A 54,784-nucleotide genomic window follows, 5' to 3' on the forward strand; every position below is an offset into this window, starting at 1 on the left:
CAACCGCAGATCGTGTTTGATGAACTACGACAGGTTGCTTGATTTGGCGGGTGTTGCACTTCGGAGTTGAATTCGCGCGCCACCCAAGAGCTGGCCGATGGTGACGCAGAAAATGCCCATGTCGTAGGCACGTCCTGCCGCGCGATCCTGATCGCAGCTGGAAAACCACGCCAGCGCGCTCTCCCGAGTAAATGAACGGGAGCACCAGCTCATCCAGCTGCCGACCGTCTCGATGGATTCGTGGGCTGCGCGGACAAACTCGTCAGCATCGCCCGCTTCGAAGGGGCGAATAACGAGTGTGTCGTTGGCAAGGGGCTGGAATGTCATTGGCTGTCCTGCGTTGTCAGAGAGTAACTGCGCCCTCCCGAGGGCGGTTTGGTGGCAGTCCAAATCAGGTGTCGTCTTGAGAAAAGCAGCAAGCCACCTTGGGAGCTGGGGGGCAACACTATCCTGTTGAAGCTTGAGCAAACCTACCCTAACGGAATCGGGTGGAGCCTTGCCACCCTTTTGTGCCCTCCGCTTCGCCAGTCTCTGTCGCCCTGTGGTGGTGGGCACATCGACCCCGCCGGGGTTTGTCTCTAGCATAAGGAAGATGCGGGGCAGGGGCTCCGCCATGCGGGCGATGGTTGATGCCCGTTTACGGACTTTTGGCGGAGAGAAAAGATGAAGCTGCGTTCCTTGTTGATGGTGGGTGCCCTGCTGCTGGGCGGTTGTGCGGTCAATCCCTACGGTGGCACTCAGGCTCCTGTCAGTGAACCGGACCAGCCAATGAGCCAGCCGGACAAGCCGGTGACCAAGCCGGATGCCGGGGCGCCGCTGCCCAAACCGGTGGCGCCGACCGGGCTGGCGCTGGCCATGGCCGATGCCTTTGTGCAGGCCCCCGAGGTGCGGGAGCTGGCGCAAAGCGGTCAGTCGGTGCTGCTGCTCACCCCGCCCCAGAACGGCACCGGCGAGCCGGTGGATACCCGCGCCATGGCAGCGGCCATGAGCAAGCGGATCCAGAGCAAGAGCGGTTTTCGCTTTGTCGACCCAGGTCAGGTGGCGGCCATCACCGGTCAGCTTGAGTATCAGCAGGGCAGGATGAACCCGGCCTCCCTGGTGCGGCTCGGTCGCCAGACCGGCGCCGGCTACATGCTCTACGGGGATCTGGTGGCCGAGGGCAGCCGCTATCGGCTGTCGATGACCCTGATGGAGCTGCGCAGCGGCGAGCTGCTCTGGAGTGGCAGTCGCTCCGCCAGCCACTGAGGATGCCGAAGGGCTGACAGGTTTGTCAGCCCTTCACGCTTTGGGCGGGGCCAGCAGGTTGAGGTAATCGAGCAGCGAGAAAGGGTGCGCAAAGCCCGTCAGCTTGGCCAGCCTGTCCAGCTCTGTCTGTCCAACTTGCTGTAACTGTGCTTGCTGAGCCGGCGTGAGCGTCGTGGATCTTGCCTTGATCAGGGCATCGAGCAAGGCGCGGTCTCCGGCGACTGCCTGATGAAACGCCTTGATCGCCAGCGCATTTACCTCTGCTGCGGTGCAGCGTTCCATGCTCTTCTCATGCAGGTAGACAAGCACCGTCACCTGCTGCTCTCTTTCCAGCAACCAGAAGCGATCCTCTTTGGGAGGCAACGCGGGTTTGTGGCGGGCCTTGCTTGCCTCACAACGCGCAAACGCCGGATTCAGATCGTGCAACGACAGGGCCATGGCGCTCTGGCTTGTGGTCAGCAACAGACACAGTGCACCCAAGGCCGGGCTGAGGAGCTTGGGTTTGGCCTTGCCCTTGCTCTCGGTGGTGAGTGGCGACGGCGGCCTCATACCTGCTTTTTCAGAAAATAGGTGGTATGCCCAGGTGGCATGTCCGGCAGCTCGCCAAAGACCTGGTAACCCTGCTTCTGGTAGAAGGGCAGCGCCTGGAAGCTGGTGGTTTCCAGATGAAAGTTGCTGATGCCCTTGCTTCGGGCGTACTGCTCCATGGTGGCGAGCAGGCGACCACCCCAGCCATCCTGGCGGATGCGTTCGTCAATCCAGAGCCAGTCCACGTGCAGCCAACCCCACTTGAGGTCGGCGGTGATGCCGCCGTGCACCTTGCCCGCGTCATCCTTGATAAAACTGGCGATGTGCTCGCGCAGGTGGGTGCCGGCCTGGCTGATGTTGTAGCCAGACAGGCCGCTGCGCAGTGCGTCGACATCCTGCTCGGCAGGGGGTTGGGGTGGGGTCAGGTGCATGGTCTCTCCAGAGCCGGGTAAGGGACCTCTATCCATAACCGTTCAGACTCGATGTGGTCAAGTGGTTGCCCGACCTCAATGGCGATCAGCCTGCTGGGCGGGCAACCTGGCGTCACAGCTGCGGGAAGTAGCAGGCGGCCATGTCGACTGGGTGATCGGGGCTGCCGGGCAGATAGAAGTGCCAGCCCGCATCGGTGAAGGCGCGCAGCTCGCTCTCCACGAACTTGAGGGCGAGGCTGAGGGCCTGCAGGGCATCGACGCCATAGATGAAGGTCTTGTTGCCAAGGCCGTCCAGCTTCACCTTGCAGCGCCAGTCACCGCCGGCGGACTTGGGGTCCGGCTCGGGGGCGCGGATGGCAATCTTCACGGTCAGCTGTTCTCCTTCGATGCTGATGGCATCGAAGCGGGCTTTCACTATGACTCTCTTCATCTGGACGATCCTTTTCCGGGGGCCGGCACTTGTCTGGCCGGAGGTTGATGGTCGGTGAGTCGGCCGTCAGTGGCAGACTCAGGAAGGTCAGCCTAATGGATGCGAGCGCCGCAGACAACGGGCGTAGCGACTGTCTGTGAGGTAGCTTGAATATCGGTGAGCAGCGCCTGCATCGGGGTGTGAGCCGTAGAGAATTTCGCCAGTACAAGGCATGGTTTGGTGTGTAAAGAAAACTTAGGTGACTGAGTTATTTGATAAATGCTTACTGATGATTGAATTAAATACCCGCACGGAGCCTGTCGCGGTACGATAACCAGAGCAGGCGGCAGTCTGATCTTGGCTGTTGGTAATCAGATTTAAAGGAAATGGCATGGCTCTCTCGGTCAAACAACTATATGAAGTGATGGCCCAGCTGCCCGATCCCGTCTTCATCCTGAGCGAGGATGGCTACTACATCGAATACATCGGCGGGATGGAGCAGCAATCCTACCAGGATGGCAACCCGCTGGCGGGCAAGCGGCTGGCCGATGTGCTGCCCGAGAGCATGGCGCAATGGGTGATGGAGCAAATTGCTCTGGCGCTGGATTCGGGCCAGGTGCAGGTGGTGGAGTATGAACTGGCTGCGGTTGAAGTCGATGGCATCAATGCCGGGGTTGGACCGCAGGGCCCGCAGCGCTTCGAGGGCAAGATTGCGCCGCTGCCCTCCCGTTACGATGGCAAACGGGCGGTGGCCTGGGTGACCCGCAGCATTACCCGCCAGTACGAGCTGCAGCAGCGGCTCAAGCAGCAGAGCGAGACCGATCAACTGACCGGCCTCTACAACCGGCGCTTCTTCTTCGAACATTGCCAACAACAACGGCTCGGCAGAGCGTGCTGCGGCCTGGTTATGCTGGACATCGACCATTTCAAGCAGATCAACGATCGCTTCGGCCATCAGCAGGGTGACCGGGCGCTGCAGCGCTTCTGCAACTGCGTGGCAGACCAGTTGCGGGCGGACGATCTGTTTGTGCGCAGCGGCGGCGAGGAGTTCCTGATCCTGCTGCCCGGCCTGAGCGAGCCGGATCTGCTGGTGTTGGCGGAGCGGATCCGGGCGGCCGTGGCGGCCTTGCCGGCGGATCCGGTCGCCTTTACCGTCAGCCTGGGCACCACCCTGGTGCAGCCGGGGGAGGAGATCAACCAGGCGCTGGCCCGCGCCGACGAGTGGCTTTATCGGGCCAAACGGGCCGGCCGCAACCGGGTCGCTCACTGCCCGGTGGCCCGCCGTCGAAATGGCTGAGTAATGGCAGGCCATCGCTTGATTGTCTTTGGCATATCCAGAATGAACCGGCTATCAATGAGTCATGCGAGCAAGCATATATTTTGCTGATATTGACGAACTGATGCTGTTAATATTAACAGGGCACTCTCTGGTCTTATTCAAGCTGTTGAACAACTCACCGAGGTTTTGTCGTTATGTTATCAGACGGAGCTGAATTGATTATCTTGAGGCCGAAATAACACATCTTATTTCCTTTTGAAACAATCCGATTCAAACAGTCATGAATTATTAACCTTGACCTTTATGGCGATTTCAACGATGGTAGCGTGGCATCCCCGTTTTCTCTTGGTGATCATGTTGATCGCAGGCGGGCTTGTTTTTTCTACGATCCGGTCGATATGCCGCGGCATATCACCAGCCTAATTACACGGGCCAATAAAATAAAAGATGACAGATTAATAAGGTGTATATCGCAATGAGTGTTGCTATTGCTGAAAAGAGTAATCCCGCATCAAAGTTGAAATGGGAGAAAAGTGATTCGGTATGGACCATGGGCTTATATGCCACTGCGGTCGGTGCCGGTACACTGTTTCTCCCAATTACCGTTGGCAGTAATTCGCCGGTTATTTTGCTGTTTATATTATTGATGGCATTTCCGCTTTCTTATTATTCCCATCGGGCATTGAGTCGTTTTGTATTATCCAGTTCCCACCGGGAAGGGGATATTACCCACGTGGTGGAAGAGCACTTCGGTGCGCGGGCGGGCAAGCTGCTGATGCTGGTCTACCTGATGGCCTTCTACCCCATCATTCTGGTCTACAGCATCTCCATCACCAACGCGATCCAGAGCTTTGTGGTGCACCAGCTGGGCAATGCCGAGATCCCGCGCGGTCTGCTGGTGCTGGGGGTGATGCTGGGACTGCACCTGGTGCTGCTGGCAGGCAAGCAGATCGTGGTGTCGGCCATCAGCGTGCTGGCCCTACCCATGGTTGCCTTCCTCATCGGTCTCTCCATCTATCTGCTGCCCCAGTGGAGCCTCTCCTACTTCAGCGAGAGTCAGGGAGTGGACTGGCGCGACCCGGCGTTCTGGAAATCCCTCTGGCTGATCGTGCCGGTGATGGTGTTCTCGTTCAGCCATGCCCCCATCATCTCCTCCTTCAGTGCGGCGCAGAAGAAGCGCTGTCAGGCGAGCGCCGACCAGCGCGCCAAGCGGATCATCAAGTGCAGCAGCCTGCTGATTTGCGGCAGCGTGCTGTTCTTCGTGGTGAGCTGCGTGATGAGCCTGAGTCAGGCCGAGATGGCGCAGGCCCGCATCGACAATATTTCGGTGCTGTCGGCGCTGGCGAACAAGTTCTCCAATCCGCTGATCGCCTACGTGGGGCCGCTCATCGCGATTCTGGCCATGTCCAAATCCTTCCTCGGCACCTCCATGGGGGTGAGCGAGGGGACGGTGAGCATGGTGAATGGTGCTTGTCAGGGGCTGGGGCTGTCGCTGCGTGAAGCGACCATCGCACGGGTCTCGTCGGTCATCCTGTTCGTGGTGACCGGGGTGATTACCTACCTCAACCCGAACGTGCTGGAGATCATCGAGAAGGTGAGCGGGCCGCTCATCGCAGTGATCCTGTTCCTGCTGCCGGCCTGTTCCATCTATCGTCTGCCCGCCCTCAAGCGTTATCGCGGGGCGAGTACCCTCTTCGTGCTGGTGATCGGGCTGCTGGCCATCTCGGCCCTTATCTACGATCTGCTGTGACGGCGGATCCCGCACAAGTCAAAAAGGGCGACCCATGGGTCGCCCTTTTTCTTGGTGTTGCCGTTAGCCGAGCAGGGTGGAGACGCTCTGGCCGGCCATCAGCAGGCCGATGGCCAGTGCGCTGAACCAGACCAGGGTGGCGCTCACCAGCAGGTAGCCGCTGGCGACGAACAGGCCGTCGCGCTGCAGCATGCCGATGGCCAGCAGCAGGATGGCCCAGGCCGGCATGGCGTTGGTGAAGGGGATGGCCCCGAGCGGCAGCATCAGCAGCAGGGCCGCCAGCATGATCAGCAGGCCGTTGCAGCGGTTGATGGTACTGCTGCCGGTCAACAGCAGCAGGCGCGGGCGGATGAAGCGATCGATGCGGGCCAGCAGATCCGCCCCCTTGTGCAGAGTCGGCTTGAGCTGCTCGGCGGCGAAGCGGCGCTCCATCAGGATGGCGGGCAGCCAGGGCACCCGGTTGAGGGTGATGCCGATGCCGATGAACAGGATCAACAAGCCAAACGGGGTGCTGACGCCGGGGATGGAGACTGGCAGCAGGAAGGGCACGGTGAGCAGCACGCAAAACAGCAGCATGCCCTGTTCGCCGACCAGGGCCAGCATCTGGCGCAGGCTGATATGGCTCTCCTCGATGGCGTGGGCGGTGGCCCGCAGGGTATCGGAGAGCTTGTTCTGGGGGTCGTTGAGTTGCGCGGCAACCATTCCCTGATGTCCTTCTGGTGAGTTGAACCGGCTCACCATGAGCCGATTGCGCGCCAGCATACGTGGCACAGGTTAATCCGGGATGAATAACCGCAGGCGCTGATGTGCCGTCTGTTCGGCAGGCCACCGGTGGTGGCGACAGAGTGTGATCGCCCCGCTGAAAATCGCTTGATACAGGCCGGGTTTAGGATGGGGGCCAGTGGGCTCTGATATGCTTGACGGGCACTGATGCAGCGCACGGAGGAGCCGTGATGAAACGAGCAGGGATCATGATGATGGGGCTGTTGTTGCCGCTGGGACAGGCCTGGAGCGCCGAGGGGGAGGCCGCCCTCGGCTGGCAGGTGACGCCGTTCTTCGGCTACAGCTCGGCCATCGACTTCGAGGCCAATGACGACCCCAAACCGACGCCCGTGGCTACCCGGCTGGAGTCCTTGCAGGGGGAGCGCTCCGGCAGCTGGGGCCTGTTCATCAGCAAGGAGGTGGATGACCCCGGCATGATAGAGCTGCTCTACAGCCACCAGTCCACCCGCATCTCTCCCGATCAGCCGGATCGCTTGACGGTGGACACCCTCCACTTCGCCGGGGCGCTCACCCTGTCGGACAACCTGATGGCCCCCTACATCGGCGCCGGGATCGGCGCGACCCGCTTTGCCGCCTACGACAGCGAGGTGGCCCCCTCCATGTCGCTGGCGCTCGGGGTGCAGCCGCGCCTGACCGAGCGTCTGGCGCTGCGGGCCGAGGTGCGCGGTTATGGCTCGCTGGTCAACGACAACAGCCAGTTTCTCTGCAACCCGGACCAGTGCGTGTTCAAGGTGCGCGGCGAGCTGGTGACCCAGTGGCAGGCCAATATCGGCCTGACCCTGCGGTTTTGAGCCATTTGCACCGCGGCGACTTGCTGCCCCTGCCTCGTACACTGCCCTCGCTGTCGACCCCGCGGCTGCTGCTGCGGGCATTGGATGCCGGGGACAGTACCGATCTGTTCGCCATCTACGGGGACTCCGAGGTCATGCGTTTCGTCGGCGAGCCGCCTTTCCCGAGCCTCGCTACCGTGGCGCAGATGCTGGCGAGCGTCGCGCGGTTGCTGGCCGCCGGCGAGTCGCTGGAGTGGGGGCTGGTGGCGCGCGACAGCGGCCGCCTGATCGGCACCTGCGGTCTGCACAGCTTTGCGAGCGAGGCCGGTCTGCGCCAGGCAGAGGTGGGTTGCATGCTGGCTCGCAGCCACTGGGGAGAGGGATGGATGGCAGAGGCGCTGACGGCCCTGATCGCCTATGCCCGCCAGCTCGGCATCACCACCCTGCTGGCGGATATCGAACCGGACAATCTGCCCAGCCAGCGGCTGTTTCGGCGGCTGGGCTTTGTCTGGCAGCAGGCTACCTGCTACCGCTTGTCGCTTGAGGGGATCACACCAGACCACGGGTGAGGCGGCTGAGCGGTTCGTTGACGTCGAACAGCTTGAACTGCACCGCGCTGGCGCCCATGGCGAGCACCCGCTGCTCGTGCATGGTGGCGTAGGCGAGGGCGCTCGCCTCATCCTCGAACAGATAGATGCCGCCCGCCTCGCCGGTGCGTGGGTTCTCGGTCCAGATCTTGGAGATGAAGCCGGGCTCCTTGGTGATGGACTCGGCCAGCGGCATGGCCGCGGCGGTGAGGGCCGACCCCATCAGCTCGGCGGGGAAGTTGAAATGGATCTGCAGCAGGCTGGGCATGGTGAACCTCTCGTGGGCGTTGAATGACTAAGCCCGCATCATAGGAAGCCGGCATCTTGGCTGCAAGAAGGCACATTTTCGTGGCATAGTTACCGCAAAGTAACCACTTGCGAGCCATCCCTTGTCCTCACTGCCCTGTCCCGCCTACCGGGTGCTGCGCCTGCTGGCCGGCAAATGGAAACCGGCCATCCTGTTTCATCTGCGCGTGCAGACCCTGCGCTTTGGCGACCTGCGCCGCTGCCTGCCCGAGGTGAGCCAGAAGGTGCTCACCGCCCAGCTCAAGGAGCTGGAGAGCGACGGCGTCATCATCCGCACCCTCTACCCCGACGTGCCGCCCCGGGTGGAGTACAGCCTGAGCCCGCTTGGCATCGCCCTGCTCCCCCTGCTTCAGCAGATGCACGACTTCGCGCTGAGCCACGGCGATCTGCTGGCGCAGAGTGAAGCGGGGGCGGCCCGCGACGAACCCCATCTCGGCGAGCCCGGTTAATCCCGCGCCGGCCAGACCATCACCCACTCGGCGCAGCCGGTGTGGGGATCCACGCCCTCTGCCGCCACCTGAAACCCTTGCGCGCGATAGAAGTCGCACGCGGCCCGGTTCTGCTGATAGACCTGCAGCCGCAGGGTCGGCAACTGCCGTTTGGCGTGCTCGAGCAGGGCCTTGCCCAGCCCTTGCCCCTGCCGCGCGGGGGCCACGAAGAGGGCGGCCAGGGTGCTCTCATGCAGGGAGTAGAAGCCCAGCACCTGTTCACCCAGGCAAAGCAGCTGGCTGTCGGCGGCGGGCAGATAGATCTCCCGCATCGGCGCCAGGTTGGCGTGCCAGTAGGCGGGCTCGATGAAGTGGTGGGCCTCCAGGGAGGCCTCCAGCCAGATGGCGAGGACGGCCTCGGTGTCGGCCGGGGTGAAGGGGCGGATCTGCATGGGTGTCTCGTCTGGATGCGTTACAAGCGGGGCATGGTAACAGCACAGGCCCCGTCGTCACCCGGCGAGTGGCCAAACTGCTACCCCCATAACAAAACAGGCGACCCGCAGGTCGCCTGTTGCCGTTAGCCGGCGTAGGGGAGGGAGGAGTGGTGCAGCACGATGCGTACCTTGCCGTCGTCCCCCTTCTTGAAGCCCCAGGTCTTGTCGACCGTGGTCTGCTTGTTGTCTCGGTCGGTCAGGTGCACCTTGCCCATGGTGAGGGCCATGTCGCCGTTGATGTAGACGGCGGCGTTGTCGTAGTTGTAGCTCTGCCAGTTCTTGAGGGCGAAGCCGGTGTCGGCGGGATAGGCCTGATTGTTGCCGACGAAGTAGGCCAGCGCCCCTTCCTGATTGATGCGGAAGGTCTGTTCGCCGCCGGCCAGGGTCGGCTTGAACAGCACGGGGCCATGGTGGTAGCCGTAGGCGCCGTCGAGCACGGCGGTGGCGGTGGCTCTGGCCTTGTCGATGCCGCCGCTGCGGTAGTCGTCGCTGATCTGGATCAGGGCCTTGCCCCAGGCATCCTGCGCGGCCTTGATCTCGGCTTCGGTGATGTTGTTGTTGGTGATCTGGGCGGCGCTGAGGGAGCCGCTGGCGGCGAGCAGAACGAGGACAAGGCCGGATTGCTTGGTGAACAGCGTCTTGGTGAGCAACTTCATACGGTCGTGACTCCTGGGTGTCGCGTTTAAGGAGTCCCGGAGTTTATCTATCTTCGATGAATAAAAATTGAACCCACCATTCAGGCTTGAGTGGGGAGGGATCGGCCTCCCTCCCATCCCCTGTCCCCCTCAGCGGGCCCGCAGCAGCCAGCGACTGGCTGCCCCCAGCGCCAGCAACCGGTAGCCGAGCAGGGAGAGCGCCAGCAGCGCCGGCACCTTCAGCAGCTCCCACCACACCTGCTTGCCCTGCGGGCCGAAGATCATCAGCCACACCACCAGCATCATGTGCAGGCAGTAGAGGCCCAGCACCTTGGGGGCCTGGCGTTCGAGCCAGCTGCCCCGGCCCCAGCCCGGATTGGCCAGCAGCAGGCCGAACAGCCCCAGCGCCCAGGGCAGGGAGCCGAGCAGGAAGTCGTGGCGGTTGAGGGGCACGGCGGCAAAATGCAGCAAGCCTGCGGCTTCGAAGGCGTAGAGCCCCATCCCCGCCGCCATCAGGAGGGCGCAGCGCCAGGCATCCGGCTGCCAGGCGCGCAGGCGCAGCTCGGCGCCAAGGGCCACGAACAGCAGCGAGAAGAAGGGGCCGTTGCGGGTCAGCAGGGCCCACTCGCCCCCCAGCAGCGGCGGGCCATAGGAACCGCCGAGCAGGGCCAGCCCGTAGAGCAGGACGCCCAGCAGCAGGGCCAGTCGGGGCAGACGGGCCTGCTGGCAGAGCGCCAGGATCAGCACCGCCAGCATCAGGGCGGGCAGGAACCAGAGGTGGATCATGCCGCCCACCCACCAGGCGTTGAGCGGATCCCCCAGCTGCATCTGCCACTGGCTCGCCATGGCTGGCAGGTAGCCCTCGCTCACCGCCGCGAGAGGGTTGAAGGGGATCAGCACGTAGAGCAGGCTCCACGCCAGCCAGAGCCCCAGCAGCGGGCGGCAGTAGCGCAGCGCCACCGTCAGGGGGTGGCCTGCGGCGAGAGCGGGTTGCAGAAAGTAGCCGGCGCAGAGGAAGAACAGCGGCACCGCGAAGCGGCAGAGCTGGTTGATGACACCCCCGAGCCAGAAGTAGAGGGTGCCATCCCACAGGGTGGGGTCGAAGGGGTTGCTGAAGGGGGAGAGGTGAATGGCCATCACCGCCATGATGGCCACTACCCGTCCGCATTCGATGCTGGAGATGCGCATGCTGCCTCTTGCCGCTTGGGTTGAGGGCGCACCCTAGCAGCCGCAGGCGATCCTCATCCAGCCGCCAGGCCGGCAACTGTGACCCCCATCGGCGGCCGGTTACCCTTTGTTACCCGAGGTGCGGGTAAGGTTACCGCCGCCGAGAGACAGATCCCGTTTTGCCGTCGGTAAACGCGCTAGAGCAGGGCCACCAGCACGGTGACCAGGGCGCCCAGCAGCAGCAGGGCGATGCCGCGCGCGGCCGGGCCGTGCAGCTTGTTCCACATCAGCAGGCTGGTGAGGGCCAGCAGCAGCATGGCCAGTGCCGCCAGATCCCCCACCAGCTGCCACGGCAGGCCGGTGCCCATGCCACGGTGCAGCCGGTTGAGGCTGGCGGCGAAGTTGGCCTGCTGCAGTTCGGCGCGCACCAGCAATGTGCCCGCCACATAGCTGGCGGCCACGCTCTGGCTGAGGGTGACACCGCGCATCTCCCAGCGGGCCGGCAGGGTGAGCGGGCCGTCGGGGGTGGGCAGGGTCTGGGGCGGGGTGAGCTGGACGCGCCCCTCCTCGAACCCTGCTGGATAGCGTTGTTGCAGCAGGCTTTTCAGTTCATCCGGGCTGCTCAGCGGCGCGCTCAGCACTATCTCTTCGCTGGATTTTTCGGTGTGGGGGCCGGGCAGCGGCAGCACGGCCCTGTGTTGCAGCCAGAGGCCGGTGAGGCCGTAGAGCAGCATCAGGGTGAGGGTGGCAAAGCCGGCCCAGGCGTGGATGCGGCGCACCCACTTGTTGTTGTGCAGGGGGAGTTTTCTGCGTTTCATCGCTCGGTGCTTCATAAAAATCTGGCCAGCGAACGCTGGCCAGAGGGATCGGGAAAAAGCGGGGATCAGAAGCGGTAGGCGGCGCTCAGATGCAGCTGACGGGGTGTGCCCGGCATGATCTGGGAGGCGCTGGTGGCGCTGACGAAGTAGTCGTGATCGGTCAGGTTCTCCACGCTCAGCTGGGTTTCCCACTGTTGCCAGCGGTAGCCGGCACGGGCATCGAAGCGGGCGTAACCGGGCAGGGTGGTGGTGTTGGCGTTGTCGGCGAAGCGATCGCCCACCGCGGTCACCCCGGTCTCGCCGAACCAGCCCTGCTTGCCGCTCTGATAGCCGGCGAACAGTTCGCCGTTCTGGCGGGAGACGTTCATCGGCCGCTTGCCTTGCAGATCGGCGTCCGCCTTGACCTGCTCGGCATCCTGGATGGCGATGCCGCCGCGCAGGTAGAGTTCGTCGGTCAGCTGGGCGCGGGCGCTCAGCTCTATGCCCTCGGTGCGCTGCAGACCGGTGAGGATCACCTTGATGGGATCCAGCGGATCCTTGCTGCGCTTGTTGTACATCTCCAGCCGGTAGAGGGAGAGGGTGGTCGCCAGCCGGCCATCCAGCCAGTCGCTCTTCACGCCGCCCTCGTACAGCCGGGTGTGCTGGGGATCCAGGTTGTTGTTCTTGTCGCCCGGGGTGATGCCGATCAGCTCGCCGCCCACCGGGGTGAAGGTCTTGCTGTAGGAGGCGTAGAAGGCGTGCTCCTCGATCGGGTTCCACACCAGGCCCAGGCGCGGGCTCAGGCTGCTGACCGAGACGGTCTCCTCCTTGTTGAGGTCGTTGCGGCGACTGGTGACGGTGAAGTCGTCGCGGCGCAGACCCGCCAGCAGGTGCCAGTCGCCCAGGCTGAGCTGATCCTGCACATAGAGGCCGTAGCCACGCACCTTGTGGTTGGCGTCGCTGGAGAGCTTCATGGCGCCGTCGTAGGTGGGCAGGGAGCCCGGATCATAGAGGTTGCCGGCCGGGATCGCGGTGGCGTTCTGGTAGAGCTTGGGGGTGCGCTCCTGCCAGTTTTGCTCGAAGCCCACCAGCAGACGGTGCTCGACAGGGCCGGTCTGCAGCTGGCCTTCGGCCTCGGTGTTGCTGATCAGGCTGTTGGCCTTGAGATCCTGTTGCCAGCGGGAGCGGGTCACCTGATCTCCCTTCACGCTGGTGACATAGGTGTTGTCGAACTGGCTGTCGAGGCTGGTGTAGCCCAGCTGCTGGCGCAGTTGCCACTGATCGTTGATGTCCCAGGTGAGGCGGGAGCGGGTGGACTGGGCCACGTCGTCGATGAAGTCGCGGCGGGTATCGCTGTAGACATACTCCTTTGGCACGTCGGCCGGCCGGCCGTTGACGCCGGGGATGCCGCGATCCGGGGTGCGGTCGTGCTCGTTGCGCTCGTACTGCAGCAGCCAGTTCAGCTTGTCGCTGATCTCCCAGTTGACGGAGGGGGCCAGCAGGGTGCGCTTGCTGGTCACGCCATTGCGAAAGCTGTCTTTGTCTTCCTGAGCCAGGTTGAGGCGCACCTGCACCTGTTCACCCGCTTCACCGTTGAGGTCGGCGGCCAGCCGGCGGCTGTCGAAGCTGCCGACCTGGGCGCTGACGCTGGACTCCAGCCCCTTCTGCGGCTTCTTGCTGACCCGGTTGACGATGCCGCCGGTGCTGCCACGGCCATAGAGCACCGCCGCCGGCCCCTTGAGCACTTCGACCCGCTCGGTGTTGCCAAGGTCGCGGGTGTACTGCATGTCGTCGCGAAAACCGTCCAGGTAGAAGTCGTTGCTGGCGCTGAAGCCGCGGATGTTGACCCCGTCGAAGCGGGTGTCACCGCTGGCGTTGACGCCGGGGATGCCGGTCAGGGCCTCGCTCAGGGTGGGCTGGCCGAAGGCGGTCAGCTCGCTCGCCTTGACGCTGTCGATGGCCTGCGGCACCAGCTTGGCCGGGGTGTTGGTACGGGTCGCGGTGGCGACCTCTTCATGTTGGCTGCGTTTGCCGACCACTGTCATGGTCTCGTCTTCGGCGTGTGCGCCGGCGCTCAGGGCCAGCAGGGCGACACTCAGCAGAGTGCGCGGGTGGTGAGGTGTGTGCATGTTGCGTGTTGACTCTTGAAGAAGCGACCTGATGGTCTGAACTTATTGATTTATTTGTAATTATTTTGTTTTCTCCCATTCGGGAGGATGCTAATGATATTGATTTTCATTAGCTGTGCAATAGAAACATGTTTTGGCGACGGGACTGGGTATCGGATGGCTCGCCACCGCCGACAGGGCGCCCTGTCGGCAAGGTGACGGGAGGAGGGAAGAAGGGGGATGAGGGGTTCAGTGGTCGGCGGCAGAGGGCGCAATTTCGGCCAGTTGTTTGCCCAGTACCAGCCGCGGCGCCGGGTCGGTCTGCAGCGGGATATCCTGCAGCGGGGTGCCCTGCAGGTTGCGATGGATGATGTTGGCCGCCATCTGGCCGAGGGCCCGATAGCTGCTGATGGTGCCGACGGTGCAGCCGTGCTCGACATAGAGCTCGGCGCTGCAGATGGTGGGAATGCCCGCCTCGTTGAGGGCGGCCAGCAGTTCGGGGGCGATGGAGAGCAGGTAGCTGTCGGCGGCGAGAAACACGATGCTCTCTTTGGCGTCGTGCTGCAGCCGCTTGAGCTCGCTGGCCAGCCGCCGCTTGTCCGGCGCGATGCGCCAGGTGGTGAGCTCCCACTGGTAGCGACGGGCTTCGCGCAGCAGCAGCTCGCCGGTCAGCAGGGTGTTCTGCTCGCGCGGGTTGAACGGCAGCAGCAGCCCCTTGCCAGCGGGCAGATAGCGGCGGGCGTTGGCGAGCTGCAGCGCCATCGGCACCATGTTGCTGGTGCCGGCCACCATCTGGTTTTCCGTCTTGTCGTCGGACAGGAAGCCGGCCCCGACGGGGTCGGACACTATGTTGAAAATCAACGGCTTGCGGTTGCCCACCAGGCTCTTGACCATGGCCGTGGCGGTGGTACCGAAGCAGTAGATGTAGTCGTAGTCGGCGAGGGAGGGCAGCAGTTGCTGGCGCAGCAGGGTGGCCAGCGCGGTTCTGTCCTGATTGGCGTTGAAGGTGACGAAGGTGGGGTGATGACCGAGCCGGTTCAGCTCGTCGCGAAAGCCGCGCTCGGCATCGGTCTCGCCGCGCCACAGCACCATGGCGATGGTCAGCGCCTGGACGGGCAGGGCGCAGAGCAGACAGCAGCAGATGAGCAGGCGTAGCGGCATGATGATCTCCTCGTCGTGGTTCTGTTGAGCCTAGATCATGGGGAGCAGGGCACGCCGACGCGGATGCAAAAGAGCGCGCCGGCATCAGCCGGCGCGCGCAGTGCAGAGGGGCCCGACTTAGAAGTCGTAGCGGGCCGCCAGCTGGAAGTCATCCTTGACGTTGAGCTTGCCGCTCTCTTTGCTGTCGAGGTTGTTGATGCGGTACTCGCCGATGACGCGCAGGTTCTTGTTGAACTTGTACTGGGCGCCCAGGGTGTAGTAGTCGATGGAGTCATAGTCGGCCTTGCCGTCCTGTTCCACCTTCTGCTTGTTCCACAGCGCCATCAGGCCGAAGCCGTTCTCGAAGTTGTAGCCCAGCGCGCCTTCCCAACCGGTGTGATCCTTGCCGGTGGCCAGGAAGTCGGTGCCGTCCGCATAGCTCAGGGCGGCGTAGACGGCCTTGTTGTCGTACTTGGCGGAGAGCAGCCACAGCTTGGCATCCTCTTCCCCGTTCTTGTCGCGGATCCCCACGTTGTAGGCGGTGCCCAGCGCCAGGTTGAACGGGAAGGTGTAGGCCACGGCGGCGCCGTAGGCGGCATCGCTGTCCTTGCTGGTGGTCTCTTCGGTGTCACCGCCGTCGAACTTGTAGCTGGTGTCGACCTGGAAGCCGTTGAACAGACCGGAGTACTTCAGCACGGAACCGGCACGGTTGGTGGCGAAGGTGTCGGTCTTGGCGCCCAGCGCGTCGTTGCCGTAACCGTCGGAGAGAGACACGTCGGTCCAGTCAGCCAGGAAGCCAGGGGCCCCTTTCTGGCGACCGAAGGTGATGTTGCCCCAGTCGGCGCCAACACCGGCGAACGCCAGACGGGTGCGCAGGTTGTCGGAGTTCTCGCTGATGGTCTTCTCGCTGTCGTTGATGTACATCTGCACTTCGTACTGGGCCAGCGCCTTCAGTTGGCTGTTGATCTGGCTGTCGACCTTGGCGCCGAAGCGGACGAACTGGTTGGCGCCCTGCTTGTCGCTGTACTCCTGAGTGCCGTTCGGATGGGTGCTGTCGACCCCTTCCTTCTTGTCACCGAAGAACTGGCCGGCGTAGATGCGGCCGTACAGATCCAGGGTGGTGGTGTCATTCTTGTAAACTTCAACGGCGTGAGCCTGGAAGGCCGCGGTGAGAGCCAGTGCCACTACAGTCAGCTTTTTCATCTTAATCCCTTGTGTTGCAAGCTTTGTTGTAAAAGACGGGGCCATGCTAGGCAGGGGGGATGACAGCGGGGTGACACTCTCGTGAAGTGTCGGTGGCGGTTTGATGTCAAATTGGTGAAAGGGCCGTGTTTTGTGTGACGAACCGCCACTTTTGCGCGCAAAGGTTTGCCCTTGTGGTAGAATGCCGCCCGTTTTCGAGCTCCAAAGGTTGGATATGCGATGAGACGTGAACTGGCAATCGAGTTTTCCCGAGTGACGGAAGCGGCTGCACTGGCTGGCTACAAGTGGCTCGGACGTGGTGACAAGAATATCGCCGATGGGGCGGCCGTTGCGGCCATGCGCCATATCCTCAATCAGATCCAGATCGATGGTGAGATTGTGATCGGCGAGGGTGAAATTGACGAAGCCCCCATGCTCTACATCGGCGAGAAGGTGGGCACGGGTCTGGGCGACGCGGTGGACATCGCGGTCGATCCCATCGAGGGTACCCGCATGACCGCCATGGGTCAGGCCAATGCCCTGGCCGTGCTGGCCGTCGGCGACAAGGGGTCCTTCCTCAAGGCCCCCGACATGTACATGGAGAAGCTGATCGTGGGTCCCAAGGCCAAGGGTGCCATCGACCTCGATCAGGCGTTGGAGCTGAACCTCAAGGCCGTGGCCAAGGCGCTCGGCAAGCCGCTCTCCCGCCTGACCGTGATCACCCTGGCCAAGCCGCGTCACGACAAGGCGATCAAGGAGATGCAGGGGCTGGGGGTGCGGGTGTTCGCCATTCCCGACGGCGACGTGGCTGCCTCCATCCTCACCTGTCTGCCGGACAGCGAAGTGGACATGCTGTATGGCATCGGCGGTGCACCGGAAGGGGTGATCTCGGCGGCGGTGATCCGTGCGCTGGACGGTGACATGCAGGCCCGCCTGGTGCCCCGTCATCAGGTCAAGGGCGACAGCCCGGAAGTGCGTGCGCTGGGCGAGCAGGAAATTGCCCGCTGCGAGGCACTCGGCATCGACGTGAGCAAGGTGCTCAAGCTGGAAGACCTGGCCAAGAATGACAACGTCATCTTCTCGGCCACCGGCATCACCAAGGGTGATCTGCTGGACGGCATCACCAGCGACGGCGTCATGGCGACCACCGAGACCCTGCTGATCCGTGGCAAATCGCGGACCATCCGCCGCATCAAGTCGATCCACTTCCTGGATCGCAAAGACAGCGTGGTACGCGACATTATCCTCTAATCAGGATGCGCGCGGGGCAACCCCCATGGTACCGCCTGAAAAGCCCGACGCTGTCGGGCTTTTTGTTGTCTGCTTGCAAGGGGACTATTTCATGGCGGGGCCGGGATAACAGTGAGGAAAATCCCCGCCCTTTGCTAAACTGGTTCGCCCTGCCGAGGAAAGCATCACATGGAATGTCGTCAAGGTTGCGGTGCCTGCTGCATCGCCCCCAGTATCAGCAGTGCCATTCCCGGCATGCCCGACGGCAAACCGGCCGGCGTGCCTTGCGTGCAGCTCGATGCGCGGCTGGGCTGCAAGATCTTCGGCCAGCCCGAGCGGCCGGCGGTGTGTGGCGGCTTTCGTCCCATGCAGGACGTGTGCGGCTATCACCGGGAGGAGGCTATCTGGCTCATCGGTGAACTGGAGCGAATGACGGCCTGAGGCTGACCCTCTCCCACAGGGAGAGAGTGGTTGCTGGTTTCCCCCTCATCCCCGACCCTTCTCCCACGAGGGGAGAAGGGAGAGCAGCCATTCGGAACAATCCCAATAAAAAGAGGCCGCAACTGCGGCCTCTTTTTATTTCGTGACGAACGGACATCAGACGTCGGCCAGCTGCAATGCCTGGCGGTAGTACTCGTTGGCCTTGTTGGTGAGGCGGCGCTTGTCCATCACCTGACCGAGGGCGTGGTAGACGGCGGCGTTCGGCGCCTTCGCTACCTCCTGCTCCAGCAGGCGCTGGGCGTCGTCCAGCTGACCGGCCAGCAGGTAGACCTGGGCCAGCGCCGCATCGACGCCCGGTTGATCCTGGATTTTCTGCAGCAGGGTCAGCATCGGCTGGTAGCTGTCGAGCCTGAGCTTGGGCAGGCGGGCCAGCAGCTGGGGCGAGACCTGCTTGCGCAGCGCATCCAGCCACAGCTCGGCGGCCTCATTGTCGGCCCCCAGCTGGCGCAGGCGATCGCCATAGGCGGCCAGCAGATCCGGATCCTGGCGCAGCTTGCGCGGCAGCTCCTGCCAGATCGGGCGCAGGGTCTCGAGGGCACCGCTGGCGGCGTTGAGGCGACCACGCCAGGCCTGCTGCAGCAGATCCTCTTCCTGTTTGGGGGTCAGTTTGCCCACCTTGTGCAGCACCGGGATGAGGTCGATGAGGGCAGCCCAGTCCTCGCGGGCCAGGTGCACCTGGCGCAGCTGGTCCAGCACCATGGGGTGGCGCGGGTTGAGAGCGTAGACGGATTCCAGCATGGCCAGCGCGGTGTCGTACTGGCCCTGCTCGATCTGCAGCTGGGTCTGGGTCAGGGTCAGCGCCAGCTCGGCCTTGGGGTTCTCCTCCTGCGCCTTTTGCAGGTATTGGTCCCGGCGCACGTCATCGCCACGGGCCTGGGCTGCCTTGGCGGCGCTCAGGTAGTTGAGCAGCGGGGTGTCGCTGTTGCTGGCGCCCTTGAGCATCAGCTTCTCGGCCTGGCTGTAGTGCCCCTCGGCCATGGCCAGGGTGGCGGCCACGGTCTGCTGGTTGGCCTTGCGGCGCCGGCGCGAGCCGTACCAGCCCAGGGTCTTGCGGCGCAGGCCGAATACCCGGCCCAGCAGCCACTCGACGATGAGCAGGGCACCGTAGAACAGCACCGCCAGGATCACCGCACTGGTGACCGAAGATTCAACCGTATAGTTGCCCAGCGAGATCAGCACATAGCCCTTGTTGCCGGAGGCCTGCGGGCCGAAGATGAGGCCGGCCACCATGGCGGCCACCAGTACAATCAGACGAATCATGGTGCCCTCCTCAGTTGCTGGCCAGAATGCGCTGCAGGCGCTCGGTCAGCACCTCTTCCAGCATGGCCTGGGTCTTGAAACGATCCGGATAGTTGAACTGGATCTGCTCCCCCTTGAGTTTGTCCAGCTCGGACTGCATGTAGTGGGTGGCGCTGTTGTCGGTGTCGAAATACTGGGTCAGCCAGCGCTGGGCCTTGTCCAGGCTGTCGTCATAGAGAGCCTGCTGCTCGCGGTAGACGGCGAGCTGGGCCTGCAGCAGCTTGGTCTTGAGGTTCTCGCGCAGGAAGATCTCCTGCTGCGGGGAGAGCAGGGCCTCCACCGCGCCGTCACGACGGCGGATGGTGATGAAGTTCTCGGTGAACTTGACCCAGTTCTTCTTGAGATTGCTCTCCCACTCGTCCGGGTTGGTGCTGACGGCCTGATCGGGCTCGCTCTTGGCTTCCGGCATGCTGACGGTGGAGAGCGGCAGCAGCTCGATCTGATCGGAGAGGGCGGCCAGCTTCAGGGTCAGCCCTTCGCGGTCGATGCGCGGCATCCCCTTGAGCTGGGCGATGTCTTCGGCCAGCGCCTTGCGGATGGGCATCAGGCTGGGATCGTTGAGCGCCTTGATGCGCTCGTCGGCATTGCCGAGCAGTGTGATGGCGGAGACGAGGTCATGTTCCAGCCACAGCTTGCGACCGGCCATCCGCACCAGGTATTCGGATTCGGCCAGCATCCAGTCATTGGGGCGCTTGTCGTTGAGATCCAGCACCCGGGTCTGCAACCCCTTGAGCTCGTCCTGCAGCAGTTGCTGCTGCTTGCCAAGGGCGGCCAGCTGCTCGCCATCCTTGCTGTTGCTCTGGTCAAGCTTGTTCATGGCCTCGGCCAGTTGCAGCTTGAGCTGGTTCAGCTCGCCCTGCTGGGCCACGGCACTCTTGTGGCCGTGCAGATAGAGGCCGCCGGTCAGGCCGAGGGCCAGCAGGATGGCGATGCCGCCGACCACAGCACCCGAGCTGCTCTTCTTGTTGTTGGCCTTCTGGCCGGGTTGCTTGTTGTCGGCCACGGAGGCCGCGGCACTCGGCTGGACTTCTTGCTGTTCAGTCATTCCATCTTCCTCAGTTCCAGAGCGGCCGTCAGGGCCTGGTTGGATGCACCCTGGGCAATCGTGATATGGGTAAAGCCCGCCGCTGCGGCCATCTCGGCCACCCGCGGGCTGGGCACCACCAGCAGGCGGTCGTGCAGCCAGGGCTGCTGTTGGTCCGGGACCAGCTCCAGCAGCCGTTGCAGCAGTTCACCGCTGGTGACGAGCAGGCTGTCGAGCCCGGCCGCCTGCCAGTGGCGAGTCAATGCGTCCCCGTCCAGTGCGGGGTAGTGGCGCTCATAGGCCGCACAATAGTGCACCAGTGCGCCGCGTGAGGCCAGCGTCCGGGCGATGAGATCCCGGCCGCCATTGCCGCGCAGGATCAGCACCTGCTTGCCGTTCACCTGTTGCAGGCCGGGCAGGGCCAGCAGCCCTTCGCTGCGCGGATCGTCCGGGCTCAAGGCCTGGATGCCCACCTCGGCGAAGGCATCCGCGCTGGCCTGGCCGACCGCAAAGTAGTCAATATTTGGCCAGGTCTGACCAGTTTGCAACAGAAAATGATGAGTGAAATGAACTGCATGCATGCTGACAGCGATGACGATGTCGGCCTGGGGCAGCAGTTCGGGCAGGCGGTGCAGTTCGCTGCCCGCCACGGTTTCCAGCAGCGGGCAGCAGAGCGGTGCGTGGCCGTGCTGGCGCAGCAGTGCCGCCAGCTCGGCGGCCTGGGCGGCCGGGCGCACCACCAGCGGGATCATGCCCGGTAGACCTCGGCCAGGATGACATCGGCACCATCGGCCAGCAGACGCTGGGCCAGGGTGTGGCCAAGGGCCTCGCCGTCGGCCAGCGGGCCGCGGATCTCGTCGCGGATGACGCGGCTGCCATCCGGGCTGCCCACCAGGCCGCGCAGCCACACTTCTTCCCCCTGCACCAGGGCGTAGGCCCCGATAGGGACCTGACAGCCCCCCTGCAGGGCGCGGTTCATGGCGCGTTCGGTCAGTACCCGGATGCGGGTCTCGGGGTGTTCGAGCGGCGCCAGCAGGGCGTGCAGCTCGTGATCGTCGAGGCGGCATTCGATGCCGACCGCGCCCTGGCCGTTGGCGGGCAGGCTCTGTTCCGGCTCGATGAAGGCGGTGATGCGGTGCGCCATCTCCAGCCGTTTCAGGCCGGCGGCGGCGAGGATGATGGCGTCATATTCACCGGCGTCCAGCTTGGCGAGACGGGTGTTGACGTTGCCGCGCAGGTCGCGGATCACCAGATCCGGGCGTGCCGCGCGCAGCTGGCACTGGCGACGCAGGCTGGAGGTGCCGACCACGGCTCCCTGCGGCAGTTCATCAATCTGGTCGAAGCGGTTGGAAACAAAGGCATCGCGCGGATCTTCGCGCTCGCAGATGGTGTGCAGGCCGAGCCCCTCGGGGAACTCCACCGGTACGTCTTTCATGGAATGAACGGCGATGTCGGCTCGTCCCTCCAGCATGGCGGTTTCCAGCTCCTTGACGAACAACCCCTTGCCGCCCACCTTGGCGAGAGGGGTATCCAGGATCTTGTCACCCTGAGTGCTCATGGGCACCAGCTCGACCTGCAACTCGGGGTACAGGGCTTCCAGCCGGTCTTTGACGAAGTTGGCCTGCCACAGGGCCAAGGGGCTCTTGCGAGTGGCAATTTTCAGGGTTCGGGCTGCCATATCAATCAGTTGTTTCATCTTTAGAAGGAAAACGATCTTACCACCCTTTGCAGGGGCTTTCATGGCGCAGCCCGCAAAAGCGGGCTCAAGCTCAAAAACGGCCGCTGAAAATGATTTTTATTAAGTCTGGCTTGCCGGTTAATTTGTTGAAATTACAGATTTTTATTGCTTTCCAATGATACTGTTTAGTGACTTGTCATAAATAATCCGGCGATTGTGTGCGGGCTTGTTTACCACCGCTGTTTGCATTGTTAACATGATCACACTTTTTTGACGTCTCCCCGTTTTGGTGCGTCATTTCTTACCTCGGTATAGGCAGGGCATTGCTGGTAAAACTCGACACGCTGGTGGCGCGCTACGACGAACTCAATCGTCTCAAGACGCAACGGGCGCTAGGTCTCATGAGTCGCTACGGGCAGCAGGTTTTTCAGCTGCTACCCGTCATGCTGCACTTCAATCACCCCCTGTTGCCCGGTTATGTGGCGGGGGATGTGCCGCACGGCATCTGGAGTTTTACCGCCAATGACGCACAGCAGGCCTTCATCGAGGACCTGTGCCAGAATGCCAACTGCCTGAACGGCCTCACCACCCATGACAAGTCGATCCAGGGGCTCTACTCCATGGGCAGCACCTCGTCCATCGGTCAGTGCTGCCACTCGGATCTCGACATCTGGGTCTGCCACGTGGCCGGTTTGTCGCAGGAGCGGCTCGAGCTGCTGGATCTCAAGTGCCAGCAACTCTCCAAGTGGGCTGAGCAGCGGGGGGTCGATCTCAACTTCTTCCTGATCCCCGAGGACAAGTTCCGCCAGCGCAACGATGCCCAGATGCAGGGTGAGAGCTGCGGCAGCGCCCAGCACCTGTTGCTGCTCGACGAGTTCTACCGCAGCGCCATGCTGATCGCCGGCAAGCGGCTGCTCTGGTATCTGGTGCCCAGCGAGTATGACGATCACTACGACGATTACGTCAACGGCCTGTTCGCCCACGGCAAGCTGAGCCAGGATGACTGGCTCGATCTCGGTGGCTTCAACCGCATTCCGGCCGAGGAGTACTTCGGCTCCGCCCTCTGGCAGCTCTACAAGGGTATCGACTCCCCCTACAAGGCGGTGCTCAAGTCGGTATTGATGGAGGCCTACTCCCACGAGTATCCCAACACCCGTCTGTTGTCGGTGACCAGCCGCGACTGGTTCCAGCACAACGAGGGGATGCACTACCGGCTCGACAACTACTGCCTGATGCTGGACAAGGTGACCAACTACCTCAAGTCCATCGGCGACATGCAGCGGCTCGATCTGGTGCGCCGCTGCTTCTATCTGAAGGTGTGTGACGGTCTCAGCCACCCGAAGGAGGAGCATTCCCCAGCCTGGCGCCGCGAGCAGATGACCCAGCTGGTCTCCTACTGGGGCTGGAGTCAGGAGCGGTTGCACCATCTGGATCACCGCCAGGAGTGGAAGGTCGAGGACGTCAAGGTGGCTCACGCCGAGTTGCTGGAAGCCCTGATGCAGAGCTACCGCAACCTGATCCAGTTCGCCCGGCGCAACAACATCAGCGAGTCCATCAACCCGGAAGACATCGGTATCCTGTCGCGCAAGCTCTATGCCGCGTTCGAGAGCCTGCCGGGCAAGGTACAGCGCATCAACCTCAAGATCGCGCCGGACTTGAGCGAGCCGGATCTCAGCTTCGTGCAGGTGCCGCACGGCCGCTTGAACCGTGCCGGCTGGTATCTCTACAAACATTCGCTGGAGCCGGCAGACATCATCGGCCGGGCGCCGCTCGAATATAACGGCTACATCAGCAAGCTGGTGTCGTGGGCCTACTTCAACGGCCTGCTGACGCCCCAGTCCCGGGTGCACCTGTTCAACCAGGGCTCGGATCTGCACATCGACAACCTGCACCAGTTCTGTCGTGATCTGTCCGGCACCTTCCCGGTCAAGTATCCCCGTGCCACCAACCTGGCCCTCAGCCGGCCGTGCGAAATTCGCCAGCTCTCCATCTTCCTCAACCTGGAGACGGACCCGACCAGCCACTGGGTGGGCCAGGTGATAGAATTCGACGCCAACGCCGCCGACGTCTTCTCGTTCGGCCGTAACCAGGAGTGTCTGGTGGGCTCGGTGGACCTGGTCTATCGCAACTCCTGGAGCGAGATCCGTACCCTGCACTTCCAGGGGGACGAGGCGGTGGTGGACGCTCTCACCACCATCCTCGGCAAGATGCACCAGGATGCCGCCGCCCCCGAGATGATCGAGGTGTTCTGCTACAGCCAGCACTTCCGCTCCCTGGTGCGTACCCGCTTCCAGCAGCTGGTGGCCGAATGCATCGAGCTGCGTCTGGCCCGCGACAAGCAGCAGCTGGTCAAGACGCTGGCACTCGGCAAGGAGAAGTACGGCATCTTCTTCGAGCGGCGCGGGGTGTCGGTCAAGAAGCTGGAGAACGCGGTCGACTTCTATCGCCACATCTCCCACAACAAGCTGGATCACCTGCCGCTACGACTCGACAAGACCCACAGCCAGCATCTGCCCGGCATCGTCGACGCCTACGCCAGTGAGGGGCTGGTGCAGTTCTTCTTCGATACTCGGGATGCGGGCACCAACATCTATATCCTGGACGAGGCGAACCGGGTGGAGATCTACCAGCACTTCGCCGGCAACAAGGATGAGCTGGTGCAGGGGGTGAACCGCTTCTATACCTCCAGCCACGAGCGCTTCAGCGACGCGGGCCAGTTCAGCAACTTCAACCTGCCCCAGTACTACGAGATAGTGCAGATCAATGGCGAGCTGGAAGTGATCCCCTACCGCAGCCAGGGTCAGCTGCGCGACGGTGGTCAGGGGCGCGAGCTCGGCTCCGCCGCAGGCGCGGGGTAGGGCAGGGGCCGGTCCGGCGTGCGCGCAAGCGCCCTGGTCTGGGCCCCCTGCTGCACAGGATCATCGCTCATATCGAATGAAAACGGCCTGCATCTGCAGGCCGTTTGGCTATCCACGGTTGGCTCAGCCCGTGAGGCGGGCCAGCAGCCACTGACGGATGTCGTCGAGCTGCGGGCGGCAGATCTCGTGGCGCATCGGGTACTCGTGCCACTCGGGGGAGAGCCCGGCCGCCTCCAGCCGGTTTTTGGCGTCCCAGCCCATGGAGAGGCTCACCACGTCGTCATAGATGCCGTGCATGTAGCAGATGGGCAGGCTGCGGGCAGCCTCGCTCATCTCGCCGAGCAGGGCGTCGGGCGCCGCCAGGTAGGTGGACATGCAGAGCAGGCCCGCCAGTTGCTGCGGCAGGCGCAGGGCGGTGAAGGAGGCAATCACGCCCCCCTGGGAGAAGCCGGCCAGCACGATGCGCTCGGGGGCGAAGCCCTCCGCCACCAGTTGTTCGATCAGCGTGGCGATGCGGGCGGCGGACTCCCTGACGTGGGATTCCACGGCGCGATCTGCCGGGTTGTCGAAGCTCTTGATGTCGTACCAGCCGTGCATCTTGTAGCCCATGTTGATGGTGATGGCGCGCTCCGGCGCATCGGGCAGCAGATGACGCAGCGGCAGGTCGGCGGGCAGCGCCAGCGCATCCACCAGCGGGGCGAGACCGGCGCCGGAATCTCCCAGCCCGTGCAGCCAGATCACCGCGTGACGGGCGCCTTCAGGATGCAGATCGATCATGGCGGGCTGCACCATCATGGGAACTGGACGGGTTCGCCCGCCTGGGTGGTGCAGGCCTTGCTCAGCAGCGTCTTGAGCTCGTGACCGAAGCGGTTGTCGATCCAGGTTTCTCCTTGCAGCTCGAAGTGGAAGCCGTTCTCGCGGGTGGCGACCCAGATCTGGTGCAGGGGTTCCTGCTTGTTGATGATGACCTTGGTCTTGTTCTCGAACGACAGGGTCAAGACCCCGCCGGCACGCTCACAGTCAATATCCGGATATCCTGCGTCGACGGTGTCCTCCACATATTGGAAAAAGGCGTCGGTCAGGGCGTGATACTCGTGATCCTTCATCGGTTTATCCTGTTGCTTTTAACAATGTGAGTGCGATTATAGAGGGCCAAAAATTTTTTCGCAGCGAACCATTATGATTACCCAGCTTACCAAGTGTCTGCTTGCCACTCTTCTGTCTCTTGGTTTGGCCGCGTGTGGCCTGACGGGACCGCTCTACATGCCGCCCCCCGAGCAGCCCCAGACCCAGAGTACACCGCAAGCACAGACGCCTGCGACCGCCGAGGCAGCCCCAGAGGCCGCGCCGCAATAATTTAGGAAGGAACCGCCCCCTTGGATCACTTTAACTACGACGCCGACGGTCAGCTTCAGGCCGAACACTCCTCGCTGCAACAACTTGCCGAGCAGTACGGCACCCCGCTGTACGTCTACTCCCGCGCCACCCTTGAACGCCACTGGCACGCCTTCGACAAGGCGGCGGGCGACATCCCCCATCTTATCTGTTATGCGGTCAAGGCCAACTCCAACCTGGCGCTGCTCAACCTGCTGGCCCGGCTGGGTTCAGGCTTTGACATCGTCTCCGGCGGCGAGCTGTCGCGGGTGCTGGCGGCGGGCGGCGATCCGGCCAAGGTGGTCTTCTCCGGGGTGGCCAAGAGCGAGGCCGAGATGCGCCTCGCGCTGGATAAAGAGATCCTCTGTTTCAACCTGGAGTCGGAAGCCGAGCTGGAGCGTCTGAACCGGGTGGCGGGCGGCATGGGCAAGAAGGCCCGGGTGTCGGTGCGGGTCAACCCGGACATCGACGCCGGTACTCATCCCTACATCTCTACCGGCCTCAAGCAGAACAAGTTCGGCATTCCCATCGAGCAGGCGCCCGCCATCTACCGCAAGGCGGCGGCCATGGCCAACATCGAGATCGTCGGGGTGGATTGCCATATCGGCTCGCAACTCACTGAACTCAATCCGTTCATGGAGGCGGCCGACAAGCTGCTGCGGCTGATCGACGGCCTGGCGGCGGAAGGCATCCACATTCACCACCTGGACGTGGGCGGGGGCCTGGGGGTCAATTACGGCGCCGAGCAGCCGCCTCATCCCAGCGAATATGCCGAGGCGCTCAAGCAGAAGCTGGCGGGCCGGGATCTGACCCTGTTGTTCGAACCGGGCCGCGCCATCGTCGCCAACGCCGGCGTACTGCTGACCCGGGTCGAGTACCTCAAGCCGGGCGAGACCCGCAACTTCGCGCTGATCGATGCCGGCATGAACGATCTGCTGCGTCCTTCGCTCTACGGCGCCTGGATGAACATCATCGAGGTGGACAGCCGCACGGCCCACGAGCCGGCGTTGTACGACGTGGTGGGCCCGGTCTGCGAGACCGGTGACTTCCTCGGCAAGGAGCGCACCCTGGCGATCGCCGAGGGCTCCCTGCTGGCGGTGCGTTCCGCCGGTGCCTATGGCTTTACCATGTCCTCCAACTACAACACCCGTCCCCGCGCCGCCGAAGTGCTGGTGGACGGAGCGCAGTCGTTCCTCATCAGAGAGCGCGAGCAGTTGGCCGATCTCTGGCGCGGTGAGCATTTACTGCCCTGATTGTTAATGGATTTCTCTAAGCGTTCCTCCAGGTGAGAGCGTGAACAAGGGTACAGGAACGCACGATGTTGATAGATTTTTCCAAGATGCACGGGCTGGGGAACGACTTCATGGTGGTGGATGGCGTCACCCAGAAGGTGTTTTTCAGCAATGAGGTCATCAAGAAGCTGGCGGATCGCCACTTCGGCATCGGCTTCGACCAGCTGCTGCTGGTGGAGCCGCCCTATGATCCCGAGCTCGACTTTCACTACCGGATCTTCAATGCCGATGGCAGCGAGGTGGAGCAGTGCGGCAACGGTGCCCGCTGTTTCGCCCGTTTCGTGCGCCTCAAGGGGCTGATCAACCGGGATCGCATCGCGGTCAGCACGGCGCGCGGCCGCATCGTGCTGCAGCTGGAAGGGGAGAACCAGGTCACGGTCAACATGGGGGTGCCCCAGTTCGAGCCAGGCAAGATCCCGTTCCGGGCCCAGAAGGCGGAAAAAACCTACCTGCTGCGGGCCCAGGAGCATACTGTGATGTGCGGGGCCGTCTCCATGGGCAATCCTCACTGCGTCATCGAGGTGCCCTCGGTGGCCGATGCGCCGGTGGCGACCCTGGGTCCCATCATGGAGCGACACGAGCGCTTTCCCGAGCGGGTCAACGTCGGCTTCATGGAGATGGTGAACGCCAGCGAGATCAAGCTGCGGGTGTTCGAACGCGGGGTGGGCGAGACCCTGGCCTGCGGGACCGGTGCCTGCGCCGCCGTGGTGGTGGGGATCAGCCAGGGCAAGCTCAAGGAGCGGGTCACCGTCACCCTGCCGGGGGGCAAGCTGACCATCGCCTGGAAGGGGCCGGGTCAGCCGGTCTACATGACCGGGCCGGCCGAGCACGTATTTGACGGTCAGATAGAGTTATAGGCACGGGCGGGGAGGCCCCCGCTCTGCCAAGCGCTAATGTCGGGGCCTTGTGCCCCTTTTTCGGATGGACCAACCAAGTTATGAGCGAACTCAAACGGCAGGAACCACTGGTGGATGAAGCCACAGTGCTGGAGTACCTGGCCCGTTATCCCGAGTTTTTCCAGCGCCACGCGGCCATGCTGGACCGGATCCGCATTCCTCACGAACGCAAGGGCACCGTCTCGCTGGTGGAGCGCCAGCTGGACAGACAGCGCGAGCGCATCGAGCAGCTGGAGCAGGAGATCACCGAGCTGATGGGGATCGCCAGCGAGAACGAGCGGATCTTCCGGGTCTATGCCGATCTCTACGGCGAGCTGTACGGCTGTCAGAGCCTGTTCGAGGTGAGCGCCGTGATGGGCAAGGCGTTCGTGCAGCGGCTGCGGCTGACCGGCCTGCGGCTCTGGCTCAGCCCGAAAAAATTCCAGTTGAGCGGTCCCGAGCAGAAGTTCATGGCGGAGGGCAGACAGCTCGAGCAGCTGCTTGGCCAGCGCCTGCCGGGTCAGGATTACTACTTCGGCCGGCTCAACCAGAGCGAGAAGCAGGCGCTGTTCGGCCATGACGTGCTGGTCAACTCGGTGGCCCTGATGCGGCTCGGCGATCTCGGCGTGCTGGCCTTCGCCAGCTCGGATCCTAGCCACTTTACCCCCCACAACGACACCCTGCTGCTGGGCCAGCTCGGCCGCCTGCTGCAGTTGCGTCTGCCCGAGCTGGCGCGTGGCTAAGACGCCGGCCAGATCCCCCGCCAAGGCGCCGCCAGCCGCCGAGCCCCTGCCGGCTGCATTGGCCGACGAGCTGGCGGCCTTCATCGAATACCTGCGGGTCGAGCGCCAGCTCAGCCCGCACACCCGCAGCAACTACCAGGCCCATCTGGAAGCCATGACCGCCGAGCTGGTGAAGCTCGGGGTCGACGACTGGGCCCGGCTCGAGGCGAGTCAGGTACGCAGTCTGGTGACCCGGATGCACAAGGCGGGGCTGGCGCCCCGTTCGCTGGCCACCAAGGTCTCCGCCCTGCGCAGTTTCTGCGACTGGCAGGTGCGGCAGGGGCGGCTCACCGCCAATCCGGCCCGTGGTATCGTCACCCCCAAACAGGGGCGGCCGCTGCCCAAGAACCTGGATGTGGACGAGATGTACCAACTGCTCAACATCACCGACGAGCAGGATCCGCTGGCGGTGCGGGATCGCGCCATCATGGAGCTGATGTACTCCTCCGGCCTGCGCCTCGCCGAGCTGGTGGGGCTCAATCTGGCGGATGTGAAGCTCGACGAGCGCCAGCTCAGGGTGACCGGCAAGGGCTCGCGGGAGCGGGTGCTGCCGGTGGGGCGGATGGCGGTGGAGTGGCTGCACAAATGGCTCAAGCTGCGCCCCCTGCTGGCCGGCGACGAGCTGGAGGCGCTGTTCGTCTCCAAGCGCAAGCAGCGGCTGTCGGCCCGCTCGGTGCAGGAGCGGCTCGACGGTTGGGGCAACAAGCAGGCGCTCAACGCCCACGTCCATCCCCACAAGCTGCGCCACAGCTTTGCCACCCACATGCTGGAGTCCTCCGGCGATCTGCGGGCGGTGCAGGAGCTGCTGGGTCACGCCGATCTCTCCACCACCCAGATCTACACCCACCTCGACTTCCAGCACCTGGCCAAGGTGTATGACAGCGCTCACCCGCGGGCGAAGCGGGATCCCGCGGCTCCGGACGACGAATGAGGAGGGCCGGGCACGCCCGGCCTCGACAAGAGGAGATACCATGCAGTTCTATCGCCGCTGGCAGCCGGTGGCCGCCATCTCGTTTGACCTCGACGATACCCTCTATGACAACGGCCCGGCCATCGAACGGGCCGAGCAGTGGATGCTGAGCCACCTGCGCAGCGAATACCTGGCCACCGCCATGCTGGACAAGCCGCGCTGGCAGGCGCTCAAGCACAACCTGCTGCTGGAACAACCGGCACTGCGCCACGACGTCAGTCTGGCGCGCCGGCACGGCATTCAGGCCGCGCTGATGGCAGGTGGCATGACGCAAGGGTTGGCAGAGCGTGAGGCAGCGTCGGTGTTCGCCGGCTTTCTGGCCGAGCGCTCGAAGATCGAGGTGAGCGGCGAAACCCACGCCCTGCTGGCCCGGCTGGCCGAGCACTACCCGCTGGTGGTCATCACCAACGGCAATCTGGATCTGACCCGGGCTGGCCTCGCGGATTACTTCACCCTGGTCTGCAAGGCTGGCCTCGGCAGCAGGATGAAGCCGGCAGCGGACATGTTTGTAGAGGCGCAGAGGGCCCTCAAGCTGGCGCCCGGCCAGATCCTGCACGTGGGGGATCATCCACAGACGGATGTGCTGGGGGCCCGGCTGCACGGCTTCAAGGCCGCCTGGCTTAACGAGCACGGTCAGCCCTGGCGACAGTTGCAACTGCTGCCGGACGTGGAGCTGACGGCGCTGGGCGAGCTGGCCGAACTGCTGCTCTGATCAGACTCCAACACCCGCCGGTTCGCAGCCGGCATGCATCCCCTGTCGGCCGATCATGCACCGCAGGCAGCAGCCATCGTTGGGTCATGCCGGAGTGGTCACTCGTTGCGGCAGATAAGCCCGCGCAGCTGGTAAGGCTCGGGCTGGTTGACCCGGCAGTAGCTGATGCCGACGGGCAGCGCCTGCTGCAGGGTGATGGCGGTCTCCCGATAGTGGCAGACTAGGTAGAAGGGGCGGGGGTTGCGGGGATCCAGACTCCAGTAGTGCAGCGCGTCGCTGTCGCCGTTGTCCGGCTTGAGCTGGGCTCGCTCATCGGGGTCGCCGTCGAACAGGGCCAGGTTGTCCAGCCGGTGGCTGAGGGGCTGGTGTTGTTCCCCTTGATCGTTGCGGGTGACGGCCTGCCACCCCGGGCTGGCCCCCAGCTGCTGCTGGTGGGTTTCAATGGTCGCGGGGCAGTCAAATTGCAGGGTGGCGCTCAGGGCCAGTGCGGTCAACAGCATGAAGTACATCTCTGGTAGAAAGCCTGAGCCGCCATGCTACGTCATCGACCGCCAAACAGCGCCATCAGTTTGTCCAGCAGATCCCGTGGCGGGGTGATCTGCTTCATGGCTTCCGCCTCCCGTGCCAGCAGCTCCTGCTGCTCCTGCTGACGGGCGCTCAGCACCTTGTAGAGCGGCTCTAGCAGGGAGCCACGCTGGGCCACCAGCTCCTGGAACATGGCCTGATTGATGCGATAGGTTTCGACGGTCCCCAGGGCCCGCACCGTGAACGGGCTGGGCTCGCCGGTGAGCAGGCTCAGCTCGCCGAAGAAGTCGCCGGCATTGAGGGTGCCGAGCGGCAGCTCGCGCCCTTCCACCTCCACCAGCATCTGGGCATCTCCCTTCACCAGCACGAACAGCCAGCCGGAGACCTCCCCCTGGCTCAGCATCCGATCGCCGTTGACGAAGGGGGCGAACTTGACCTGATCCGCCAGCCGCAGCAGCTCCTCCTCCTGCAGCATGGCAAACAGCGGCAGGCGGCGCAGGGTGTCGGTGCGCTCGGCGGTATGCCGCTTGTGGCGCTGATCCTTGTGATCCTGATCCGTGGTCATGAAGACGTTGAAGATGGGCGGGGTGAGGCGTCGGTCGTTGCGGCGCAGGGCGGCATCGATCAGGGTGCGCACCGCCGAGTCGGTGGGATCGTCCACCGCCAGATCGGTGAGCCAGTAGCGCACCGCGTAGCGGGCGATGCCGTTTTCCACGTTCATCAGCAGACAGTCCGGCTGCGGGCTGGCGGAGACGTGGCGGATGCGGGTCTCCCGCAGGGACTGTTCCACCAGGGCGATGATCTGGGTCGGCAGGGTATCCAGGGTGATGTCGAACCAGACCCAGCGGCGCCACTGCAGGGGGGCGTTCTGCCGCCGTCCGAGCACGGTGAAGCGCTGCTTGAGCAGGTGGCTGTTGGGGATCACCACCGTCTCCCAGTTACGGGTCTCGATGGTGGTGGCGCGCCAGTTGATCTCCACCACCCGGCCCTGGGTGGTCTCCACCTGCAGCCAGTCACCGATGGCGATGGAGTTGTCGAGCTGGATCGAGACACCGGCCAGCAGGTTGCCCAGGGTGTCCTGCATGGAGAAGGCGATGACGGCGGTGATGACGGCGGAGGTGGTGACGATCTCGCCGAGGGCCATGCCGGACGCGTAGAGGCGGAACAGGCACCAGCCGATGTAGCCGACCGTGATGACGATGTCGGCGATGATGCGCGGGATGCGGATCTGGCACAGGGGCAGCAGAAACTGGAACAGCAGGATCCCCCAGATCTTCACCAGCACCAGCCCGGCCAGCAGGCTGGAGATCTCCACCAGCCAGCGGTGGGGCAGCGGCAGACGAAACCAGCCCCCTTCGAACTGGATCAGCAGGATCACCACCAGGCTTATCATCACGAAGCCGAGCTCGCTCACCAGCTCCCGCCGACGGCCGGGGCTGCGCAAGAAATGGGTGAAGAGCAAGAACAGGGTCAACAGGGTCCAGAACGGGTGTTCGCCAATCCACAGCAGGGTAGGTAGCGCAACGAGGTTATCGCTAAACATAGCAGCCCCTTATCATTGGTTATTTCCAGCATAGTTGGTTTCAACCCGCTAAATGGGTGCGGGGCGGGGGCAATTTATTTATGCTGGGCGCCGGTCTGACGAGGGAGTGGTACGAGTGCGCACGCTGAACAAGATGGTCTGGATTGCCGGGGCCTGGCTGCTGACGGGCTGTGATCAGCTGGCCGACAAGTATCGGGTCGAGTTTCGCGATGGCTCCTGGCGCGAGATCGCCATCACCCCCTTCGCCGACGAGGCGCGCTGGCGCGAGGGCTGCGCCACCGGCGAGGTGTTGAGCGATATGATGCTGCCGCTCAAGCGCGGCAAGACGGTCAACGGCCGCGAGCAGCTCTTGATCGGCGGCGAGCTGTTCGAGCTGGACGACAGCGCCCTCTATCGCAGCAACGGCATGGTGTTTGGCCACACGCCGGATCACATCCAGCGCGGGCTGAAGGGGCTGGAGGTATGCCGAACCCTGCGCCCGGATCGCGGTGCGCTGCCCAAGCTCAAGGCGCGCGGGTTCGGCGACTAGCCCGCGGCGTCAGAGGCCGCTCAGGCGGGCCCGGCAGGCGTCGCCAAAGGCCTCGAAGATCTTGATGGAGTGAGGGTTCTCGCTCGCCTTCCACTCCGGGTGCCACTGCACCGCCAGCAGGAAGGGGGAGAGGGCGGGGGCGTGGATCGCCTCGATCAGCCCGTCTTCGGCATGGGCCAGCGGCTCCAGCCCCTTGGCCAGCGTCTTGATCCCCTGGCCGTGCAACGAGTTGACCGGGATCGACGGCTGTCCCATCAGCTCCGCCAGCCAGCTGCCCGGCACCAGTTCGACCTGATGGCTCTCGCCATATTGATCGTCCACTGGATCGTCAGCATCCTCCCGATGATCGTCATAACCCGGCTCGCTGTAGACCTTCTGGTGGATGTCTCCCCCCAGCGCCACGTTGATCTCCTGCATGCCGCGGCAGATCCCGAGGATCGGCAGGCCGCGGTCGAGGGCGGCCCGCACCAGCGGGATATCGAACAGATCCCTGTCCCTGTCTTGCTGCTTCTCCGGGGTGAGGTTCTCCTGGCCGTAGAGGGTGGGATCTATGTTGGAGCCGGCGCCGCTCAGATAGACGCCATCCGCCAGATCCAGATACTGCGCCAGATCCTCGATGCCGCAGCAGGTGGGCACCAGCAGCGGCACGCAACCGCTGATCTCCACCAGCGGCTTGATGTATTTGTGGGTCATCACCTGATAGGCGTGGCCATTGCGGGGCTGGGAGCCCGTGGTCATCAGTACGACGGGTTTACGCGGGGTGTGGGGGCTGCGAGTCATGATTCACCTTGGCTGTCCTTAGCGGTCCTGCGCCTTGGGCAGGCCCTTGCCGTCGTCAGCGGGGCAAGGGCATGCCTCAAGGCATGGTCGTGGGATCGGAGGTGCGTTGCACAGCCAGAATCGTCGGTCAGCCTGGGCAACGACAGCCTGGATCCTGATCCCAGTCTGCCAAGGCCGTTCAATATGTCAAACGAAATGATGCCAAGATGTTAAATATATTCTGCGCTCGACTGGCTTGAGTCCCATTAAAAGGGGCCTGTAGCGAGGAAGGGGAGAGGGAAGGGCGTTGTTGTGGTGGATATATTAAACATGCCGCGCTGACGGCCGGATAGCAGAAGGGGCCCGCAGGCCCCTTGTCGCGTCAGGCGTTCAGGATGAAACGCTCGATCACCTGGGCGACCCCGTCTTCATCGTTGCGCCCCGTGGTGTGCTGGGCCAGCGCCTTGATGTCGTCGGTGGCATTGCCCATGGCCACCCCCAGCCCGGCGTACTCGATCATGTGGTGATCGTTGCCCGCATCCCCCACCGCGATGACCTGGGAGGCATCCAGCCCCAGGTGCTCGGCCAGGGCGGCGACGCCGGTCCCCTTGTTACTCTGTTTGTTCATGAACTCGAGGAAGTAGGGGGCGCTGCGCACCACGGTATAGCGCTGGTAGAGCTCGGCCGGCAGCTTGGCGATGGCGGGGGAGAGCAGCGGCTCGGGATCGATCATCATCACCTTGAGGATCTGCTCGTCGGCGGGCAGGGTGGCGAAATCCAGCAGCTTGATGGGCATGTCGATGAGGCGGGATTCGTGCTCGGTGTAGGGGCTGACCCTGGGGCTGATGAGCCCCCGGCTTACCGAGAAGCCGTGCACGTTGACGCCCAGCTCGTCGGCCAGGGCGGCGATGGCGCTGGCATCGCTGCCGGTGAGCAGCTGGCTGCGGATGATGCGCTGATCGGCCACTTGCTGCACCAGGGCACCGTTGTAGCAGATGACGTAGTCATCCTGACCGGTGAGGCCGAGTTCCACCAGATAGCGGCTCATCCCCTCCAGCGGCCGGCCCGAGGCCAGCACGACGGTGACGCCCTTGGCGCGGGCGGCGGCGATGGCCGCGTGGGTGCGGGGGGAAATCTGGCCCTGGGAGTTCAACAGGGTGCCATCCATATCCAATGCGATCAGCTTGTACATCTCTCACTATCCTGCGGTCTGGCTGGCCCGCCCGATGGGGCCAATGGGAGGCCGAGTGTAGCGAAATTCGCCGCCCGGATCACGACTGACGGGTCACTCTTGCGTCACTTGTGGGGTTCGTAGGGGGTCAGCTGCAGCTGATCTTCACGGATGGCGAAGTGGATGGGGCCGTGCTCGATGTCGACCCGGTAGTGGTGGTGGGCCATCTCCACCTCAACCCCGGGGAAGGCGTGCTGGGTGGCGATGATGTCCATCTCCGCCATCAGCTTCTGCAGCTCCTCCTGGGCCGCTTCCAGCTGTTCATCCAGCAGCTTGCTCTCCTCGAGGCGCTGGGTCCGGATCAGCTTGATCTTCTGCAGGGTCTGGGGATTGCGCTTGTCGCTAGGCAGCTGCAGCAGCTTGAGCAGCAGCTCCTGCAGCTTGTCCAGCTGCTCCCGGCACTCCTGCTTGCGCTGGCGTAGCGCCTGCTCCTGCTCCTTGTGGGTGAAGTAGCCGCCGAGGATCTGCAGGCGGGTCTGGTTGTGGGCCGAGGCCCCCAGGATCGGCGCCATGATGAGGCGGTTGGCGATGCTGATGCCCCCCAGCAGGTGGCCCTTGCGCATGCCGCTGTCACCCACCTTGAGATCCTGGCCGCTGCGGCTGTAGCAGTGGCTGAGCTGGGTCAGGATGTGGATGTCGCCGCCGGCCTCCAGCTTGGCGTACTGGGCGTAGCTGGCGTGGATCTCGCCCTGGGCGTTGAGGTGACAGAGGAACTCGTCACTCTGTTCGCTCTTGCGCCCTATGATGCCGTTGCGCACCGTGATGGTGCCGCTCGATTCGATGTAGCCCCCCTCGACGAAGCCGCCGATCACCACGTCGCCGCTGGTTTTTATCTTCATGCCGGGGGTGACGTCGCCCGCCACGATCAGCGCCCCTTCGAAGATGACGTGGCCGTGGCGGATATCCACCTGCTTGACGCTCAGCACGTCGTCCACCTTCATGCCGTTCTTCTCCTGGCGCGGCAGACCGGGGCGGCTGGCCAGCAGCAGATCGGGGTCATCCGGCGAGAGGAAGGTGCCCTCGCCGGCCACCATGGGGCTGTCCTTGCCATGTTTGGCGGGCAGCTCCTGGCCGGTGACGGTAAAACCGGGCACCCCCTGGGTGGCGGGGTGGCGGCGCATCAGCTGGGCGCCGGCCTTGACGGTGAGGATGGTGCCGAGGTCGCGCATGTCGACCCGGCCGTGATCCAGCTCCTGAGGCTTGAGGATGCGCTCGGCCGGGGTCTCCACCAGCCGCTCGAAGCGGGTGTCCTGACCGTTGACGGCGGCCTTGCCCTGCGCCACCGGCAGCCTGAGCAGGGTGCCCGGCGTCGCCTCCTTGGCGGCCAGCACGGCGGCGGCGATGAGCGGCGCCTGCACCCCCTGACTGATCTCGCTGCTCTGGATCGCCTGCTCCAGCTGTTCACTGGTGAGGTATTTGCCGCCCCAGTCGGCGGTGATCTGGGCGGTGGCGCTCATCCGGTCCTTCTCCACCACCAGCAGGACGCTGGCATCGTGGCGCTGGGCGATGGGTACCGGATTGCCGGGCAGGGGGGCGGTCGGGTTGCTGAGCAGAATGTTGAGCAGGCTGATGGCCTGCTTGATCCCCTCCGTCAACGGTTGATAGCGGCGGCAGTTGGAGGCCAGCAGCAGCGTCTGGATATCGCTCTCCGAGATGGGGTTGGTCAGCCCGGGCGCGATGCGCAGGCAGGCGTATTCCATATCGGCTGACAACAGTAACCACTCTTTGCTTAACACCCGGATCCCTTCCTTCGTCCGCATCCCAATTGGAACGGCTGCTTGTTTTCAGTTAATCGGCATTTTGTTAAAAATGCGAATCATCAACATGGTGCTGGTCTGCAGTATCCAGACATTTCTCCTTTTTGGTCAATGAGCTAAGCACAAATGGGTGAGCTGGGACGAGGAAATGAAAAGTAACAGGGAGTATGCTGACGGCACCATGAGCCCGTCTGCCAGCCGCTAGCGGCTGCCGTCCGGCGGGTGAAGGGAGTGCCCCCGGGCGGATCCGCCACCGTGAGAGGAGTGTCGACCTTGCGTCATTGTCTGCTGCCCCTGGCCCTGACGGGCCTGCTTAGCGCCTGCCAGCCACAGGCATCCACCACGGCCCTCGGCACCCTGGAACGAGACCGGGTGCTGCTGACCGCCACCGCCGGCGAGATCATCCGCGCCCTGCCGGTGGCGGAGGGCAGCCGGGTGGAGGAGGGCACCCTGCTGGCCCGGCTCGATGACCGGCGTCAGCAGGCGGTGCTGGCCCGAGCCAGGGCCCAACAGGCTCAGGCGCGGGCCGCCCTCGCCCGGCTGACCAATGGCGAGCGGCCAGAAGACATCGCCGCCGCCCGCGCCAGCCTCGACAAGGCGCAGGCCAACGTCAGGGAGAGCGAGCGCAACTTTGAGCGGATCGACCGGCTGGTACGCCGCAAGCTGGTGAGTCCGGCGGATCTCGACAAGGCCCGCGCCCAGCGCGACAGCGCCCTGGCCGAGCAGGACGGTGCCCGCCAGCAGCTCGACAAGCTGGCGCGCGGGGTGCGGCGCGAAGATATCGACGAAGCGCAGGCCGCCCTGCTGGCCGCCACTGCCGAGGTGGCGCTGGCCGAGCGGGAGCTGGCGGATCTCTCCATCGTCGCCACCCGCAGCGGCCGGCTCAACAGCCTGCCCTATCACCTCGGCGAGCGCGTTGCGGTCGGCGCCGTGCTGGCCGCCATCCAGGCAGACGAGGCGCCTTATGCCCGGGTCTATGTGCCCGAGCCCTCCCTCGCCGGTTACCGGGTCGGCCAGCCGGTGCGGGTGCAGGTGGACGGGGTGGCGGAGCCCTTCACCGGCCGGCTGCGCTGGATCTCGAAAGAGCCCGCCTTTACTCCCTACTACGCCCTCAACGAGCAGGACAGGGCCCGGCTGGTCTATCTGGCCGAGATCGATCTGCCGGCGGGGGCGCAGGAGCTGCCGAGCGGCCTGCCGCTGCAAGCCGAACCCGCTGCGGAGGGAGAGGGCCATGAGTGAGCTGGCGATCCGGGCGCTGGGGGTGAGCCGCCGTTTCGGCGATTTTCTGGCGGTGGACGGGCTGGATCTCTGCGTGCCCAAGGGGCAGATCCACGGTTTTCTCGGCCCCAACGGCTGCGGCAAATCCACCACTCTGCGCATGCTGACCGGCCTGCTCACCCCCTCGGCGGGGGAGGTGGAAGTGCTGGGACTGCACATCCCGCGCGAGGCCGAGACCCTGCGCCGGCGGATCGGTTACATGACCCAGAAGTTCTCCCTCTATGACGAGCTGACGGCCTGGGAGAACCTGGAATTCATGGGCCGGATCCACGGCATGGGCGGCGCCGTGCTGGCTGCCCGCTTGCACGAGCTGCTGGCCACCTATGAGCTGGCGCCGCTGGCCCGGCAGCGGGCGGGCGCCATGAGCGGCGGCCAGAAGCAGCGGCTGGCGCTGGCGGCGGCGGTGATCCACCGGCCGGCGCTGCTGCTGCTGGACGAACCCACCTCGGCGGTGGATCCGCAGAACCGGCGCGATTTCTGGGAGAAGCTGTTCGATCTGAGTGAAGGGGGCACCACCATACTGGTGACCACCCACTACATGGACGAGGCGGAGCGCTGCCATCAGCTTGCCATCATGGAGGCGGGCCGGGTGCGCGCCCAGGGGGCGCCGCAGGCGCTGATGGATGCCATGAGCACCCGGGTGGTGGAGGTGCTGGCCGCCGATCTGCGGCTGCTCAAGCAGCAGCTGGTGCAGCTGGCGCCGGTGCGCTCCGCCGCCCAGCTCGGCCAGCGCTTGCGGGTGCTGGTGGACAAGGAGCTGGCGGAGCCGGTGGCCTGGTTGCAGCAGGCCTGCCCGGCGTTGGCCGGGGCCAGCCTGGCGCTGGTCAGACCCAGTCTGGAGGATGTGTTCGTCAGCTGCACCGGTCAGGAGCCGAGGGCATGAACAGTCTGCAACGGCTCTGGGCCATTACCCAGAAAGCACTCAGGCAACTGGCCAGAGACAGGCTCACGACCTTGGGTATGGCGGTGATGATCCCGACGGGAGTGAGTCGATGAACAGTCTGCGACGGCTCTGGGCTATTACCCAGAAAGAACTCAGACAGCTGGTTCGGGACCGGCTGACCTTCGGTGCGGTGGCGGTGATGATCCCGACGGGGGGGAGTCGATGAACAGTCTGCGACGGCTCTGGGCTATTACCCAGAAAGAACTCAGGCAGCTGGCACGGGACAGGCTGACCTTCGGGATGGTGGTGATGATCCCGTTGATCCAGCTGCTGCTGTTCGGTTACGCCATCAACACCGACGTGCGCCAGATCCCGGTGGGGCTGGTGGAGATGAGCCAGAGCGTGCCGGGCCGGCTGCTGGTGGAGGCGGTGAAGGCGAGCCAGGTGGTGCACATCAAGCAGCAATACGTCGGGGTGCAACAGGCCGAGGCGGCGCTGACCCGGGGCGAGGTGCGCGCCGTGCTGGTGTTGCCCGCCGATCTGAGCCGCCGGCTCAGCGCCGGCGAGACGGCAGGCCAGTGGCTGGTGGATGGCTCGGACACCATGATCGCCGGGGCCCTGCTCGGCCTTCGCAACATGCCGCTCGCCGATCTGAAACCCGACCTCAAGACGGCCCCCCCTACCTTCGAGACCGTGCTCTACTTCAATCCGGCGCGCCGTTCGGCGGTCAACATAGTGCCCGGCCTGCTCGGGGTTATCCTCACCATGACCATGATCATGTTCACCTCGGCGGCCATCGTGCGCGAACGGGAGCGCGGCAATCTGGAGCTGCTCATCACCACCCCGGTCGGCTCGATGGAGCTGATGCTGGGCAAGATCCTGCCCTATATCGGGGTGGGGCTGATCCAGGTGGCCATCATCCTCGGGCTCGGCCACTTCATCTTCGACGTGCCCATTAACGGCGCCCTGAGCCAGGTGCTGCTGGCGACCCTGTTGTTCATTGCCGCCAGCCTGACCCTGGGGCTGCTCATCTCCACCCTGGCGCAGACCCAGCTGCAGGCGATGCAGATGACGGTGTTCATCCTGCTGCCCTCCATCCTGCTGTCGGGCTTCATGTTCCCCTACGAGGGGATGCCGCTGCCGGCCCAGTGGATTGCCGAGGTGTTGCCGGCCACCCACTTCATGCGGCTGATCAGGGGCATAGTGCTGCGCGGTGGTGAGCTCGCCGAGCTGCTGCCAGACGTGCTCTGGCTGGCGGGGTTCACCCTGCTGGTGTTGACCCTGGCCGCCCATCGCTTCAAGAAGAGTCTGGATTGATGCCCCGCGAGGGGTGAAAACATGGCTGCTGGCTGCTGGCTGCTGGCTGCTGGCTGCTGGCTGCTGGTTGTCAGCGGCTGGCGGTGCGGGCCAGGGTGCAGTAGTCACCGAGCACCGGCAGCCCCTGCAGCTGGCGGCGCAGCATGTCGAGGGCGGCGAAGGCGAGGATCCGGCGGCCGCTGTCGGGATCCGGGTGGCTGACCTTGAGGGTCTGGCCGTGCAGTTGCCCATCGACACAGAGCAGCAGCGGCACGCCGTCCGGGCCTGCGCGGCCTATGGTCAGGCTGAGGGGAGCTGCGGGCGCCGCCAGCTGCACCAGCTCGTGGGCCAGGGCGTGGCTGAAGCTGGCCGTCAGGGCCGGATGAGGGTGGCACATGGCCAGCAGGGTGCCCCGGCTCTCCCCCTCCAGCAGCGTCAGCGGTCTATCCCCCAGCAGATCCAGGATCTGCTGCGCCGGCTCCTCATCGCCCCGTCCTGCCAGCCAGGGCTGGATCGCCGCTAGCAGCCGCGCCTCGGCGGCGTCCATGTCCGCCGTGCTGGCACCGTGGCCAATAAGCTTCAGCTCGATGAGCGGCATGGAAGAGCGGTAGCCGAGCTCGATGCCGGCGGGCCAGGGAGCGGCATCCAGCATGTCGCTGAGGGCCGACTCCGAGACGCCGAAGGTATAAAAACGGCGCAGTTCGGTGTCGGTCTGCTCGCCGGCCAGCGCCTTGAGGCGCGGCATGATCTGCTCGCGCACCATCTGCTTGAATTCGAACGGCACGCCCGGGGTGAAGAAGAGCCGGCTTGGGCCCTGATGGCCTGTATGGGTGACCACAAAGCCGCAGGCGGTGCCGACCGGGTTGTCGAGGATCTCGCCCCCCTGCGGCAGCCAGGCCTGCTTGGCGTTGCTTGCGGGCATGGGCCTGCCCCGGCTGGCGTAACGCGCTTCGATGGTGGCGAGCCAGTCCGGGAACAGGGTGAGCGGCTGGTCGAAGGCTTCGGCCGCCGCCTGGGCGGTGAGATCGTCGGCGGTGGGGCCGAGCCCGCCGCACACCAGTACCACCTCGGCGCGGCTGGCGCTCTCTGCCAGCACGGCCTTCAAGTCCTTGAGGTTGTCCCCCACGGTGACGCGGCGGCGCACCTGCCAGCCCTGCTCCAGCAGCAGGGCGCTGAGCCAGGCGGCGTTGGTGTCCACCACCAGGCCCGTCACTATCTCGTCTCCGGTGCTGATGATTTCGATGCGCATGGCGGGCTCCTCGGGGCTGACGGCTGGGCTGGGGGGGCCACCTGGGTGGCCGGGTCGATCAGGGCTTGGTGTGTTCGAAGTAGTAGCTGATGCGGGTGCGCGGGTTGAGGTACTCAAACACCGCCGGCGGCAGCCGTTTGGGATGGATCACCTTGGCGATGGAGAGCTCGGCCTGCTGCAGGTCGATGATGGCCGCCTCCTGGCGCGGGATGCGCGGATCGTACACCAGCACCGAGGGGTAGAGCAGGCGGGAGGCGTTGACCGACATCACCAGCCCCACCTGGCCGTTGGAGAGCTGCACCACGCTGCCGGGCGGGTAGATCCCCATCAGCCGGATCAGCATGCTGAGGTACTCGGGATTGAATTGGGCCTTGCGCTGCTTGTAGAGGCCGCTTAGGGCCGAGTAGGGCACCTTGGCCTGCATGTGGCAGAGGTTATCGTACTCGTTGATGAGGGAGACGATCTGGGTGAGCGGATCGAGCTGCCCCTTCTTGAGCCCCTCCGGCCCGCTGCCGTCCAGGTATTCGTGGTGATGCAGCACTATGCCCTTCGCCTCGGCCGGGAAGTCCTTGGCCAGATTGAGCAGATCCAGCCCGTAGCGCGGGTGCTGGGCCATCAGGTTCTGCTCCGGCTTGGTGAGCGGCTCGGTCTTGCGCAGGATCTGGCTCGGGATCTTCAGCTTGCCGATGTCGTGGAACAGGGCCCCCATGCCGACCTGGCGGATCTCGTCGGCCGACATGTTGCACTCCTTGGCCAGCAGCATGCTGAGCACGCTGACGTTGAGGGAGTGGAAGTAGAGGTTGTTGCCATCCTCGCTGTCGGAGACCAGGTGCAGCACCATCTCGTCCACCGACAGCAGCTGCTCGGTCATGGCGTTGATCAGCTCCTGCGCCTCGCCGATGGCATTGAGGGGGCGGGACTGGATCTTGCTCATTACGCTGCGCACCTGGGCCAGCGACTGCTGGAACTGCTTCTCGCACTGCTGCAGATCGCGGCGATACTGCTGCAACTGCTCGATGCGGCGCTCTTTCTCCAGCTGCATTTCGGCCTGACGCTGGGAGGTATCCGGCGCCTCCACCGGCTGGGGCTGGATCTGGTTCAGCGGCTTGGGCGGGGCGTCGCTCTTGTCGGGGATGATGGTAACGAGCTTGAGACCGAGCCGGCGAATGAGCTCGATCTCCTCTTCATTCTTGAGTTTGAAGCTGGAAAACAGGAAGGGGTGTTCGCGCCAGCCAAGTGGCAGAGAAACGTAATTGCCGACTTGCAGCCGGTCTACTGAAATCTTGATACCTGTCATTGTCTTGGATGCGAGAGACACACTGAGCCGTATGCTAGTCAAAGGTGGGGGTGAATACAAAAGGTATCTGATGACAGGGTGGGTGCTTTATTATAGGCTTCTGGATGTCCAGACATATTTACCGATGCAGTACAGGGAGTAAGCATGCCGATCAAGATCCCGGATCAGTTACCCGCCGCCGAAGTGCTGGGGCAGGAGAACATCTTCGTGATGACGGAATCCAGGGCCGTCACCCAGAACATCCGCCCGCTGCGGGTGTTGATCCTCAACCTGATGCCCAAGAAGATTGAAACCGAGATCCAGCTGATGCGGATGCTCTCCAACTCGCCGTTGCAGGTGGACGTGGATCTGCTGCGCATCGATGATCGGGAGTCGAAGAACACGCCCCAGGCGCACCTGGAGAACTTCTATCACGACTTCGAACAGGTGCGCGGCAACAACTACGACGGCATGATCATCACGGGGGCGCCGCTCGGGCTGGTGGAGTTCGAGGAGGTGGTCTACTGGCCGCGCATCGTCGAGATCATCGAGTGGTCCCATCAGCACGTGACTTCCACCCTGTTCCTCTGCTGGGCGGTGCAGGCGGCGCTGAAAGCCCTGTACGGCATGGAGAAGCAGACCCACGGCGAGAAGCTGTCCGGGGTCTATCGCCACCACCGGCTCGACGAGCACGAACCGCTGCTGCGCGGCTTCGACGACGAGTTCGTGGCGCCTCACTCCCGCTATGCGGCGTTCGACGGGGATCTCATCCGCGCCCACACCGATCTGCAGATCTTTGCCGAATCGGCAGAGGCCGGGGTCTATCTGGCGGCCACCAAGGATTGTCGTCAGGTGTTCGTCACCGGTCACCCGGAATACGATGCGCTGACCCTGGATGGCGAATACCAGCGGGATCTGGCGGCCGGGCTTGCGCCCGTCATTCCGGTCAACTACTACCCGGACAACGACCCGACCCGGACCCCGCGCGCCAGCTGGCGCAGCCACGGTCACCTGCTGTTTTCCAACTGGCTCAACTACTACGTCTATCAGCTCACCAGCTATCGCGTCGAGGATATCGGCAAGGTGTTTACCTATCAGCAGAACTCGCCGTCGAGGTAGGGACTGGCTCAGTCGCCCTCGGCCAGCCGCGCCGCCAGCCCGTCGAGCCATTGGCGGTGGCAGGCCAGGGTGAAGGCTTTGGGCCGGTGGGCCCGGATGGCGGTCATCGCCTCCTGTTGGGGCTGGCCCAGGCTCATCAGCAGGGCTGCTGCCACCAGCCCGGTGCGGCCGCTGCCGCCCTTGCAGTGGATGACCAGGTGCTTGCCGTCCCGCAGCAGTCCGATAAGTTCTGGCAGAGCCTGATGCCAGGCGGCCTCGAAGGCGGCATCGGGAGCCTGATCGTCCTCGATGGGCAGCTGGAACCAGCGCATGCCGGCGGCCTCGATCTGCTGGCCAAGCCTGCCCAGTTCAAGCCGGGCCAGTTCGGCATCGGTCATCAGGGTCAGCACGCCGTGCGCCCCGGCCAGCTTGAGCTGGCCCAGTGCCAGCGGCAGCGCCACCTGCTGGGTGCCGGGGCAGGGGGTCAGCAGCAGCTGGCCATCGACGCGGGGGACTTCCTGGCTCCAGAAGGGGTGAGACGGGTGCATAAAGATCCTTATGACGCCAGCAACGGCGAGGCAAGCCGGGCTTGACCCGGTTTTTGAGTGCGCCAAAGCATAGGGGGCGCGGCCCCGATGTCAATCTGCGTTGTGTTCGGCCCGGTTTACGGGCAGAGTCTAAAAAATTGAGCGGTTCAAGGAGTAAAGATGAGAAACCTGGATCAACTGGATTTGGATATCCTGGCCCATCTGTTTCGCGATGCGGGCATGACCAACAAGGATCTGGCCGCGCTGGTCGGGGTGGCACCGTCCACCTGTCTGGAACGGGTACGCAAGCTGCAGCAGGACGGGGTGCTCAAGGGCGCCCACTGCGAGGTGGATTACCAGGCCCTCGGCGGTCACATCCAGGCCATGGTGTCGCTGCAGCTGGCCCGCCACAGCCGCCAGATCATCGATGCATTTCGCGACGCCATCCTGGCCCTGCCCGAGGTGATCAGCCTGTTCCACATGGGCGGCAAGGATGACTTCCTGGTGCATCTGTGCGTCGCCGACACCGAGCACCTGCGCAACTTCGTGTTCGATCACTTCACCTCCCGCGAAGAGGTGGTGCACCTGGAGACCTCGCTGGTGTTCGAGCACAAGTTCAGCCGCTCGCTGCCCTGCTTCCTCAACACCTGACGCCCCGTCTGCCTCCCACAAAAAACCCGCCAATCGGCGGGTTTTGTTTTATGGCGCTCAGTTCAGCACGGTGCGGGTATCCGGCGCCGTCCGGTAGAGCCCCTGCTGGTAGGCGAGGCTGCCCCAGAGCGCCAGGCCGAGGGCGGCATCCTTCATGGTGGCCGGCTGCGGCGCCGGGGTGAGCGTCTCTGTCGCATCCTCATAGATGAAGCCTTCCGGCGCTCGCTCCGGCTGCAGGATCACCACGTCCTTGCCGCGCATCAGGGCGAAGTTCTTGTCGTACTGCATGATGGCGCGCCCCGGCCAGTCGGCGGGCATGCGGGTCAGATCCTTGCCGAGCATGGGGTAGTCGGCGCTGATCCCCATCAGGGAGAGCAGGGTCGGCGCCATGTCGATCTGGCTGACGATGCGCGGATCCTGTCTCGGCGCTATGCCGTCACCCACGATGACTCCCGGAATGTGGAAGCGGGGGATGGGCACCAGGCTGGCGCCGCTGACCCGGCTGTCGTGATCGGCGATGACCAGGAACAGGGTGTCCTTCCAGTAGTCCGACTGCTTCGCCTTCTTGAAGAACTCGCCGATGGCGTAGTCCGCGTACTTGGCGGCGTTGTTGCGAGTCTGCTTGGGCTGCTCATAGAGGGCGATGCGATCGTCGGGAAACTCGAACGGATCGTGGTTGCTCGAGCTGAACACCAGGCTGAAGAAAGGCTTGCCCTGCTTGCTGAGTGCCTGGAAGGTCTCGTCGGCCTTGGCCATCAAGTCTTCGTCAGAGGCGCCCCAGGAGCCCTCGAACACCGGATTCTTGAAGTCCTTCTGCTCGACGATGGTGGTGAAGCCGTTGCCGAGGAAGAAGCTGCGCATGTTGTCGAAGTGGCTCTCGCCGCCGTAGATGAAGCTGGTGTCGTAGCCCCGCTGCTTGAGCAGATCGGCGATGGTGAAGAAGTTGGTCTGGCTGCGGCCGAGCTTGACCACGGCCTGGGCCGGGGTCGGCGTGAAGCCGGTCAGCACCGCCTCGATGCCGCGCACCGAGCGGGTGCCGGTGGCGTAGAGCTGCTCGAACGCCCAACCCTCTTTCGACAAGGCATCGATGTTGGGGGTGAGCGGCAGGCCGCCGAGGGAGCCGACGAACTGGGCGCCCAGGCTCTCCTGCAGCAGGATCACCAGATTCTTCGGCTTGCCGCCGTAGCTGGCCTCGTTGAAGGTCTGGCTGGGCAGGGTGTCGGAGCTGAATTCGTGGGATTCGCGGCCGCTCTCCTGGCGAACCAGATCCAGAATGCGCTGACGGGGCAGCTCGCCGTAGAACTTGCTGACATCCTCTTCATCCTCCATCTGGTTGATGGCGAAGAACAGGGAGTAGGAGGAGTTGACGGTCAGCGCATTGACCAGCGGATCGCTGGCAAATGCCACCATGGCCGGGTTGAGGGCGCGGTGGCCCAGGCTGGAGCGGGCACCGAGAAAACCGATGGCCAGGATCAGCAGGGCGAAGGCGGGCCGCCAGTACCAGCGCGGGAAGCTGATGCCGCGCAGCAAGCGGCCGCTCAGCCACCAGCCGCCCGCCAGCACGGCACCGCTGAACAGCAGTGCCAGCAGCAGTTCGCCCTTGCGGCCGGCCCACAGCATGGCGAACACCTCTTTGGGATAGATGAGGTATTCGATGTAGAGGCGGTTGGGCCGCACCCCGTACTCGGTCACGAAGGAGGGGGTGGAGATCTCCAGGAAGAGCAGCAGCCAGAGCCCCAGGGTCAGCCAGACCCGGATGAACTGCAGCCAGGCACGGCCGACGGCATGGGGGCCGGCCAGCAGCAGGGTGAACACGGCGGGCACGCCCCACAGCCAGCAGAGGGTGGCGAAGTCGACCCGCAGCCCCTGCAGCAGCATCTCCTGCCAGCCGGCGACGGCGTCGACCCGCTCCAGCTGCCAGAGGCCGAGCGCGAGCCGGCTGATGGAGAGAGAAACTAGCGCGATCAATGAAAAAACGGCGATGGGCCAAAACGGTCCCAGCCATCGTCTGATAGTGGTCATTGTTGTTCCTACAAGCCTGTTTGCACCCGTCCACGGGCGCATTGTTTTTATATTGCAGGGTTATGACAGCGGGCCTGGGGAAAGGTTGCGTGTAGGTGCTGTTTAAAAGGATGTTTTGGCACGATTTATGATTTTTATGTGAGGGCGCGCAGGGATCGAAGACAGCATAAACGGCTGGAAAAACTGTGATCCTGCCGGCAAAGCGGTGCGGGGGGCTTATCTATAATGGCGCCGAATTTTCTCAATCGGAGCCGAAGGGATGCCGGTCTTTATCGATGTGGAATATTTGCAAGGGTGGAGCCTGTTCGTGGTGCTCTCGGACGGTACCACGGGGGCGCTGGACCTGACCCCCTGGCGCACCCAGCCGCTGTTCGCGGCGCTGGATTCGGAGCGGCGCTGCGCCCGGGTCTTCATCAATCGCCATCACCAGCTGGAGTGGCCCGCCGGCTGCATCCTGTCGGCCCACGAGGTCTATCACCTGATCAAGCCCATCGACGAGCGGGAAGCGTTCAGCTAACCCCCTGTTTTTGTGAACCACCCCAAGATTCCTGTAACGGGAATGTTTGAGCGTTTGCCTTCCTCACCCAATTTGGGTAAAACCTGCGCAACATTTTGCCAACCCTAGCTTGGCTTCGCCTCAAAGGGCTTGCCGCCACCGCGCAGCAGGCCTTTTTTGCAGCCTGACGGCAAACCTTCCAGCAGCTGAATAGTTTGTCGGTCGAAATTAAAAAAACAAAATAAACAGAGAGATAAGGAAAGAGTATGGCTTGTCATATGCGCACCCCGCTGGCCCTGCTGGTGGGCGGTTTTGCCTGTCACGGTGCTGCCGGCCAGGAGCCGGTCCAGCAACTGGAGCCCATGGTGGTGGTCGCTAGCCGCCCCGCCAGCACCCTGGAGGTGACCCTGGATCCCAAGAAGCCAGGCTCCCCCATGCCGGCGGCCGATGGCGCCGGTTACCTCAAGAACGTCACCGGCATGAGCATGGTGCGCAAGGGGGGGCTGGGTGGCGATCCCGTGTTGCGGGGGATGGGCATGTCCCGCCTCAACGTACAGATGGATGGCGGCATGCTGGCCGGTGGCTGCGGCGGCCGGATGGACCCGCCCACCGCCTACGTCTTTCCCCAGTCCTTCGACCGGATCCGGGTGCTGAAGGGGCCGCAATCCCTCGAGCAGGGGGCGACCCTGGCGGGCACCGTGCTGTTCGAGCGGGATAGGCCCGAGTTCACCGCCCCCGGCGTCAAGGCCGAGGCATCGGCGCTCTATGGCAGCTTCGGGCGTGACGACCAGATGCTGGATGCCACAGTAGGGGCGCCACAGGGCTATCTGCGCGGCCAGTTCACCCACTCCGACAGCGATGATTATCGCGACGGCCACGGCGACAAGGTGCGCTCCTTCTACCGGCGCGAGAACGGCACCGCCCAGCTTGGCTGGACGCCCAGTGAGCACACCTGGCTGGAGCTCACCGCCGAGCGCAGCAACGCCCGCGCCGCCTATGCGGATCGCACCATGGACGGCCCCATGTTTGACCGCGAATCCTTCGGCCTCAAGCTCAGGCAGGAGCAGATCAGCCGCCACTGGCAGCGCAGCGAACTGACCCTGTGGGACAACGACATCGACCACATCATGGACAACTTCAGCCTGCGCCCGAACAGCGGCATGAAGATGCTCTCCAACCCGGACCGGCGCAACACCGGCGGGCGCTGGGCCAACGACATCGCCCTGCCGGCCGACTGGCTGCTGACCGCCGGGCTCGATGCCAACCGGGATCAGCACAGGGCCCGCAGCGGGGTGGATTACGCCAGCCAGCCGCGCCAGCGCACCCTGCGCTTCGAGCAGCAGGGCGGCTTTGCCGAGCTGGGCCGCCAGCAGGGGGCCCACAGCTACAAGGGGGGTTACCGGCAGGACAGGGTCGAGACCACCCGTTACGGCGCGGGGGAGCAGACCCTCTACAGCGATACCCTGACCCTGGACAGCGGCTTTGGCCGCTACGAATACCAGTGGTCGCCGGCCTGGTCGAGCTATCTGGCCTGGGGACAGGCGAAACGGGCGCCAGACTACTGGGAGCGCAGCAAGGACAGCGTGCCCTTCACCCTCAACCCGGAGCGCAGCCGCCAGTGGGATGCGGGGCTGGCCCTGCGCAGCCGCGAACTGGATCTGACCCTCTCCCTCTTTAGCGCCGACATTCAGGACTATCTGCTCTATAACAACAAGTCAAACAAGGTGCGCAACATCGACGCCCAGACCCGCGGCGGCGAGCTGGAAGGGCGCTGGCAGTTTGCCGAGCAGTGGCGCCTCGATGGCGGTCTGGCGGTGGTCTACGGCGAAAACCGGAGTGATCACCAACCGCTGGCCCAGATGCCGCCGCTCGATGGCAAGCTGGCGCTGGGCTGGCAGCCGGCCGAGGCGTGGAACCTGACCCTGCTGGGCCGCGCCGTGGCCGCGCAGGATCGGGTCGATGTGGGCTCCGGCACGGTAGCCGGCCAGGATCAGGGGGAGACGCCGGGCTTCTTCACCATGAACCTGAGCGCCGCCTGGCAGTTCCAGCCGGGCTGGCAGCTGTCGGCCGGGGTCGACAACCTGTTCGACACCTTCTACTACGAGCACCTCTCCAAGTCGGTGCACGCCAGTCAGGCCGGGCTGGGCTACGAGCAGGTGGGGCGGATTCCGGAGCCGGGCCGCGCCTACTGGCTCTCGGTCAGTTACCGCTTCGCCTCGGCCGGCGTGCTCTAGGTCGGCGCGCCAACCGACTGAGCCAGGTAACGTTTTCAGTCACAGACCCGTGCGGGCGGGGCCGCTATCATGGCCCCAGTGTGGCGCTTTGGGCGCCGATACCACCACAGCGGGAACATAACAATGAAACAAGGAACGTTGCGCCATGGCGGCCTCATCGGGGCCGCCCTGTTATTGACGGCTTGCGGCAGCGGAGGCGGGAGCGGCTCCAGCGAGCCCCAGCAGCCCCCGGTCACCAACCCGCCGCCGGCCACCGCCAGCCGCGCCTGCTACGGCAATGATCAGCCGGCCTGCAATCTGCGCACCTATCAGGTGATGGTGGAGTCGTTCGTCGACGGCGACGGCAGCGCCAACTACGGCGTCGGTTACGGCCCCTCCCAGCACAACGGCGATCTGCAGGGGATCATCGACAGCCTGGACCACATCAAGAGCCTCAACGTCAACGCCATCTGGCTGACCCCGGTGTTCGACTCCTGCGCGGGGCAAGGCGGTGACGACAAGCTGGATGCCACCGGCTACTTCGCCTGCGACTTCTTCAACGTGGACCCCAACTTCGGCAGCAACGTCCAGCTCAAGAAACTGGTGGACGGAGCGCATCAGCGCGGCCTCTACGTCTTCCTCGACGGGGTGTTTGGCCACGTCAACAAGGTGGGGGTGAGCAAGCCTTCGCCCGAGGGACGGCTGCCTGCCCTCAAGAGCGGCGGTGCCGGTTATCCCGGCCAGCTGGTGGATTACAGCCAGCCCCAGAGTCTCGCCTACTTCAAGGAGGTGGCCCGCTACTGGGTCGAGCAGTACGGCATCGACGGCTGGCGCCTCGATCAGGCCTATCAGCTCGGCCTCGACGACTGGCGCGCCATTCGCAGCGAGGTGGAGCGGGTCAGCGCGGCGCGCAAGGCAGCCGGTCAGCAGTGGGGCACCCTCGGCTACATGGTGGGCGAGGTGTGGAAGGGCGCCGACGAGATCCGCGCCCAGGCGTATGGGCCGAGCGACAACCCGGCGCTCTCGTCGGCGTTCGACTTCCCGCTGCGCTACGGCCTGGTGCAGGCGCTGGCGGTGGAGGAGTCCGGCAAGGGCGGGCAGGGGGCCAGCGTGCTCGACGCCAGCTGGAACAAGGTGGAGAACTACCCGAACCACGCCATGCCCAACCTGATGCTGGGCAACCACGATCTGGTGCGCTTCGGCGATCTGCTGGAGCGCGGCAACTTCAATCCGGCGGACTACTGGCAGCGCCACAAGGCGGCCTTCAGCTTCCTGGCGGCCCGCTCCGGCCCCATCACCCTCTACTACGGCGAGGAGTTTGGCGACGAGGTGCCGGGCTTTGCCAAGCAGGTGGGGGGCGACTGCGCCGCGCAGGGACTCTGTGACGATCACGTGGCCCGCAGCGACGGCAAGGTGCCGGGTGCCACCGGCTTCGTGCCGAGCAGCGAGCAGAGCGAGCTGAAACAGTGGCTCAGCCAGCTGCTGGCCCTGCGCGCCGCCCACCCCGCCCTCTATCAGGGGGAGCGGGTCAAGCTGGTGGCCGAGGGGAGCGTCTATGGCGACATCAAGCAGACGGCGGCGGAGCAAGTAGTCTACCTGCTCAACGTCTCGGGCACGCCCCAGAGTTACGCGGTGCCGGTCGGCAAGCTGCGCAGTGCCAGCGCCCTGGTGGATCTGCAAAGCGGCGAGAGCCTGGCCATCGGTGGCAGCAGCGTGACGGTGGATTTGCCGCCGCTGAGCGGCCGCTTCCTGCTGGTGCGCTAAGCGAGGCTGGCAACAAAAAGGGCTCCGTGATGGAGCCCTTTTTTCATGGGGGAAGTTACTTCTCGATGCCGCTGCCGAGTTCGTCCTGATGGGGGGCAGCCTGCGCGTGGCCATTGCCGTGGCGCCAGCTCTCCAGCCGGTTGTGGACTCCGCGGCGCAGGCTCTTGAAGCTGGTCTCCAGATAGTCGACACCGACCAGAATGGAGAGGGTGACGCCGGTGAGCAGCAGCGCCTGGTGCAGCATCTGCATGCCGATGAGGGCGCCGAGGGCGGCCAGCATCCAGACGGTGGCGGCGGAGGTGACCCCCAGTACCTGGCCATCCCGGGTCATCATCACCCCGGCGCCGAGAAAGCCGATGCCGGTGATGAGCTGGCCCAGCACCCGCGCCTGATCGGCGCTCTGGGGACTGACGGCGGCACCGATGGCGAGAAAGCAGTAGGTGCCGAGGATGATGAGCGAGGAGGTACGGATGCCGACCGGCTTGCCGCGCAGCTGCCGTTCCAGCCCCACCAGAGTGCCGCACACCAGACAGACCAGGATGTTCTCCCAGCCAAGGGGCGCTATGTCCCACCAATCAGTCGTCATCATATCCACCTCTGCTATCGATGCTTGTTATCCGGCCGCGCTCTGCCCCCGGTTTTCCAGCCGCTGGCGGAAGGCCCGGGCGAGGCGCTCGTAGAGGTCCTTTGCCTCTCTGTCCTCAATATCGCCACGTATCCAGGGATTGTCGATGATTTCCAGCAGCACGCAGTCGCGCCCCTGCTGGCGCAGGTCGACCCCGAACAGGCCGTTGCCGAGCTGATGGACGGCGCGGCGGGCGGTCTGCAGCACCCGCTCCGGCACCTCGTTGAGCGGCAGTGCCTCGATGCGGCTCATGTCGAGGGGGTGCTTGCGGCGGCGAATGCGGTTGCCGGGCTCGGGGCGGAAACGGCGGCAGGCAAACAGCGGCGAGCCGTCGAGAAAGCCGATGCGCCAGTCGAACTCGGCGGGGATCCGGCTCTGCACCAGCAGCAGGGCGGAGCGGGCCAGCCCCTCATCCAGCAGGCGGGCCAGCTGCAGCTCGTCGCTGGCCATGGCCAGATCGCGCCCCTGCGCCCCGTCGGGCACCTTCACCATCAGCGGCAGGCCAAGCCGCTGCACCAGTTCATCCACGTGGTGGCGGCCGCGGCGGGTCACCACCATGGTGGGCGGCATGGGCACGCCGCTGCGCACCATCAGCTCGTAGAGGTAGAGCTTGTTGCTGCAGGCGAGAATGGCGCGGGAGCTGTCGATCACCGGCATCTTGAGCTGCTCGGCGCGGCGGGCAAATTCGAAGGTGTAGTGGCCGACCGCCGTCTCGGAGCGCAGCCAGAGGGTGTCAAACTCCGGCAACCGCTCGATGGCCGATGGCGCCAGGATCTCGGCCCGGATCCCCTGCGCGGCCGCCGCCTGGATGAAGCGATCCAGCGCCAGGGCATCGCTGCTGGCGCGGCCGTCGTTGGGGTCGACCAGGATGGCGAGCTGGTAGAGCGGCGCCGCCTGCTCCTCGTCGCCGGTGCCCACCAGTGCCTGGGCGTGGTGCAGCATCAGCGCTTTCTCGCTCGGGCTCAGCGCCAGCGGCGACAGGCTCTGCTGCTGGCGCACCGACCAGCCGTGGCGGCCGCGCTTGAGGGTCAGCTCCTGCAGCGGCAGCTGGCTGAGGCCGTAGTAGTAGCGGGCCAGCCCCGCCAGCTCGCTCTGCTCGCACTGGCCGAAGATAGCGCGCACCCGGATTCGGTCCTCGCTCTGCAGGGCCAGCCAGCCCTGCAACTTGCGCCACAGCTTGGCAGGCGGCTGCTGGGGCTGCAGCTGGCTGATGGCCTGCAAACCCGGCAGGCAGTGGTGGCCGCGCGCCTGGGCCAGCAGCGAGCAGTAGTAGCCGGCGCTGAGGTGCTCCAGATTGCGACAGAGGTTGATGATGCGGGGACGGCCGCCGGTGGTGGGCACTCCGTGTTGCAGGTAGGTGCGGGCGGTCAGCAGATAATCGGCATGGCAAGGCCAGTCGCCCGGCTCTTCGACGATGACGTAGGTACTCATTTTTTCGGCTCCACAGATGAAACTGCCTTGAATGGCAGGATCCCCAGTGGGCTTCGATGCACCGACAAGCACGACAATGGCGCGAGGGGAAACAAGAGGTTACAGTGCCTAATATGCCGCCTTGGTAACTTGTGATACAAGTCGCATTTTTGGTGATGAAGATAAATAACCGAACAAGGACTCCCCGTGTTGACCGTGCGCGCGGCCCGGACCGATGATCTGGGCGCCATCGTTAAGCTGGAACGCTACTGTTTTCCCCCCGAAGTCGCCTTTGGCCGCAGCCGCTGGCACTATCTGCTGACCCACGCCAAGGGGCGTACCCTGCTGGTGCTGGACCAGCAGGAGCAGCTGATGGGCTACCTCTGCCTGCTGGAGCACAGGGGCTGGGATCGGCTGATCATCCAGACCCTCGCCATCCGCTGGACCATCCGCCGGCAAGGCTGGGCCCGCCGCCTGCTGGAGCAGGTTATTCAGGAGGGCAAAGAGGCCGGCTGGGGGGCGATCCGGCTGGAGGTAGGCGATGCCAATGAAGAGGCGCAGGCCCTCTATCACGAGCTGGGTTTTCGGCCCAGACAGAAGCTGCCGGACTATTATGGCCACGGTCAGCACGCCCACCGGCTGGTGCTGGCGCTGAAGCAGGCCTGAGAGAGGAGAGGGGATGAGCTGCGACAACTGCCTCGCCACCGCCATCAGGGCCAAGCTGGGGCGCTGCCCGGTCTGCGCCGGCCAGACCTTCGTCATCGGTCTGGTCGGCTGGCTGGTCTGGTGGTGGTGTGGCGCCGACACCTCGGTCAACGCCCTCACCGGCCTGCTGTTCGCGCTGGGGGGATCGGGCCTGTTGCTGCTCCACCTGCTGGTGTTTGTCTGGCGCAGGGCGACCGGGCGTGAATTGAGCGATGAATGAATCAGATTGATTTCAAACAGATAAATAACAATAGCGCTGTAGATATGGAGGTTCAGATGATAGCAATGGTAACGGGCGCCTCGTCCGGGTTTG

General features: G+C 64.4%; 56 protein-coding genes and 1 pseudogene (1 of these 57 cut by a window edge). 27 read left to right on the forward strand and 30 right to left on the reverse strand.

Annotated features, from left to right (window positions below; translation table 11 throughout):
• Positions 1-69: 69 nt before the first annotated feature.
• Positions 70-327: pseudogene (locus PG899_RS16145) on the reverse strand (GNAT family N-acetyltransferase); the annotation flags it as partial.
• A 336-nt stretch (positions 328-663) separates the two neighbouring features.
• Here PG899_RS16145 and PG899_RS16150 point away from each other — a divergent pair.
• Positions 664-1,245, forward strand: a complete 582-nt coding sequence (locus tag PG899_RS16150) for a penicillin-binding protein activator LpoB (RefSeq protein WP_139389750.1) — start codon at positions 664-666, stop codon at positions 1,243-1,245.
• A 33-nt stretch (positions 1,246-1,278) separates the two neighbouring features.
• Here the strand turns inward: PG899_RS16150 and PG899_RS16155 are convergent, their stop codons facing one another.
• From PG899_RS16155 to PG899_RS16165, 3 genes are all read right to left on the reverse strand, one after another.
• Positions 1,279-1,683 carry a hypothetical protein gene (locus tag PG899_RS16155; RefSeq protein WP_270697484.1) on the reverse strand — a complete coding sequence of 135 codons (405 nt, stop codon included), beginning with the start codon at positions 1,681-1,683 and terminating at the stop codon, positions 1,279-1,281.
• Positions 1,684-1,790: 107 nt separating this feature from the next.
• Positions 1,791-2,204: a GNAT family N-acetyltransferase gene (locus PG899_RS16160; protein ID WP_139389748.1), complete on the reverse strand. Its 414-nt coding sequence runs from the start codon at positions 2,202-2,204 to the stop codon at positions 1,791-1,793.
• Positions 2,205-2,316: 112 nt separating this feature from the next.
• Positions 2,317-2,634, reverse strand: coding sequence for a DUF6968 family protein (locus tag PG899_RS16165; RefSeq protein ID WP_139389747.1), 318 nt, complete (start codon positions 2,632-2,634; stop codon positions 2,317-2,319).
• 370 nt (positions 2,635-3,004) lie between these two features.
• Between PG899_RS16165 and PG899_RS16170 the strand changes: the two genes are divergently transcribed.
• On the forward strand, positions 3,005-3,910 hold the full coding sequence (locus PG899_RS16170) for a sensor domain-containing diguanylate cyclase (protein WP_270697485.1): 906 nt from the start codon (positions 3,005-3,007) through the stop codon (positions 3,908-3,910).
• A 457-nt stretch (positions 3,911-4,367) separates the two neighbouring features.
• Positions 4,368-5,642 (forward strand): amino acid permease, encoded by a 1,275-nt coding sequence (locus PG899_RS16175; RefSeq protein ID WP_024945675.1) that lies wholly within the window; start codon positions 4,368-4,370, stop codon positions 5,640-5,642.
• Positions 5,643-5,705: 63 nt separating this feature from the next.
• Here PG899_RS16175 and PG899_RS16180 read toward each other — a convergent pair whose 3' ends face one another.
• On the reverse strand, positions 5,706-6,344 hold the full coding sequence (locus tag PG899_RS16180; protein ID WP_016349228.1) for an exopolysaccharide biosynthesis protein: 639 nt from the start codon (positions 6,342-6,344) through the stop codon (positions 5,706-5,708).
• A gap of 251 nt (positions 6,345-6,595) precedes the next feature.
• Here PG899_RS16180 and PG899_RS16185 point away from each other — a divergent pair, with 251 nt between their 5' ends.
• Both PG899_RS16185 and PG899_RS16190 read left to right on the forward strand, forming a co-directional pair.
• Complete coding sequence (locus PG899_RS16185; protein ID WP_270697486.1) at positions 6,596-7,216, forward strand: outer membrane beta-barrel protein; 621 nt, start codon at positions 6,596-6,598, stop codon at positions 7,214-7,216.
• A 5-nt stretch (positions 7,217-7,221) separates the two neighbouring features.
• Entirely contained in the window at positions 7,222-7,764 is a 543-nt protein-coding gene (locus tag PG899_RS16190) for a GNAT family N-acetyltransferase (RefSeq protein ID WP_270697506.1), read from the forward strand.
• Here the strand turns inward: PG899_RS16190 and PG899_RS16195 are convergent.
• Positions 7,745-8,050 (reverse strand): monooxygenase, encoded by a 306-nt coding sequence (locus PG899_RS16195; RefSeq protein WP_270697487.1) that lies wholly within the window; start codon positions 8,048-8,050, stop codon positions 7,745-7,747. The two genes, PG899_RS16190 and PG899_RS16195, sit on opposite strands and share 20 nt — an antisense overlap.
• A 121-nt stretch (positions 8,051-8,171) precedes the next feature.
• Here PG899_RS16195 and PG899_RS16200 point away from each other — a divergent pair, with 121 nt between their 5' ends.
• Positions 8,172-8,537 carry a winged helix-turn-helix transcriptional regulator gene (locus PG899_RS16200; protein ID WP_270697488.1) on the forward strand — a complete coding sequence of 122 codons (366 nt, stop codon included), beginning with the start codon at positions 8,172-8,174 and terminating at the stop codon, positions 8,535-8,537.
• Here the strand turns inward: PG899_RS16200 and PG899_RS16205 are convergent.
• The 7 genes from PG899_RS16205 to PG899_RS16235 form a co-directional block, all read right to left on the reverse strand.
• Positions 8,534-8,968: an N-acetyltransferase gene (locus PG899_RS16205; RefSeq protein WP_270697489.1), complete on the reverse strand. Its 435-nt coding sequence runs from the start codon at positions 8,966-8,968 to the stop codon at positions 8,534-8,536. The two genes, PG899_RS16200 and PG899_RS16205, sit on opposite strands and share 4 nt — an antisense overlap.
• 125 nt (positions 8,969-9,093) lie before the next feature.
• Positions 9,094-9,666, reverse strand: coding sequence for a hypothetical protein (locus PG899_RS16210; RefSeq protein ID WP_166464043.1), 573 nt, complete (start codon positions 9,664-9,666; stop codon positions 9,094-9,096).
• 129 nt (positions 9,667-9,795) lie between these two features.
• The gene (locus PG899_RS16215) at positions 9,796-10,833 is read right to left on the reverse strand and encodes an acyltransferase (protein WP_270697490.1); all 1,038 of its coding nucleotides are present in this window, start codon (positions 10,831-10,833) and stop codon (positions 9,796-9,798) included.
• A gap of 176 nt (positions 10,834-11,009) precedes the next feature.
• Positions 11,010-11,696, reverse strand: a complete 687-nt coding sequence (locus tag PG899_RS16220; protein ID WP_270697507.1) for a PepSY-associated TM helix domain-containing protein — start codon at positions 11,694-11,696, stop codon at positions 11,010-11,012.
• Complete coding sequence (locus PG899_RS16225) at positions 11,696-13,738, reverse strand: TonB-dependent receptor (RefSeq protein ID WP_270697491.1); 2,043 nt, start codon at positions 13,736-13,738, stop codon at positions 11,696-11,698. Before PG899_RS16225 ends, PG899_RS16220 begins: the two co-directional genes overlap by 1 nt.
• A 228-nt stretch (positions 13,739-13,966) precedes the next feature.
• Complete coding sequence (locus PG899_RS16230; protein WP_270697492.1) at positions 13,967-14,878, reverse strand: ABC transporter substrate-binding protein; 912 nt, start codon at positions 14,876-14,878, stop codon at positions 13,967-13,969.
• A gap of 117 nt (positions 14,879-14,995) precedes the next feature.
• Positions 14,996-16,060, reverse strand: coding sequence for a porin (locus PG899_RS16235; protein WP_016349239.1), 1,065 nt, complete (start codon positions 16,058-16,060; stop codon positions 14,996-14,998).
• A 219-nt stretch (positions 16,061-16,279) separates the two neighbouring features.
• Here PG899_RS16235 and glpX point away from each other — a divergent pair, with 219 nt between their 5' ends.
• The gene (gene glpX / locus PG899_RS16240) at positions 16,280-17,290 is read left to right on the forward strand and encodes a class II fructose-bisphosphatase (protein ID WP_016349240.1); all 1,011 of its coding nucleotides are present in this window, start codon (positions 16,280-16,282) and stop codon (positions 17,288-17,290) included.
• Positions 17,291-17,458: 168 nt separating this feature from the next.
• Positions 17,459-17,710, forward strand: a complete 252-nt coding sequence (locus PG899_RS16245; RefSeq protein ID WP_016349241.1) for a YkgJ family cysteine cluster protein — start codon at positions 17,459-17,461, stop codon at positions 17,708-17,710.
• A 156-nt stretch (positions 17,711-17,866) separates the two neighbouring features.
• Here PG899_RS16245 and PG899_RS16250 read toward each other — a convergent pair whose 3' ends face one another.
• Genes PG899_RS16250 through hemC form a run of 4 tightly spaced genes read right to left on the reverse strand, consistent with a single transcriptional unit; the run spans position 17,867 to position 21,771 of the window.
• Positions 17,867-19,030: a heme biosynthesis HemY N-terminal domain-containing protein gene (locus PG899_RS16250; protein ID WP_270697493.1), complete on the reverse strand. Its 1,164-nt coding sequence runs from the start codon at positions 19,028-19,030 to the stop codon at positions 17,867-17,869.
• Positions 19,031-19,040: 10 nt separating this feature from the next.
• Entirely contained in the window at positions 19,041-20,114 is a 1,074-nt protein-coding gene (locus PG899_RS16255) for a uroporphyrinogen-III C-methyltransferase (protein ID WP_270697494.1), read from the reverse strand.
• Positions 20,111-20,845, reverse strand: coding sequence for a uroporphyrinogen-III synthase (locus PG899_RS16260; RefSeq protein WP_270697495.1), 735 nt, complete (start codon positions 20,843-20,845; stop codon positions 20,111-20,113). Before PG899_RS16260 ends, PG899_RS16255 begins: the two co-directional genes overlap by 4 nt.
• Complete coding sequence (gene hemC, locus PG899_RS16265; RefSeq protein WP_168756155.1) at positions 20,842-21,771, reverse strand: hydroxymethylbilane synthase; 930 nt, start codon at positions 21,769-21,771, stop codon at positions 20,842-20,844. The genes PG899_RS16260 and hemC overlap by 4 nt, the downstream gene beginning before the upstream one ends.
• 323 nt (positions 21,772-22,094) lie before the next feature.
• On the opposite strand from hemC, the gene PG899_RS16270 reads away from it, so the two are divergent.
• Positions 22,095-24,629, forward strand: a complete 2,535-nt coding sequence (locus PG899_RS16270) for a class I adenylate cyclase (protein WP_011704443.1) — start codon at positions 22,095-22,097, stop codon at positions 24,627-24,629.
• A 123-nt stretch (positions 24,630-24,752) separates the two neighbouring features.
• Here the strand turns inward: PG899_RS16270 and PG899_RS16275 are convergent, their stop codons facing one another.
• A complete protein-coding gene (locus tag PG899_RS16275; RefSeq protein ID WP_270697496.1) occupies positions 24,753-25,406 on the reverse strand; it encodes an alpha/beta hydrolase in 654 nt (217 codons plus the stop codon).
• A 14-nt stretch (positions 25,407-25,420) separates the two neighbouring features.
• A complete protein-coding gene (gene cyaY / locus PG899_RS16280; protein WP_043125653.1) occupies positions 25,421-25,735 on the reverse strand; it encodes an iron donor protein CyaY in 315 nt (104 codons plus the stop codon).
• Between the two features lie 73 nt (positions 25,736-25,808).
• On the opposite strand from cyaY, the gene lptM reads away from it, so the two are divergent.
• From lptM to PG899_RS16310, 6 genes are all read left to right on the forward strand, one after another.
• A complete protein-coding gene (gene lptM, locus PG899_RS16285; protein ID WP_017408874.1) occupies positions 25,809-25,985 on the forward strand; it encodes an LPS translocon maturation chaperone LptM in 177 nt (58 codons plus the stop codon).
• A gap of 20 nt (positions 25,986-26,005) precedes the next feature.
• Entirely contained in the window at positions 26,006-27,256 is a 1,251-nt protein-coding gene (gene lysA, locus PG899_RS16290; protein ID WP_270697497.1) for a diaminopimelate decarboxylase, read from the forward strand.
• Between the two features lie 65 nt (positions 27,257-27,321).
• Positions 27,322-28,152 carry a diaminopimelate epimerase gene (gene dapF / locus PG899_RS16295; protein ID WP_011704447.1) on the forward strand — a complete coding sequence of 277 codons (831 nt, stop codon included), beginning with the start codon at positions 27,322-27,324 and terminating at the stop codon, positions 28,150-28,152.
• 80 nt (positions 28,153-28,232) lie between these two features.
• A complete protein-coding gene (locus PG899_RS16300) occupies positions 28,233-28,913 on the forward strand; it encodes a DUF484 family protein (RefSeq protein ID WP_016349251.1) in 681 nt (226 codons plus the stop codon).
• The gene (xerC, locus tag PG899_RS16305; RefSeq protein WP_270697498.1) at positions 28,906-29,883 is read left to right on the forward strand and encodes a tyrosine recombinase XerC; all 978 of its coding nucleotides are present in this window, start codon (positions 28,906-28,908) and stop codon (positions 29,881-29,883) included. Before PG899_RS16300 ends, xerC begins: the two co-directional genes overlap by 8 nt.
• 40 nt (positions 29,884-29,923) lie before the next feature.
• Positions 29,924-30,634 carry an HAD-IA family hydrolase gene (locus tag PG899_RS16310; RefSeq protein WP_270697499.1) on the forward strand — a complete coding sequence of 237 codons (711 nt, stop codon included), beginning with the start codon at positions 29,924-29,926 and terminating at the stop codon, positions 30,632-30,634.
• Between the two features lie 98 nt (positions 30,635-30,732).
• Here the strand turns inward: PG899_RS16310 and PG899_RS16315 are convergent, their stop codons facing one another.
• Together PG899_RS16315 and PG899_RS16320 are read right to left on the reverse strand one after the other, a co-directional pair.
• Positions 30,733-31,134, reverse strand: a complete 402-nt coding sequence (locus PG899_RS16315; RefSeq protein ID WP_270697500.1) for an STY0301 family protein — start codon at positions 31,132-31,134, stop codon at positions 30,733-30,735.
• Between the two features lie 41 nt (positions 31,135-31,175).
• Positions 31,176-32,702: a mechanosensitive ion channel family protein gene (locus PG899_RS16320; protein ID WP_011704452.1), complete on the reverse strand. Its 1,527-nt coding sequence runs from the start codon at positions 32,700-32,702 to the stop codon at positions 31,176-31,178.
• 133 nt (positions 32,703-32,835) lie between these two features.
• Here PG899_RS16320 and PG899_RS16325 point away from each other — a divergent pair, with 133 nt between their 5' ends.
• A complete protein-coding gene (locus tag PG899_RS16325) occupies positions 32,836-33,231 on the forward strand; it encodes a hypothetical protein (protein ID WP_161772480.1) in 396 nt (131 codons plus the stop codon).
• A gap of 9 nt (positions 33,232-33,240) precedes the next feature.
• Here the strand turns inward: PG899_RS16325 and PG899_RS16330 are convergent, their stop codons facing one another.
• From PG899_RS16330 to PG899_RS16340, 3 genes are all read right to left on the reverse strand, one after another.
• Positions 33,241-34,011 carry a gamma-glutamyl-gamma-aminobutyrate hydrolase family protein gene (locus PG899_RS16330; protein ID WP_270697501.1) on the reverse strand — a complete coding sequence of 257 codons (771 nt, stop codon included), beginning with the start codon at positions 34,009-34,011 and terminating at the stop codon, positions 33,241-33,243.
• 361 nt (positions 34,012-34,372) lie between these two features.
• Positions 34,373-35,182 (reverse strand): sugar-phosphatase, encoded by an 810-nt coding sequence (gene yidA, locus PG899_RS16335; RefSeq protein WP_011704455.1) that lies wholly within the window; start codon positions 35,180-35,182, stop codon positions 34,373-34,375.
• Between the two features lie 104 nt (positions 35,183-35,286).
• Entirely contained in the window at positions 35,287-36,957 is a 1,671-nt protein-coding gene (locus PG899_RS16340; protein WP_333563648.1) for a DUF342 domain-containing protein, read from the reverse strand.
• Between the two features lie 285 nt (positions 36,958-37,242).
• On the opposite strand from PG899_RS16340, the gene PG899_RS16345 reads away from it, so the two are divergent.
• From PG899_RS16345 to PG899_RS16355, 3 genes are all read left to right on the forward strand, one after another.
• Positions 37,243-38,217 carry an HlyD family secretion protein gene (locus PG899_RS16345; RefSeq protein WP_270697509.1) on the forward strand — a complete coding sequence of 325 codons (975 nt, stop codon included), beginning with the start codon at positions 37,243-37,245 and terminating at the stop codon, positions 38,215-38,217.
• On the forward strand, positions 38,210-39,139 hold the full coding sequence (locus PG899_RS16350) for an ABC transporter ATP-binding protein (RefSeq protein ID WP_041217707.1): 930 nt from the start codon (positions 38,210-38,212) through the stop codon (positions 39,137-39,139). The genes PG899_RS16345 and PG899_RS16350 overlap by 8 nt, the downstream gene beginning before the upstream one ends.
• 222 nt (positions 39,140-39,361) lie before the next feature.
• Positions 39,362-40,456 carry an ABC transporter permease gene (locus tag PG899_RS16355; protein WP_016349262.1) on the forward strand — a complete coding sequence of 365 codons (1,095 nt, stop codon included), beginning with the start codon at positions 39,362-39,364 and terminating at the stop codon, positions 40,454-40,456.
• Between the two features lie 70 nt (positions 40,457-40,526).
• Here the strand turns inward: PG899_RS16355 and PG899_RS16360 are convergent, their stop codons facing one another.
• Together PG899_RS16360 and PG899_RS16365 are read right to left on the reverse strand one after the other, a co-directional pair.
• Positions 40,527-41,684 (reverse strand): competence/damage-inducible protein A, encoded by a 1,158-nt coding sequence (locus tag PG899_RS16360; protein ID WP_270697502.1) that lies wholly within the window; start codon positions 41,682-41,684, stop codon positions 40,527-40,529.
• A 58-nt stretch (positions 41,685-41,742) separates the two neighbouring features.
• Complete coding sequence (locus PG899_RS16365) at positions 41,743-42,981, reverse strand: HD-GYP domain-containing protein (protein WP_270697503.1); 1,239 nt, start codon at positions 42,979-42,981, stop codon at positions 41,743-41,745.
• A gap of 144 nt (positions 42,982-43,125) precedes the next feature.
• On the opposite strand from PG899_RS16365, the gene metA reads away from it, so the two are divergent.
• Positions 43,126-44,079, forward strand: coding sequence for a homoserine O-acetyltransferase MetA (gene metA / locus PG899_RS16370; protein WP_017408885.1), 954 nt, complete (start codon positions 43,126-43,128; stop codon positions 44,077-44,079).
• Between the two features lie 8 nt (positions 44,080-44,087).
• Here the strand turns inward: metA and PG899_RS16375 are convergent, their stop codons facing one another.
• The gene (locus tag PG899_RS16375; protein WP_270697504.1) at positions 44,088-44,606 is read right to left on the reverse strand and encodes a cyclin-dependent kinase inhibitor 3 family protein; all 519 of its coding nucleotides are present in this window, start codon (positions 44,604-44,606) and stop codon (positions 44,088-44,090) included.
• 159 nt (positions 44,607-44,765) lie between these two features.
• On the opposite strand from PG899_RS16375, the gene PG899_RS16380 reads away from it, so the two are divergent.
• Positions 44,766-45,236, forward strand: coding sequence for an Lrp/AsnC family transcriptional regulator (locus PG899_RS16380; protein ID WP_011704464.1), 471 nt, complete (start codon positions 44,766-44,768; stop codon positions 45,234-45,236).
• A gap of 57 nt (positions 45,237-45,293) precedes the next feature.
• Here the strand turns inward: PG899_RS16380 and PG899_RS16385 are convergent, their stop codons facing one another.
• Positions 45,294-47,258: an LTA synthase family protein gene (locus tag PG899_RS16385; protein ID WP_077097583.1), complete on the reverse strand. Its 1,965-nt coding sequence runs from the start codon at positions 47,256-47,258 to the stop codon at positions 45,294-45,296.
• A gap of 259 nt (positions 47,259-47,517) precedes the next feature.
• On the opposite strand from PG899_RS16385, the gene PG899_RS16390 reads away from it, so the two are divergent.
• The 3 genes from PG899_RS16390 to PG899_RS16400 all read left to right on the forward strand — a co-directional run bounded on the left by PG899_RS16390 (position 47,518) and on the right by PG899_RS16400 (position 51,731).
• On the forward strand, positions 47,518-47,775 hold the full coding sequence (locus tag PG899_RS16390; protein WP_011704466.1) for a DUF2442 domain-containing protein: 258 nt from the start codon (positions 47,518-47,520) through the stop codon (positions 47,773-47,775).
• A gap of 245 nt (positions 47,776-48,020) precedes the next feature.
• A complete protein-coding gene (locus tag PG899_RS16395) occupies positions 48,021-49,988 on the forward strand; it encodes a TonB-dependent copper receptor (RefSeq protein ID WP_077097581.1) in 1,968 nt (655 codons plus the stop codon).
• A gap of 123 nt (positions 49,989-50,111) precedes the next feature.
• Positions 50,112-51,731, forward strand: coding sequence for an alpha-amylase family protein (locus PG899_RS16400; RefSeq protein WP_179101498.1), 1,620 nt, complete (start codon positions 50,112-50,114; stop codon positions 51,729-51,731).
• Between the two features lie 55 nt (positions 51,732-51,786).
• Here PG899_RS16400 and PG899_RS16405 read toward each other — a convergent pair whose 3' ends face one another.
• Positions 51,787-52,320: an MgtC/SapB family protein gene (locus PG899_RS16405; RefSeq protein WP_016349269.1), complete on the reverse strand. Its 534-nt coding sequence runs from the start codon at positions 52,318-52,320 to the stop codon at positions 51,787-51,789.
• Between the two features lie 24 nt (positions 52,321-52,344).
• Positions 52,345-53,787: a RimK family protein gene (locus tag PG899_RS16410; protein WP_077097548.1), complete on the reverse strand. Its 1,443-nt coding sequence runs from the start codon at positions 53,785-53,787 to the stop codon at positions 52,345-52,347.
• A gap of 186 nt (positions 53,788-53,973) precedes the next feature.
• Here PG899_RS16410 and PG899_RS16415 point away from each other — a divergent pair, with 186 nt between their 5' ends.
• The 3 genes in view from PG899_RS16415 to PG899_RS16425 are tightly spaced (at most 56 nt apart) and all read left to right on the forward strand, a layout consistent with a single transcriptional unit that may run on beyond the window.
• Entirely contained in the window at positions 53,974-54,432 is a 459-nt protein-coding gene (locus PG899_RS16415; protein WP_077097550.1) for a GNAT family N-acetyltransferase, read from the forward strand.
• Between the two features lie 13 nt (positions 54,433-54,445).
• Positions 54,446-54,691 carry a DUF3624 domain-containing protein gene (locus tag PG899_RS16420; protein ID WP_049046857.1) on the forward strand — a complete coding sequence of 82 codons (246 nt, stop codon included), beginning with the start codon at positions 54,446-54,448 and terminating at the stop codon, positions 54,689-54,691.
• Between the two features lie 56 nt (positions 54,692-54,747).
• Positions 54,748-54,784: the 5' portion of an SDR family oxidoreductase gene (locus tag PG899_RS16425; RefSeq protein ID WP_077097552.1), read on the forward strand. It continues 710 nt past the right edge of the window; 37 of the gene's 747 nt are visible here — the first part of the coding sequence; it begins with the start codon at positions 54,748-54,750; its stop codon lies beyond the right edge, outside the window.

This window comes from Aeromonas sp. QDB39 (assembly GCF_027707585.1).
GTDB classification, from domain to species: Bacteria; Pseudomonadota; Gammaproteobacteria; order Enterobacterales; family Aeromonadaceae; genus Aeromonas; species Aeromonas hydrophila.

Excerpts from the sequence above, each read along its gene's own strand:
- PG899_RS16150 (WP_139389750.1), top strand. The coding sequence starts at position 664 with ATGAAGCTGCGTTCCTTGTTGATGGTGGGTGCCCTGCTGCTGGGCGGT.
- PG899_RS16155 (WP_270697484.1), bottom strand. The coding sequence starts at position 1,683 with ATGGCCCTGTCGTTGCACGATCTGAATCCGGCGTTTGCGCGTTGTGAG.
- PG899_RS16160 (WP_139389748.1), bottom strand. The coding sequence starts at position 2,204 with ATGCACCTGACCCCACCCCAACCCCCTGCCGAGCAGGATGTCGACGCA.
- PG899_RS16165 (WP_139389747.1), bottom strand. The coding sequence starts at position 2,634 with ATGAAGAGAGTCATAGTGAAAGCCCGCTTCGATGCCATCAGCATCGAA.
- PG899_RS16170 (WP_270697485.1), top strand. The coding sequence starts at position 3,005 with ATGGCTCTCTCGGTCAAACAACTATATGAAGTGATGGCCCAGCTGCCC.
- PG899_RS16175 (WP_024945675.1), top strand. The coding sequence starts at position 4,368 with ATGAGTGTTGCTATTGCTGAAAAGAGTAATCCCGCATCAAAGTTGAAA.
- PG899_RS16180 (WP_016349228.1), bottom strand. The coding sequence starts at position 6,344 with ATGGTTGCCGCGCAACTCAACGACCCCCAGAACAAGCTCTCCGATACC.
- PG899_RS16185 (WP_270697486.1), top strand. The coding sequence starts at position 6,596 with ATGAAACGAGCAGGGATCATGATGATGGGGCTGTTGTTGCCGCTGGGA.
- PG899_RS16195 (WP_270697487.1), bottom strand. The coding sequence starts at position 8,050 with ATGCCCAGCCTGCTGCAGATCCATTTCAACTTCCCCGCCGAGCTGATG.
- PG899_RS16205 (WP_270697489.1), bottom strand. The coding sequence starts at position 8,968 with ATGCAGATCCGCCCCTTCACCCCGGCCGACACCGAGGCCGTCCTCGCC.
- PG899_RS16210 (WP_166464043.1), bottom strand. The coding sequence starts at position 9,666 with ATGAAGTTGCTCACCAAGACGCTGTTCACCAAGCAATCCGGCCTTGTC.
- PG899_RS16215 (WP_270697490.1), bottom strand. The coding sequence starts at position 10,833 with ATGCGCATCTCCAGCATCGAATGCGGACGGGTAGTGGCCATCATGGCG.
- PG899_RS16225 (WP_270697491.1), bottom strand. The coding sequence starts at position 13,738 with ATGCACACACCTCACCACCCGCGCACTCTGCTGAGTGTCGCCCTGCTG.
- PG899_RS16230 (WP_270697492.1), bottom strand. The coding sequence starts at position 14,878 with ATGCCGCTACGCCTGCTCATCTGCTGCTGTCTGCTCTGCGCCCTGCCC.
- PG899_RS16235 (WP_016349239.1), bottom strand. The coding sequence starts at position 16,060 with ATGAAAAAGCTGACTGTAGTGGCACTGGCTCTCACCGCGGCCTTCCAG.
- glpX (WP_016349240.1), top strand. The coding sequence starts at position 16,280 with ATGAGACGTGAACTGGCAATCGAGTTTTCCCGAGTGACGGAAGCGGCT.
- PG899_RS16245 (WP_016349241.1), top strand. The coding sequence starts at position 17,459 with ATGGAATGTCGTCAAGGTTGCGGTGCCTGCTGCATCGCCCCCAGTATC.
- PG899_RS16250 (WP_270697493.1), bottom strand. The coding sequence starts at position 19,030 with ATGATTCGTCTGATTGTACTGGTGGCCGCCATGGTGGCCGGCCTCATC.
- PG899_RS16255 (WP_270697494.1), bottom strand. The coding sequence starts at position 20,114 with ATGACTGAACAGCAAGAAGTCCAGCCGAGTGCCGCGGCCTCCGTGGCC.
- PG899_RS16260 (WP_270697495.1), bottom strand. The coding sequence starts at position 20,845 with ATGATCCCGCTGGTGGTGCGCCCGGCCGCCCAGGCCGCCGAGCTGGCG.
- hemC (WP_168756155.1), bottom strand. The coding sequence starts at position 21,771 with ATGGCAGCCCGAACCCTGAAAATTGCCACTCGCAAGAGCCCCTTGGCC.
- PG899_RS16275 (WP_270697496.1), bottom strand. The coding sequence starts at position 25,406 with ATGATCGATCTGCATCCTGAAGGCGCCCGTCACGCGGTGATCTGGCTG.
- cyaY (WP_043125653.1), bottom strand. The coding sequence starts at position 25,735 with ATGAAGGATCACGAGTATCACGCCCTGACCGACGCCTTTTTCCAATAT.
- lptM (WP_017408874.1), top strand. The coding sequence starts at position 25,809 with ATGATTACCCAGCTTACCAAGTGTCTGCTTGCCACTCTTCTGTCTCTT.
- dapF (WP_011704447.1), top strand. The coding sequence starts at position 27,322 with ATGTTGATAGATTTTTCCAAGATGCACGGGCTGGGGAACGACTTCATG.
- PG899_RS16300 (WP_016349251.1), top strand. The coding sequence starts at position 28,233 with ATGAGCGAACTCAAACGGCAGGAACCACTGGTGGATGAAGCCACAGTG.
- PG899_RS16310 (WP_270697499.1), top strand. The coding sequence starts at position 29,924 with ATGCAGTTCTATCGCCGCTGGCAGCCGGTGGCCGCCATCTCGTTTGAC.
- PG899_RS16315 (WP_270697500.1), bottom strand. The coding sequence starts at position 31,134 with ATGCTGTTGACCGCACTGGCCCTGAGCGCCACCCTGCAATTTGACTGC.
- PG899_RS16320 (WP_011704452.1), bottom strand. The coding sequence starts at position 32,702 with ATGTTTAGCGATAACCTCGTTGCGCTACCTACCCTGCTGTGGATTGGC.
- PG899_RS16325 (WP_161772480.1), top strand. The coding sequence starts at position 32,836 with ATGGTCTGGATTGCCGGGGCCTGGCTGCTGACGGGCTGTGATCAGCTG.
- PG899_RS16330 (WP_270697501.1), bottom strand. The coding sequence starts at position 34,011 with ATGACTCGCAGCCCCCACACCCCGCGTAAACCCGTCGTACTGATGACC.
- yidA (WP_011704455.1), bottom strand. The coding sequence starts at position 35,182 with ATGTACAAGCTGATCGCATTGGATATGGATGGCACCCTGTTGAACTCC.
- PG899_RS16350 (WP_041217707.1), top strand. The coding sequence starts at position 38,210 with ATGAGTGAGCTGGCGATCCGGGCGCTGGGGGTGAGCCGCCGTTTCGGC.
- PG899_RS16355 (WP_016349262.1), top strand. The coding sequence starts at position 39,362 with ATGAACAGTCTGCGACGGCTCTGGGCTATTACCCAGAAAGAACTCAGG.
- PG899_RS16360 (WP_270697502.1), bottom strand. The coding sequence starts at position 41,684 with ATGCGCATCGAAATCATCAGCACCGGAGACGAGATAGTGACGGGCCTG.
- PG899_RS16365 (WP_270697503.1), bottom strand. The coding sequence starts at position 42,981 with ATGACAGGTATCAAGATTTCAGTAGACCGGCTGCAAGTCGGCAATTAC.
- metA (WP_017408885.1), top strand. The coding sequence starts at position 43,126 with ATGCCGATCAAGATCCCGGATCAGTTACCCGCCGCCGAAGTGCTGGGG.
- PG899_RS16375 (WP_270697504.1), bottom strand. The coding sequence starts at position 44,606 with ATGCACCCGTCTCACCCCTTCTGGAGCCAGGAAGTCCCCCGCGTCGAT.
- PG899_RS16380 (WP_011704464.1), top strand. The coding sequence starts at position 44,766 with ATGAGAAACCTGGATCAACTGGATTTGGATATCCTGGCCCATCTGTTT.
- PG899_RS16385 (WP_077097583.1), bottom strand. The coding sequence starts at position 47,258 with ATGACCACTATCAGACGATGGCTGGGACCGTTTTGGCCCATCGCCGTT.
- PG899_RS16390 (WP_011704466.1), top strand. The coding sequence starts at position 47,518 with ATGCCGGTCTTTATCGATGTGGAATATTTGCAAGGGTGGAGCCTGTTC.
- PG899_RS16395 (WP_077097581.1), top strand. The coding sequence starts at position 48,021 with ATGGCTTGTCATATGCGCACCCCGCTGGCCCTGCTGGTGGGCGGTTTT.
- PG899_RS16400 (WP_179101498.1), top strand. The coding sequence starts at position 50,112 with ATGAAACAAGGAACGTTGCGCCATGGCGGCCTCATCGGGGCCGCCCTG.
- PG899_RS16405 (WP_016349269.1), bottom strand. The coding sequence starts at position 52,320 with ATGATGACGACTGATTGGTGGGACATAGCGCCCCTTGGCTGGGAGAAC.
- PG899_RS16410 (WP_077097548.1), bottom strand. The coding sequence starts at position 53,787 with ATGAGTACCTACGTCATCGTCGAAGAGCCGGGCGACTGGCCTTGCCAT.
- PG899_RS16420 (WP_049046857.1), top strand. The coding sequence starts at position 54,446 with ATGAGCTGCGACAACTGCCTCGCCACCGCCATCAGGGCCAAGCTGGGG.